Raw genomic sequence first — 56,915 nt, 5'->3', positions numbered from 1 at the left:
TCCTTGTTAAGAAGCCGGGGGCTGTCAATGTAGCACCCATTTCCCATATTGCTTAATTCTTTCATATATGGCATCCGGTGCAAGGTCGATCTCATCCGGCCATGTAACTACCCCGTACTCCACAAAAACCTGAGCAATGCCTAATCTCTTAATTAGTCGTCCCTGAAAAAGTGTAACCAATTGAAGTTACGAATATAATTTGCCGTTATTGTGTGATAAAATCGCCAACAATTGAATCAAGACCTTCAAAACACGGTGATTTCATGCAGCCAAAATCAGGTTCCCAGGATCAAGGTGATCTATTCCGCTCCCGGTTGGACCAGTTTCTGAACCGCCAGCATCCCCTGTTCAAACTGGCGGATTCCATCGACTGGTCGGTTTTTGAAAAAGAGTTCGGCTCCCTGTACGTCGAGAACGTCGGTCGCCCCGGCCTGCCAATCCGGTTGATGGTTGCTCTCCACTATCTCAAGCATGCGTTCAACGTCAGTGACGAGACGGTGGTTGCCCAGTTCGTTGAAAACGGCTACTGGCAGTACTTTTGCGGCTTTGAGTACTTCCAGCACGAGTTTCCGCTCAACCCGACCAGCCTGGTCAAGTGGCGCCAGCGCATTGGTCACAAAGGGGTGGAGAAACTCCTCAAAGTAACCATCGAAACCGCCAAGGCGAAAGATACGTGACCGAAGAGCATCTGGAACGGGTCAATGTCGATACCACCGTCCAGGAGAAGGCGATTGCCTTTCCGACAGATGCCCGGCTCTACCACAAGGCCCGTCGTATCCTGGTCCGCCAGGCAAAGAAAGCCGGCATCGAACTCCGCCAAAGCTACGAGCGCCTGGGCAAGACAGCATTCATCATGCAGGGGCGTTACAGCCATGCCCGCCAGGCGAAGCGGGCCAGGCGTGAACAGAAAAGGCTTTGGCTCTACCTTGGCCGGGTCATCCGCGACATCGAGCGCAAATGTCAGGAACCGGATTCACTGCTGGCCACCATGCTGGAGCGGGCCAAGCGGATCTTCACCCAGAAGCGGGATGACAAGAACAAACTCTACAGCATGCAAGCCCCGGAAGTAGAATGCATCGCCAAGGGGAAAGCCCACAAGAAGTACGAGTTCGGCTGCAAGGTGTCACTGGTCAGCACCTCGAAAGACAACTGGATCGTCGGCATACAGGCTCTTCACGGGAATCCGTATGACGGGCATACGCTCAAAGACGCGCTTGCCCAGGCAGAACAGATCACTGGGTGGCGGCCAGGCAATGCTTACTGCGACAAAGGCTACAAGGGAGAACCAAAGTTCATCGAGAAAACAGCAGTTCACCTGGCCAATCGGAAGAAAAAGAGCATGAAGCCCAGAGAATGGGACTGGTTCAAACGGCGCAGTGCCATAGAGCCGATCATTGGGCACACGAAGTCGGATCACCGGATGAACCGTAACTATCTCAAAGGCGAAGAAGGCGACAAAATCAACGCCCTCCTGGCCGGATGCGGTTTCAACCTCAGGAAGCTCCTCCGAGCGATCCTTTTTGGGCTTTTCAAAGAACGATTCAGAGCCCTCTGCACCGAGTGGGATGACGTGCTCCAATGTTTCAACCGAAATCATCAACCCGCCTGAAGCAAAATCAGGCGTTTTTCAGGGTCGACTAATTACCCAGATGCCCTCCCGTCAGATTTCTTGCCTAATTCCAAATCCTGAAACAAAACATCCCCGTTGAAATCTCAACGAGGAGGATTTAAAAACCCAGATTTTACGGGCCCTGGAACCCAAAAAGAATTATGCTTATATAACATCAGGATGTAATGATGATAATAAATTATTTGTTGGGGGGGCGGGTAATATTAGAACCGAATTTGGTGGTTAAATATTGGTATAAATTCATGCATAAATTTAAGCATGATTTCATGATAAAATTTAGCCACGTAATGCCTTTTGGCATAAATTTATGCGTAAATTTGCGTATAAATTTATGCCACTCCCTTCCATCGCCCCGGCCGGGTCGGCACGGGGAAGAGGTGGAAGAACCGAAGAGTTTCGAGTGGGAAGCTCTTAGTTGACGGAGGGGATGTACCTGCTTCGCGACATGCCCGCCTTGTTCACCGAGGTCGAATCCGGCGCCTTTCTGCGGGATTGCTCGTCTTCGAGGGCCCGGGCGCTGAAACTCAAGCTCTTCTCCTGTCTTGCTTACTTCTTCAGCCACCTTTGCGTAACGAGAATCGGATTTGAGGACATACGAAACAATCTTCACCCTGAACTGGTACAGGAAGCCAACGCTAAAGAAGTTCAGGTGATCAGGCAGAATGCTGCTGATTTCGCGGCAGAGGTTCGGTCTGTCATCGAGTCCATGCGTGCACAAGGGAAGAGCTTGGGCATATTGCTGCAGAACTGGAACCACTGAGAGTGAAGACCACAAGAGACGGCGACTGGACAGCAACGATCGCCAAGAACGTGACAAATCTGATCAGATGATGCTTCTTCAATGAATTAATGACCTTAAAAGAGGCCGGGGCTGTTTCCCATGAGGGAAATACGAAGCCCTGGCCTCCTGCTTTTCTGGTCAGCAGTGGTGTCGATTATCGCCTGCAACGGAGTTGCGGCAAGAGAGGGACGGGCGTTCCCTCCCTTAATCCATCAAGGTGAAAAGCTAAATTTCTTGGAAAAGCGCGGTGGAAAGGTAGCGCTCGCCCGTATCGGGCAATATCACTACAATCTGCTTTCCGACGTTCTCCGGCCGCTTCGCTATCTGGAGCGCGGCGAATGCCGCAGCTCCGCCGGATATGCCGACGAGAAGCCCCTCCTCCAGTGCCAGCCTCCGGCCCACGGCAAAGGCCTCTTCGTTCTTCACCTTGAAGATCTCGTCGATCACCTCGGTGTTGAGGACGTCAGGGACGAAGCCGGCGCCGATCCCCTGAATCTTGTGGGGGCCGGGCTGACCGCCGGAGAGGACCGGGGAGTCGAAGGGCTCCACCGCTATGACCTTCAGGCCGGGCTTGCGCACTTTGAGCACCTCGCCCACGCCGGTGATGGTTCCGCCGGTGCCGACACCGCCGATCACGATGTCCACTTTGCCGTCGGTGTCGTTCCATATCTCTTCCGCCGTGGTGGCCCGGTGGATCTCGGGGTTCGCCGGATTCTTGAACTGCTGGGGCACATAGGAATTGGGAATCTCCGCCGCCAGCTCCGCCGCCCTTTCCACCGCCCCCTTCATCCCCTTGGCGCCGGGAGTGAGAACCAGTTCGGCGCCATAGGCCTTGAGGAGGTTGCGGCGCTCGACACTCATGGTGTCGGGCATGGTGAGGATGAGCCGGTAGCCCCGGGCCGCGGCCACGAAGGCCAGGGCGATACCGGTGTTGCCGCTCGTCGGCTCGATGATAACGGTATCTTTTTTGATATACCCTTTTTCCTCGGCATCCTTGATCATGGCGAAGCCGATCCGGTCCTTCACGCTGCCGCCGGGGTTGAACGCCTCGAGCTTCGCCACCACCTCCGCCGGGGCTCCGTCGGTTACGCGGTTAAATCGCAGAAGCGGGGTGCTGCCGATAAGGTCGGTAAGGTTGCTGTGAATACGTGCCATGGTTGTTGCCTCCTCGTGATTCGGGTTAGTGGGGTGAAGCCCCGTACTTGTCTGTAGCTAATTAGGTTGTATTGGCCGTGCCGAGATACCGCTTGCCGACAAGCGTGAGTGCTTCGTCGACAGTCCCCTTGAGAACTAGAGGGAGCACACGGCGGGCGATAAGGGCATCGATGGCGCCGGGGCCGATCTGGCTCACCACTACCCAGCGGCAGTCAGCCACGCGATCAACGGCCTGATCCAGGAGATCATCGGAATGGGCACCGCCTGCGCATGGGGGGAGACCCTCGCGGTCTTCCTCATAAAGCCAATTCCCCCCTTCAAACCGGTAGACCCTGAAACGCCGCGCCCTCCCGAAATGCTCGTCGATGCGATTGCCATCACTGCTCGCAACTGCCAGCTTTTTCTCCATTTTCTTCTCTCCGAAAACAAAAGGCCAAGGGAGAGGTTCCGTCCGGAACGAGCCCTGGCCTCCAGTTGTCTGGTCAGTCAAGTGTCAATCAGGTTAAACAATAGCTCTATTTATCCCATTTCTTTAGTAGTGATTTGATCCTACAAAACCACAGCAAGTGTGTCAAGCTATTTTCTACAAAGTCTATTTTTTTTATAGTTTAATAAAGAACAATCTAGTCGAGAACAACGCCGGTGGCTGATTCCAACCGGGCTTTACGGACATGAATTTCACCGAGCAGTGTCTGGCATTCCCGCCGCAAGTCCGACACTTCTCGCAGTGATTCAATGAGCACAGAAAGATCAAGCCGGCCATTTTTGTACGCCTCCAGTCGCGAGGCATAGGCCTGCTCCGCGCGGGGAACCAGCTCTGTCCGGTAGCGGCGAGCCCGATAGGACAAGGTTTCCAGCGAGACCCGGGCAGCGGAGACAAATGCGCCGGACTCCACGTCCAGGGAATCCGCCCCATGGAGCTCGTCGCCGGTTGCAACCGGAGAATCGGGACGGATCGTCTGCTGGAACACAACGATAAAGCGCCGGGACTTGTAGGATTCCGCCAACTCCCGCGAGTCGAAGGCCGGGGCATATTCCCGGAGAGGTTCGAGCGCAGGGATCGCATCTTCGGGGGCATCACCGGTCAGGACATTGAGGCGAATCGAATGGGTTTTTTCCCGCCCTTCGAGCACGAGAAGATTCTCCGACAGACTCGCCCATGCGATCTGGGCCTGGAGGGCTTGTGCCTGATCGATTTTCCCGCCGGCATAGAGGGTGTTGGACAACTCGACCATGTGCCGGAGAAGCACCACGCTCCGCCGAACCTCATCGGTCTGGCCCCGGACAGACGCGAGCTCCGCATAGGCCATTCTGATCTCGGCCCGAAGCTGGTCATAGGCTTCATCCCGGAAATCGTCCTGAGCGGAGTCCGTATCCCCTAGGAAAGAGGCGGATTCGTGTATCCCCGAGAATTCCGCCATGCGGTCGGGCCCTATCCCCCTGGCGATCCGCAGTCGTTCGCCGACATCGTGTATGGTCGGCCTGACGGCAATTGCTTTTTCGTAGAAATAGGCGGTATTCCGCAGGGGCTCCCCGGCCCCGGCAGAACCCGCCGTCATGAAGAAAACGACAACAAACGCAAATAGCCTGCGACCGATGATTCCAGGCTTCATCCTTCCTCCGAAAGTCTACCCATTCACAGAATAACGGTCTCAATTGCTTCTGGCCCGATTCCCTTGCGGTAATCGAGGAACTTGATCTCTGAAGCGGTGACCTCGTAGAAACCGAAAGTCCCGACCCCGTTCTTTTCGATATGCTCCCGGACAAAGGGACTCCGTTCCGCGATCGACCGGACGGCACGCTCCAGCTTGTCGTCAGCGTCAATTTTGGCTGCGCTGCCGATGACTTCGGCATTGCGGAATTCGTGCAGCTGCTGCCCCTCGTGCTGGAAGAAAAAGGAAACTCGATTATTCGCCTCGATCTGCCGGGTCTTGTCGGCGTTGGGGAGCGTGGCAAAATAGATGCTGCTTCCCCCGTTGTCCAGGGCAAATGCCCCGATCGTCCGCACAACCGGGCTTCCGTCTTCCCTCACCGTGGCCAGTTCCGCCCACAGCGTCCCACCGATGTACTCGATGATCTCCTGACTGATTTTTCCGTTCACATTACTTCCCATGACGTACCTCCCTTTCCTGACTGTTTTCGGACGGCCCATCCCGTCCGCTCTGATTCGTGCAACTCACGCAACATTCCGCCCCCCCTGTTCGAAGTCAGATCCCCTCGGCCTTCCCGACGGCGACGGCCTTGTCCACCTTCGCGAGTTCGCGTTCCCGCAGCCAGGCAAAGATCACCGGGGTCACGATGAGCACGTGAAGCAGCGAAGAGATCATGCCTCCCAGCACCGGCGTCGCCAACGGCTTCATGATCTCGGCGCCCGTCCGGCTGCTCCAGAAGATAGGGATGAGTCCCGCCACGATGGTGGAAACCGTCATGACCTTCGGCCTCAGCCTGAGCAGCGCTCCTTCCGTCACTGCCTCCCGCAGGTTTTCCCGCGTCAGCCGCCCGTCCCGCTTGCGGACCCGCGCCACCGCTTCGTCCAGATAGATCACCATCACCACGCCGGTCTGCACCGCCGTACCGAAGAGCGCGATGAATCCGACCCAGACCGCAACGGAAAAGTTGTAGCCGGTGAAGTAGAGGAGATAGACCCCGCCGGTGAGGGCAAAGGGGACGGCCAGGATCACGTGGAGCGCTTCCCTGACGGAGCGGTAAACCATAACCAGCAGGACGAAGATGATGAGGAGCACCAGCGGCACCACCACCTGCAGCGTCTTCCTGGCGCGGAGATGGTTCTCGTACTGTCCCGACCACTCCATGAAGCAGCCGGGCGGAAGCTTCAGCTTCTTTTCCAGATGCGCCCTGGCCTCGTCCACGAAGCGCCCCATGTCGCGCCCCCTGACGTTCAGGAACACCACCGAACGGAGAAACGAATTCTCGGCGTTGATCATGGCGGGGCCCGGCACGCAGGAGATGCGGGTGACCTGCCCCAGCAGCACGTCCCCTCCCCCGCCCATGCCGGTCACGCCAACGCCCGTTGGCGACGTCTCTCCCATCACGGAAGAGCCGGCAGCGGTCCCCATGCCCGCCGGCGCCATACCGCCACCTGGAGAGTAGACTGCGGCAGACGCGGCCTGCGGAGTCCGTGGTGCGCGGAGCGCTCCCCGCGGGATCGGGATCCGCCGGATTGCCTCCAGGTCCTGGCGGTAGTCCCCGAGGAAGCGGACACGGACCGGGAAACGCCCCCGTCCCTCGATGGTGCTCGTGGCGACCATGCCGCCGAGAACCGTCTCGATGGTGCTGTTGACATCGTCAGCACTGAGCCCGTATCGCGCCGCCGCCGCTCGGTCCACCTCGATATCGAGATACATCCCCCCCTGGGTCCGCTCGGCCACCACGTCCGCCGCTCCCGGCACCTCCTTCAGTATCTCCGCGGCCCGGACGGCCAAATCCGACAAGGTGTCCAGGTTGTCACCGTAGATTTTGACCCCCAGATCGGTCCGCACACCCGTAGAGAGCATATTGATCCGGTTGATGATCGGCATGGTCCAGCCGTTCCCCACGCCGGGAATCTGCAGCTTTTCGTTCAGCTCCGCGACCAGCTTCTCCGTCGTCATTCCGGCGCGCCACTTCTCCTGGGGTTTCAGCAGGATGATCGTCTCAAACATGGAGAGGGGCGACGGGTCGGTGGGGGTATCGGCGCGGCCCACCTTTCCCAGCACGTAGCCGACCTCCGGCGTCTCCCTGATGATCCGGTCCTGGAGCGTCACCAGCCGCTTCGCCTCGTTGATCGAGACGTTGGGGAGCGTCACCGGCATGAACAGGAGGCTCCCCTCATTGAGCGGCGGCATGAACTCCTTGCCGATCCTCGTCGTCAGGGCAAGCGCCACGACAAACAGGAGCAAAGCCGTGGCGACGGTTTTCTTCCGGTTATCGAGCGCCCACGCCAGCGCCGGACGGTAGAGCCTTGTCAACGCCGCCATCAGCCGGTTGTCCTCTTCCCGGCGCAGCTTTCCCCGGACGAGAAGCGAGCAGAGCACCGGCACGAGCGTCACCGCCAGGATGGCAGAGCTGACCATGGCGAACGTCTTGGTGAGGGCCAGAGGGCGGAACATCTTCCCCTCCGTCCCCGTCAGGGCGAAGACCGGCACGAATGCCAGGATGATGATCGCCATGGCGAAGAAGATCGGGCGCCCCACCTGGTGAGCGGCTTTCTCCGTGATCGGGACGATTTCCTCCTCATACCCGGCCCCGTGCCGTTCGGCGTGGCGTATGACGTTTTCGGTCATGACGATGCCCGCATCCACCAGGACGCCAATGGCGATGGCGATCCCTCCCAGGCTCATGATGTTGGAATTCATCCCTGCCAGATTCATGCAGAGGAATGAAAAGAGAATCGCCAGCGGCAGCGGCGCCGTGACGATCAGAATGGAGCGGAAATGCCACAGGAACAGGATGTGCGCCAGCGTGACCAGGACGATCTCTTCCAGCAGGGCATGGGAAAGGGTGTCGATGGCCCGGTCGATCAGCTCGCTCCGGTCGTAGGCTGTCGTTACCCTCACCCCGGCGGGGAGCCCCTTCCCGAGGCCGGCGAGTTTCTCCTTGACCCTCCCGATCACCGCCTTGGCGTTCTCTCCCGAGCGCATGACGACGATGCCGCCGACAACTTCCCCCTCCCCGTTCTCGTCGAGGAGCCCCCGCCGGCTTCCCCCGCCTATCTGGACCACGCCGAGGTTCTTCACGTACACGGGGACCCCGGAAACGGAGGTGGCGACAACGATATTCTCGATGTCCTCCTTCCCTCGCAGGTAACCGCGTCCCCGCACCTGGAACTCCGCGGCGCTCCGCTCCACGACGTCGCCCCCCACGTCACGGTTGGAGAGAGAGACGGCCCGAACGACCGCCTGCGCCGGTATCCGGAGATCATGCAGCTTCAGCGGGTTCAGGTCGATCTGGTACTGCTTCTCGAAGCCGCCGACCGATGCAACCTCCGCCACCCCCGGAACCGTTTGCAGCCCATTGCGCAGATACGTGTCCTGGATCGTCCGCAGCTCTCCCAGGCTCTGCCCATTCCCCTTCAGGACGTACCAGTAGACATGGCCGACGCCGGTACCGTCAGGGCCGAGCACCGGCGTTACTCCCCGGGGGAGCCGGTCCGCCAGCTGGGAGAGCCGCTCCTGGACTCGGCTCCGCGCCCAGTAGAGATCGACCGCGTCCTCGAAGATGACGTAGACCATCGAGACGCCGAACATCGTCGAGGAGCGGACCGCCCGGACGCGGGGAAGTCCCTGGAGGCTGGACGCAAGAGGGTATGTCACCTGGTCCGCGATGACCTTAGAAGAGCGTCCTTCCCATGTCGCATAGACGATGACCTGGTTGTCGGAGATGTCGGGAATGGCGTCGACCGGGGTGCGCAGGAGCGCCCAGCAGCCGAAGACGACCAGCAGCAGCGCGCCGAGGATGGTCAGGGAGTGGTTGCGCAGGCAGGCGGTGATGACCCGTTCGATCATCGTCCCGTGCCTCCCTGCTGTTCAGGAGCTTTCGACCGTGCGCTCTTCAACCGGCTCTCCGCATCGATCAGGAATCCGCCCGAAGCGGCCACTGTCTCGCCGGCGGAAAGACCGGAGAGCACCTCGTAAAAGCCGCTCCCCCGGCGGCCAAGCGTAACATTTCTCGGCTCGAAGGTGCCGGAAGAGGACTCGACCCAGACCAGTGCCCGGTCGCCGGTGACCACCACCGCGTCTTCCGGCACCGCCAGCACCCGGACCTTCTGCCCTTTGAGCGCCACCTTCACGAACATCTCCGGCTTCAGGAACTCCCCCGGGTTGGCAAGGTCGATCCGGACCTTCAGCGTCCGGGTCTCGGGGTTTATGACAGGGTCAACGAACGCCACCTTCCCCCGGAACTCTCTGCCGGGCCAGGCCTCCGTCGTGACTACCGCAGGTGACCCTATGGCCGCCCTTCCACCCTCGTTCTCGTACAACTCCGCATGGACCCAGACGCTCGACAGAGGCGCAACCGAAAAGAGCAGCGCCCCCTCGGTCACATACTGTCCGGCAGTCACGAGCCGTTCCGTGACAACGCCGGAAGCGGGCGCGTAAACGGTAACGACCGATTTCGGCTGCCGTGTCCGCACAAGCTCGGCGACCTGCGCATCGCTAAAACCCCACTGCCTCAGGCGTGCCCGGGCAGCATCCCGCAGCCCCTCCATCATCGCTCGCGAGTCCGCGAGGGGACTCTCCTTTGCCCGCTCGGCACCCTCAACGGCAAGAAGGTATTCTTTCTGAGATGAAACGAGTTCCGGCGAGTAGATATCCAGCAACGGTTGTCCCGCCTTCACCCGTGCGCCGGTGAAGTTTGCATGAAGCCGTTCAACCCGCCCGGAGATGCGGGCCGAGATCTTTGCCAGCCGCCGTTCGTCCCACGCCACTTTCCCGGCCGCAACGGTATCGATGGAAAACTCGCGGAATCCGGCTTGCGTTGTCGCCACATTTGCCATGACCCGTTGCGCAGGGCTCAAGGAAACGCCGCCGGGTAGATGTGACGCAGATGAGGACGCGCTTCCCTGCGACACCGTAGTCTGCACAAGCGACATCCCGCAGATCGGGCAGGCGGCAGGTTGATCGGAGACGATGAAAGGATGCATCGGGCAGGTGTATTTCACCGTACGGGCTACCTCACCCACCCTACCTTTTGGGTGGATAACGTTGCGGGTGGCCGGCACAAAACGATAGACGGTCAGCGCGCTGACGATCAGAATCACGCCGGAAACGACGACAAGCCTCACCCGCGTCGTTCCCAGCACAGCCGCTCTGTTCTTAGGGCGTTGATTGTATCGATCGGTTCCCGCCTCATCACGCATGTATGTTGTCCTTCCAAATCAGAACGCCCGGTCGGGAATTCCATCCAACCGGGCGTCCTGGCATTTACCAACTAGAACAGTTTCCGCTTTTCCGACTCTTCCTTCTTGATCTTGCTAAGGATCTCAGCCGGGAGGGCTATCTTGCGGTATTTGGCGAACTTCTCGCGGTAGAGGGGCGGTGGTGGCGGGAAGTCCTTCGCCTCGAACTTGACCGTCGGCACCGGCTTCACGAACGAGTTCTCTATTCGCTGGGGCTGGAAGAGCTGTTTCCAGGTTTCCTTCCCGGCGTAGGCGTCCAGCGGGCCAAACTTTTCCTTCGCCACTCCGGTATCGGGGGTATCGGGAATTGTGTAGGTCTGGACGTCCTGTTCCACGTCCCAGATCTGGGCAGGCCCCCCGCCATGGAGGATCGCGCGCCGTTCGGCGCCGTTGGCTGTCAGCCCCCCTTTGTACCCCTCTTCCCAGGGATAAACGTTCTTGCCATAGAAGTTAACCACGCCGGCAAGCCCCTTCTCGGCAACGAGTTTGAAGTTACCCTTGCGGTCCCACTGCTCGGTTCGAATCACGTGGCCTGTCTTTTTCTCGTGCCAAGTAATCCATTGGTTCAGGTAGTACCCTTTCTTATTATGCTTATGGAGTACGACATAAGTCTCAATGCCACCGTCCTGGCGGTAAGGACCCTTGATCGGCCCGTAGGGCTTCTTGCTGTTTACCGCCTGATACAGGATGTCTACCCCGATAATCTTCGAGTCGTATTTCCAGAAGTCGCGGAGAAAGACATCGTCATAGGTTTCGATAGCACCAGGGATGTAATCTTCGCCGCTTGCTCCCGATATCCGACGGACGCGCCGTAACGAGGGGAGATAAGCCCAGCGATCCTCGACCTTAGAGATACCAGGACCGTCCTTGTAGAACTTGGAGAGCGAAACGGTCCCGGCCGACTCCGGTGGGCTGGTCACGACCACCAGGTAGGCTCCCTGCTCCGTTCCCGGCTTCAGCCCGTAAAGTTGCTCGGCAAAAGTCTTGAAATGTTTAATCGTATTACAAATCGTATCAGACTTGCTCACAACTCCGTTACGGTCCTTTGTGCGGGAAATATGATACCCGTGATGGGTCTGGAGACCGCACATGACGGTCCCTCCGCCCCCCGCTTCCCCGAGGGCGCTCAACTCCTCGCCGTTGTAAGGCGGCTTGAACGGATATCTCTCCTCGGGGAGGTAGGGAAACTCCTTATCCCTCGGGATTTCGTGCGACCAGCGCGCATCGATCTGCCAGTATGCCTTCTCGTCCGGCGTCAGTTCATCCACGTACTTCCAGGTCCGCCCCTCCTTCTTCGGGTCCCATTTCCACTCTTTCCAAGGGGAAGAGGACTGGACCGGCGACCAGGCGACCTTCCCCCAGTCGACGTTTTCCTTGGCGGCGCTGAATTCGACCGCAACCGAAAGCGCCGTGGCGGCAAGGAGACTGGCTCCAACAATCCTTTTGCTCGTTTTTCCCACTTTCATCGTTTCTCCTTTCCGATTCTGGCCACATCATGTCCGTATCGTCTGATTGGCTGTATCAACGCTTCGTGCTCCCGACAGAGTTGCTCCATACTCCTCCTTCCTTTTTCTTCCGCATCAATACCGTTTCCTGAAGATATCGCGTGACGTTGCGGCCACCCAGGGCCGCCCATCGGAACCTGCCGAGATGCCATACAGCGTCTTTCTGGTCGGCAATTCCCCACCAGGCGTCCACTTGCCGTCACGCAGAGCGAGGATCTCCCCGCCGCGGCCCACGATGTACCCGTCCTTCCCGCCGGTAAACGCCACGTTCAGAAACGTCCTCTCCACCGGACTCTCGGCTTTGGACCACGACTTGCCGTCGTAGCGGAGGATCGTCCCCTTCTCCCCGACCGCCCACCCCTCGTCTGCACTTCGGAACGCGATGCCGTAGAGGGTCCGGTCGGCAGGGACGGAAGCCTCCTTCCATCCCGTGCCGTCATAATGGAGGATCACCCCCTGGTTTCCCACGGCCCAGCCGTCACGGGGGCCATTAAATACGACCCGGTTGAGTGCGACTTTTTTCAGGAAAGGAACCTTCCTCCACGCCGTCCCATCGTAGTGGATGATGGAGCCGCGCTCTCCCACCGCCCAGCCATCGGTAGGCGAGGTGAACGCCACCGACGTCAGGTGCCACCTGTCCGGCTTGGGCACCTCCTTCCAGGCGTTGTCCGAAAACTCCAGGATCGTGCCGTCGGCGCCCACCGCCCAGCCATGCCCCGGTTCCGGGAAAGCAACCGAGAACAGCGGGACCGCGACAGGGGATTCGACCGGTTGCCACTGCGTGCCGTCGAACCGCAGGATCAGTCCGCGCTCCCCGACCGCCCATCCGTCCTTTTCCCCCACCGGTTTGAGGTCAAAGACCACATGGTTGAAGGGGAGACGGTAGGGAACCCACGAGGATGCCTGGATATCCTTCCCTTCCCTGCCGGAACCGGAGCAGGCGCACAGGAGCGACATAGCCACCGCAACCGCTGCAATTGACCCGGTCGCGCGGCGAAAGCCACCCGTCCACGGCAGGTTTACTTTCGCGTGTTCATTTCTGAGCTTCATGTCTCCCCTCCCCTCCTTGGTACCGTTAGAACTCGTACTTGATATCGACGGTCACGTTTTTCCACTTCCGGTAGGCGCCCCACGGAATGTCGGTGTCCTTGCCGAGATAATCGTTGTAAGCCACCGTCGCCTTAAGAAAGTCGTTGAATTTCCAACCGGCTGACACGTTGTAGCTGAGCCCGCTGTAGACCGAGCCGCCGGAGATGTAGCCGGTGGTGCTCAGGGTCAGCCTGTCGTTGGTCTTGCGGACTGAGTGGCTCAGGTTGACGACATGGAGAAGATCATTGCGGACGGCGCCGGTGCGCTTGTCATACCCCAACTGGCGGGTCCAGATCGGCTGATAGAGGATATCCACCTTGTTTTCGGCCGACCCCACAGAGGTTTCAAAGGCGACGGCGAGCTTGAGCTGGTCCTTTTTTACGATTCCGTTGAATGCCGCCGGGTCGGTGGTATTGAAGGTCTTCCCAGACGAGTAGAGAGCTTCCGACCGGATGATCAGCCGCTGGCCGAGGATGTTGGTTCCATAATCCAGTGCATAGCCGAAACGGTTCAACCGAGTGTGGCGAAGCTGGTTATCGGAGCTGAAATAGACCGGATCGCGGTCGAAGCCGTAATAGTAGATGCCGCTGAGCGACAGGGCACCGATGGTGGTATCCAGCCGCACTCCCGCTTCGCTGTCAGCGAGTCGGTCAAAGCCCCAGGGTTTGTCATGGGGGGTCTGGGGAGCATTGGCCGGGGGAGAGGGAGCAAACGGGTACCAGTAGGGCGAACCGGCAGCCGGCCCGACGTTGGATTGGAAATCGGGGTTCCAGAGGAGGTTGACAGTGAATGTTTCAGTAGGCCTCACGGAGACATTGGCCATCCACTGCCCAATGGCACGCCACTCATAGTCACCGATGTGGAAATCGACCACGTCACGGCCGTCCGCGGCATTGACGATGTCGATGACCTTGCCGTCCATCTTGCCCCAGTTCACGATCTGCTTGCCGAGGGTGAAGTTGACGTTCCCGTAATTCCCGCGAAGATACGCTTCGCGCACGATCCGCTTGAAATCCTGATAGTACTCCTGGTTGCGCGATCCATCGGTGTAGAGGCCTGCACTGTGTTGCAGGGCGTACGCCCCGTCCCACTGAAAATTGTTGATGTTCACGAATTCAAGATTGTCATTGGCCTGGTACTTCAACTCAAGCTGGGTGCGGACTTCCTGCTTCTGTAGCCGCCAGTCCTTGTCCCGATGTCCAAGACCGACGTTATGATCGGTGCTCGTCGTATTGATCTGAGAGATATTGTTGATGAAACCCTTGACCCGCAGCCCCGGAACAGCCTCCTCCAATGGAGCCGAAACATACTTCCCGATGGGGTTGAAGTCGCCGACCCAACCGGTAACTGCCCAGAGCGGCTTGTAGACGAGCCAGTTGAACGGATCGAACGATTCATGCAGGGTTTCCACCTCACTCGACTCATTCGACGCGCCGGCAGGTTCGGGAGCAGGCACATCGGCTCCGGTGGGGCTCTCGTGTTCTACCGAGACAGCGGCATGTTCAGGTTCGGCTGAACCAGCGGTCTGTTCAGGTTCAACCGTGCCGGATTCCGGTGCGGGAGAGACGGCTGCGGCCGGCTCGGCGGGCTGGTCATCGGACCAGGCGGGGACGGCGGCCGCTGCAAACAACAGCAGGGCCACCAGCGGTACCATTTTCTTCGCGTGGTGGGTCATGAGCTTTTAATCCTCCTTTTTGAACAGAAATTTCGGCTTGAGGACCGACAGGAATACCGGGAAAAAGAGCAGCGCAATGATCGTATTGGCCATGACCACCACGCTCAGCATCGAGCCCAGGATGGCCTGGAAGCGCATCTCCGACAGGCAGAGCGTGATGAGTCCACCGGTCATGGTGAGGCCGGTGAAGAGCACCGCACGCCCCGATGTGCCCAGTGCCTTGATGTATCCCGTGACGAAGTCGCCCGACTCGGAGATTTCCTCCTTAAGCCTGGCGAGGATATAGAGCGAGAAGTCGATCCCCAGGCCGAAGCCGAGGGTGACGACCGGCAGCGTATAGATGAAAAAGCCGATGCCGCCGTACCCCATGAAGGCCATGGTGATCGCCTTGCCGATCAGCAGCGGGACGAAGATGATGAGGGCGGCGAGCACCGACTTGAAGGCAAGGACCGTCAGCAGCAGGCAGACAACGACCACGATGGCGACGCTCAGGAACTCGTTGCGCTCGATCTCGTCGTTTATGGCTGCATAGATACCCGCCAGGCCCCCGGGGAACTCGAACCGGGCGGGGCTGGTCTGGTTCTTCTTCAGGAATTCCCGGGTGTCGGCAATGACGTTGCGCAGCGTGTCCGGCTTGCGGTCCTTCAGGAAGACCGCGATGGTCCCCGCCCGGTAATCCTTGGTGAACATGTCCTTGGTCTCGTCGTACCCTTCGCTGCCGCCGATCATTCCGATGAACTCACCCGCCATGGCGGAATCGGTCGGGAGGATCTCCCACCGCGGGTCGTTCTCGTGCATGGCTGCGTTCACCTTCTTGAGGGCATCCACGTAGGAGATGGAGTACCCCACCTCCGGACGTTCTTCGAGGTGCCGCTGGAGGGCGTTCACGTCCTGGATCACCTTGGCGTCGTACAGGGCGCCGGTGCGGTCTCCCTCGACGTTGATCCAGTAAAGGTTGCCGCCAGTCATCTCCCCGACCACCTTCTCTGCCTTGTTGTAAGAGGAGTTCGGCCAGAAGTCCGGCGACCCCGCCTGAAGCTCCCCGACCTGCACCTTGAAGGCGCCGACCAGCGCGATGACCAGAATTACCCCGGTTAGTCCCAGGATCGGCCATTTGCCTTTATCGAGGGAAAAGGCTGCCAGACGCTCGAAGAACGGTCCGAACCACCTCTCCTCCCGCTCGACCGACTGTTTCTTCATGGGGGGCAGGAGCGCCAGGGCAACCGGTATGAAAATGAAGCAGCCTATGTAGATCGCCACGATGCCGGCTGTCCCGACGAGCGCCATGGACTGGATGCTCTTGAAGGGGAGGAAGATGAGGACGAAGAGGCCGACCGCGTCGGCGAAGATAGAGGTCGTCATCGGTTTCAGCAGGCCGACCATGGACTCGACGGCGGCCTCCTCGCGGTTGCGGCCGGCCGCGAATTCGTAGTAGTAGCGGGAGAGGATCTGGACCGAATGGCCGTGGGCCAGGGCCACCAGCAGGAACGGAATGGTCACCGCCAGGACGTCGATCTTGTGGCCGAGAAACGCCATGAACCCGAGTCCCCAGATGACGCCGATCAACCCCGCCGAGAGCGGCAGCAGTACGCCGCGCACCGTCCGGAAGTCGAGATACAGCGTCACCACCATGACCAGTACGGCGATGCCGAAGACGGCCAGGATTCCCCTGAAGGCAGAGTCGATATAACCCAGCATGATGGGGCGGCCAGCGACGAAGAACTCGGTGTTCGCGTCCCTTTCTTCAGAAACGATCTTCTGGATGGTCTCGAAGATGTAGCGGTAGTCCTCCTCGAACCGGAATCCGGCCAGGATGAGGGTCCGCTTTCGGTCCGGCGACACGATGGAGCCGTAGACCATGTCGTTGTTGAGCACTTCCTCCCGAAAGGCTGCCGCCTCCTTCGTGTCACCCGCCGTGATTCTTCCAACGATGTCCTGGTACTTGTCGAAGTGGAGCGAAGAGTAGCCCAGCTCGTCGTAGGAGAAGTTGACCCGCGAGAACTTCCGTGAAGCAACCGAGAGGATCTTCGAAGTGACCACCCCCTGCATCTCGCGCAGCTTCTGGTCGATGCGGTGAATCTTGGCAAGGTTCACCGGATCAAGCACGTCCCCCTGCTTCACCTGGACGGCGATCTCAACCAGGTGCTCGCCGCCGAACGTCTCCACCATTTTGTCGGTCAGCTTCACGTAGGGATGGTTCGGCGGTACGATGTCGCCTCCCCCGAAGGCTATCTTGATGTCCTTCAGGTGCCAGGCGAAAAAGAGCGTCACAGCAACGATCCCCAGCAACACGGCAACCCGAAAGCGGACAACCCATTGAGCCAATTTCCGTATTACATTCATTCTTCCCCCCACCTGTTCCTGACTCGTCATATCTACACACGAAAAAAGGCCAGAGGGTTTCCTCTGGCCTCCAGTTGCCTGGTCAGCTTCAAACTATTTCGTCTACATATTTAGTAGATTTAAATTACAAAAAAAAGCCAAGGGGATTACCCTTGGCCTCCAGTTATCTGGTCAGCAGCTTTAAACTATTTTGTCTAGCTGAAAAGTAGGCTATATAAATAAAATTCATTTGTCAAGGCGTTTTTTGCCAGAATTCGCCTGATTGTTTTGGTCATGCTCCCGGCTATTCAAGGGGTAACGTTGACAAGCCGTCTTCACTGGCCTTCAGTCCCTTCTCCAGGTCATAGATCAGATCATAAGGGTCTTCGAGGCCGATGGAGAGACGGATGAGGTCTTCGGTAACGCCGCTCTCCAGCTGCTGCTCGCGGGTGAGCTGCTGGTGCGTGGTGCTGGCGGGATGAATCACCAGTGATTTGGCGTCACCAACGTTTGCCAGATGGGAGAAGAGCGACAGGCTGTCGATGAACCGCAGGGCCGCCGCTGCTCCTCCCTTGATACCGAAGGTCAGGATGGAACCGGCTCCCTTGGGTGCGTATTTCTTTGCCAGTTCGTTGGCAGGGTTGCCGGAGAGTCCCGGATAATTAACCCACGCAACCTGCGGATGCTGCTGGAGAAACAGTGCAATCTTCCGGGTGTTCGCAACGTGGCGTTCGATACGAAGCGGCAGGGTTTCCAGCCCTTGGAGGAACAGGAACGAATTGAACGGGCTGATGGCGGCACCGGTGTCCCGCAGCAGGGTCACCCGCGCCTTGATGATGTAGGCCAGATCTCCGAAGGCCTCCACGTACGAGAGGCCGTGGTAACTCGGGTCGGGAAGCACCAGCCCGGAAAATTTGCCGTTGGTCCAGTCAAACTTCCCGCCGTCGACAATGACCCCACCGATGGAGGTGCCGTGGCCGCCGATGAACTTGGTGGCCGAGTGAACCACGATATCCGCCCCCCACTTGATAGGACGGGAGAGGTAGGGGGTGGCGAAGGTGTTGTCGACGATGAGGGGAATGCCGTTGTCGTGGGCGATTCGGGCCACCTGCTCCACGTCAAGGATATCGATCTTCGGGTTGCCGATGGTTTCACCATAGACCGCGCGGGTCCGGCCGGTGATCGCCTTGCAGAAATTCTCCGGGTCGGAGGGATCTACGAAGACCACCTTTATGCCGAGCTTCGGCAGTGTGTGCTGGAAGAGGTTGTAGGTGCCGCCGTAGAGGGTCGATGACGAGACAATCTCATCCCCGGCATTGACGATATTGAGGAGCGCGTAGGTGATGGCCGCCTGCCCCGAGGCGGTGGCAAGCGCCCCTACCCCATTCTCCAGGGCGGCAATCCGTTCTTCGAACACCGCCTGGGTGGGGTTCATGATCCGGGTATAGACATTCCCCACCTCTTCAAGGGAAAAGAGCCGGCTCGCCCGGGCGGTGTCACCCAGCACGAACGACGTACTCTGGTAGATGGGGACCGCCCGCGCCCCTGTCGTCGGATCCGGCTCCTGGCCGGCGTGGAGGGCCAGCGTGTCGAATCCCCATTCCCGTTCCTGCAACTGTTCTGCGTTCATCGTTCTTCCTCCTTTTTGCGATTACTGGTAACTGCCCAGAATCGCCCCATAGATATCTTCCGCGAGGCGCAGGCCACCGCGGTATCCCACGTAGGAACGGTCCAGCACCAACCGGTCGGTGACCGGGAGGGAGAGGCTTACCTGATACCCTTTCAGCTCGGCGGCGATGTCCTTGTCCCAGGTGCTCCCGATGATGAGCGGCGGCCGGTGGTGCCGCGCCTCCCTCAGGTGCCGCTGCACCGCGCCGCCATCGGGGGTAAAGGTCACCGGCGCCGCCACGGAGGGGGAGAGCGCGGCGAATGCGCCCCGCAGGGCATCCCGGTGCTCCGGCGGTGTCTGGTCGGTGACGAACTGCTCACCGGGAAGAAGTCCCAGGTCATTCACCAGGAACCGGCTCACCCCCAGGGCGTAGAGGGAGTCGCACACGGTTACGAAACGTCCGGGGAGGTCGTAGCGGAACTCCAGGATGAAGTCGGCGGCCCGCTCCAGATAGTAGTAGAACCGCTCCTCTTCTCTTCTGATGAACGCTTCCGTCCTTGCCCGGTCTATCCCCGCAAACTCGCCGACCGTGGCGAGGAAGCGGCTCGTTTCGGTTCCGCCGACGGGAAGCACGGGATAGTGGAGCCAGGGAGTCCCGTAGCGCTCCTCCAGGAGCTGCGCCGCCTTCACCCCCACCCAGGGAGAGACCACGAGATTGAAGCGGGCAACGGGAATCTTCCGCCAGGCCTCGATGCCGCCGGAGCCGGGACCGAACAGGATGTTCGCCTCCAGCCCGATGCCGGCCAGAAGCTCCCGCAACCCTTCCAGGTTGCCGCTCCAGAATGGATCCAGATAGGGGACCGACGCGAAGACATTGACCAGGTTGGGGATCGTTTCCCGGGCGGGGCCAAGGAACTGCCGGATAATGGCGTCGAGCAGCGCCTCGTGCCCCGCGAAACTGGTCCCCTTGAATCCGCCAGTCTCCGCATGGACGATCGGCACCCCCCGTTCGCGGAACTCCCGCACCACCTGCGCCGTATCGTCACCGACAATGTCGCTGGTGCAGCCGGTCAGGACCACGAACAGGTCGCCATCCATCACCTTGAGCGCTCCCTCGATAACCTCCCGCAGCCGCCCCTCGCCGCCGAAGACAACTTCCCGTTCACCGGTATTGGTTGAGGGGACCGCGCTTCCCCCGGCATATCCCGCCCCCTGGAACCCGTTGCAGAAGCTGAGTCCGCTCCAGAGCTTGCTGCTGCAGCCGGGACCGGCGTGGACGATGGGCACCGCCCGTTCGATGGCGACCACACTCTGCTTGGCGCCGAGCATGCAGAAATGGCGGGGCTGTTCGACAACGGCGCTCATGCTCCCTCCCCGAGAAAGGCGAAAGGCTCCTGGGAAAGCCACCACTCCGTGTAGGGGAGTCGCGTGTGGCGGGCCAGGTTGCGAACGAACGCCGGATTCGTGATAGTGTCCAGGATCTTCCGCCCATAGTTGAGGAGCCCCTCGTAGCCCAGGCCGAAGTGCTCATCCCCCATGAGGAAGGTGGGGATGCCGAGCTTGGCCCCCCAGACCGCCATGCCGTTGTGCCGCACGATGAAGATGTCGGGACGGAGCCGGTTGAGGAGGTTCACCAGCTCGAAAGACTGCTTGTTGCAGACACTGAACGGCACTTCGCCATACTCCGTCACCACGTGCTGCAGGCTGTCACCCCGGGGGTCGCCATGGTCCAGCCGCTTGTCGTGGTGCCAGACGCAGGCGCCTGGCACCTCCATCCCCAGTTCCCTGAGGATTGCGATAAGGCTGTGACCATGCACCGCCCCGGCGCTGACGAACCCGCGCACCCCTGCAAGGCGCTCCCTGAGCTCCGCCAGTTCCGGCGCGATCCTCTCCTTCTCCTCGGCGATCAGCACCTCCACCTCCGCCTCTTTCCCGGTCACCCGCCCCAGCTCCCGGAACCAGGCATCGGTCCCGGCAATGCCGTAGGGGGACGGCGCCTTCACCTCGGGCACCCCGAAGTGCTCTTCCAGCCCCGCTGCCAGGTAGGTGCCCAGGGTGGAGCAGACCTGCACCGTAGCCGCCGCCTCGGACAGGCGTTCCAGCTGTCCGATGGTGGTGAAGGGAACCACGTAGTTGGGGGTCAGGCCAAGCCTCCCGAAGAGGTCGGTGAAGATGTCCTCGCCCCAGAAATTGATGACGTTGATCAGGTCCGGCCGCCGGGTGGCCGCCGGCTTCATCACCCGGCGCAGGATGGCGTGATAGGCGGCGTCAAACCCGGTGGCCCAGATCTGGGAGCGGAACCCCTCGCAGGAGATGGAGACCACTGGAATGCCCAGTTCCTCCGTCATCTCCTCGCATATTCCCGCCACATCGTCGCCGATGATCCCCGAGGCGCAGGAGGTGGTGACAAAGATCACCTTCGGCGCGAAGCGGGTCTTGGCCTCCCGCACGGCATCCTTCAGCTTTCCCCCACCGCCGAACACGATGTCCTGTTCGTCCAGATTCGAATTGAGCAGCTTGGCGTTGGCGAGGCGCCAGCCCCGCTTGGCCTGCCCCGCCCGGTTGATGAAGTTGAAGTTGCCGAAGTCACCGGCGCACCCCAAGGGCGCATGATTCACCACCGCCGCATCCCGGATCATCGCCACCTGGCAGATGGCGGTGATCGAGGCGCAGGTGGCGCACTGGGTGAAGCTCCGCTCCCGCTCCTTGAGGGAGCCGTCCCGGGAGCGCCGGCACAGCTCCCCGGCGCTCCCCTTGTAGCCGGTTACCGAACCGAGACGGCTTTCCCGGATCGGGACCTCAGCGGTGTTCAGGTTGATGGTTGGCATGGTATTACAGCGGTCCCGCATACTGGGACGCCACATCCTCCATCAGCGCGACGCCCCCCCGGTAGCCGGCATAGGTGCGGTCGATGATCAGCCGGTCGTACGAAGGGAAGGAGACGCTGAGAAAGACCGCCTCCCCCTTGGGAAGGAACTTCTCCAGGGAGCTGCCGAGAAGCAGCTGCAGGGAGTGCTTCTGCAGGATCAGCTTGATTTTGTGGGAGTCGGTCTCGAAGAAGACCTTCGGCTTCACCACGCTCGCCAGCCCTTCGGTCAGAAGACGCCGGATCTCATCCCGCGACTCCTCGGGAGGGTTGTCGCTGACGATCACCAGCTCGGGAAGCCACCCCAGCTCGTTGCTCCCGTAGCGGGTGAGCCCTATGGCCGTGCCGCTGTCGGCGATCACCCCGAAAAAGGCGTGGGGAAGGCCGATGACCAGGATGTCGCCGAAGTATTCGGCCGAGCGGTATGCCCACCACTCCTCCTCCTTCACCACGCGGTCGATGTTCTTCTTCGGGAGATTCAGAAGCTTGCCGACCTGGTACAGGAAGCTCGTGGTGTCTCTCGGTCCCACCGGCACGAAGGGGATCACCTCGAAGGGGGTGTCAAACTTCTCTTTGAGCTTCTCCGCCGCCTTGATCCCCACCCAGGGGGAGAAGACCAAGTTCAGCTCCGCTGCCGGTATCCGCTTCAGGGCCCCCAGGCCGTCCTTCTCGGAGAAGACGATGTTGACCTTGACACCGGCCCGCTCCAGGAGGGACTTGATGACCCGCAGGCTCCCCTTCCAGTGCAGGTGCTGGCTCGGGACGAGGCCGAGGATATTGACGAGCTTTTTCTCCTTCGGCAGCGGCTCAAGCAGCTGCTCGATCACCGCGTCGAGGAAATGCTCGTAGCCGGTGTAGGAATTACCAAGAAAGCCGGCGGTCTTCACGTGGATGATCGACGCCTTGTCCCTAAACTCCTTCACCACTGCATCCACGTCATCGCCGATGAGGGACGGAATGCAACCGGAGATAACCGCGTAGAGGTCTGCCTTGACGATCTTGAGGGTTGAATCGATCAGGGAGCGGAGCTTCTCTTCGCCGCCGAAGACCACGTGCTCCTCCACGAGGCAGGAGCATGGGGTGCTGGTGTTGCCGTAGTTGCCGGCGGCGTTCTGTCCGCCAGCGTAATTCTGGCCGAACTGCTGGCCGATGCCGCAGCCAGCCCCCGAGTGGAGGATGGGGGCAGTGCCGTAGGCGGCCAGGGCTGCCACGTAGGCTCCACCAAGGGCGCAGGAGTAGCGGGGAGCCTCGGCTACCTCGGGATAGAGATCAATCACTTCTGCCGTTGCTGTAGCTGTCATGGGTTACGCCGCCTCCTCTTTCAGGTAGAGTGGTTTCGGTTGCTGGTACCACCACTCGGTGTAGGTGTCTTCGGTATTGGCCAGCATGGTCTGCTGGAACGACTGGTTGCGGGTCGACTGGAGGAGCAGGTTGCCGCACGCTATCGCCCCCTTGTACCCCGCCTGGCCGCTCCAGTCGCGGGGATCTCCGCGCAGGGCGTGAATCCTGGTCATCCCCTTCTCGCGTTTGTAGGCACTCCCTTGGAACGGGCAGGTGAGGATGATGTCGGGGTTGCGGGTTTTGGCGATGTGGGCGACTTCCGCCGCCTGGAACGTGTTGACCAGGAGGTCGAAGTCCCCCACCTCCTCCACCAGCTTCTCCGTCTCTTCCAGGACCAGGTTGTCGAAGTCCTGGCAGATGGCGGCGGTGGCCTTGACGCCGATCTCGTGGAAGAAAGGAGTCTGGGTCAGAAGCCGTCCCTGCCCCAGGGAGCCCAGCACGTCGAGGAGCTCGCCGTCCGGGTTGATGCTCCGGAACTCCTTCTGGATCGCCTCCAGTTGGGGAAGCCACTCGTCGTGCTCTTCGGCGATGACCTTCTCGACGATCTTCTCCCGCCCGGTGATCCGCCCGATCTCCCGCAGCCATTCGTCGGTGTGGGCGATGCCGATGGGGGACGGATAGAGGAAATAGGGGACCCCGTACTCCTGCTCCAGCCCCCGGGAAAGGTAGTCGGTATAAGTTGGGCAGATGGGTGCCGTGACCGCCGCCTCGCCCAGGATCTCGAACTGCTCCACCGTGGCGAACTCGGGGATGAAGTTTGGCCGCATACCGATCTTGTTCAGGAGCCGCGTGATCTCGATCCGGTCTTGCCAGGTGTAGGAAAGCATGCTGGCGATGTTCACCAGGTCGTGCTGCTTCTTCTCCGGAGGCTTCACCAGGTACTTGACGACGCCGTGCCAGAAGGCGTCGTAGCCGGTCTGCACCAGCCGCGACTTGCTCCCCTCGCAATGGACCGGAACGATGGTGGCGTTCACCTCGGGCTGGGTTTCCGCCACCACGCCGTCGATGTCCTCGCCGATGACCCCCGAGGTGCAGGAGGCGAGGATGAAGATAGCCTTCGGCTTGTAGCGGCGCTCGGCCTCGTGAATAGCGTATTTCAGCTTGTCAGCAGCGCCGTAGACCACGTCCCGCTCGTTCAGGTTGGTGGTCATCCAGTGGAACTCCAGGTTTTCCGGCCGTCCGAGGGAGGTGGGAACCGCCTGGAACAGCTCCCGGTACCCCAAGGCCGACGACGAGCAGCCGACCGGCGCGTGCACGATCATCACCGCATCGCGGATCGTCGAGATCCGGACCGTCAGGTAGAAGTTGAGGATGCAGCCGGAGGTCTGCTGGAACGCCCGCTCCTGGTGCTGCAGACTGCCGGCCCGGGCGTCCCGGATGATCTCGCTCGCCTTGCCGTAGTAGACGTTGACGCCATTGGCCCGCTGCTCCCGGTTGGGACAACTGCTTGTTTTCAGATCGATTCTGTCGCTCATGCCTCTCTCCTTTCTCTCTTTTCTTCTTCGGATGTCATTTCCTGTCTCATTTCCTTCCATTGTTGATCTTCTCAATGTCATGGGTAACCAGGTTCGCGGCGCTCACCTTACCCCGGGGGATGACCCTGTTGTCCTCCAGGTCCTTGATCCAGCGGGTTGCCAGTTTCTCGTCCACCTTCAGAGATTCGGAATAGTAGTGATAGCCGTTAACCGGCACCCCGATGGCCTCTTCGGTCAGCTTGGCCGCCTTTTCAGGATTGTGGTTAGCCCATCGCTGCCCCTTCACGATCGCCCGCGTGAACGCCGCCACCTTGTCCGGGTGTTTCTTGATGAAGTCGTCCCGGAAGACGTAGTAGGTGATCCCCGCGGCGGCACCCAGGCCGGTTTCGCTGGTGTCGGCGATCTTCCGGGCTCCGGCGTCGGCCATCCCCTTGTAGAACGGCGGGTGGACCTCGGAGACGTCCAGCAGCCCCTGCTTGAGGGCCTGGATCGCCTGCACGTCCGGCATGGTGACCCACTCGATCTTGCTGCGCGGAATCCCGTACTTGTCCGCCAGCAGGTTGGTGGCGAAATCGGCGCAGATGTTGTTCGTGATGGTGGATATCTTGATTTTTCCCGGCAGATTCTTCAGGTCGGCAAAGCTCTTCACGTTCGGGTGCTTCTTCGGGTTCACGAACCACCACATGTGGCGGAACTTGGGTTCAATCCGCTTGTCCGTCGGCTCAATATCCCCTTCGGCCACGCCAGTGATTTTGGCCCCCCCCGCCTTGGCCACGGCGATGGTATTGGGATGGAAGGAGCGCACATCATTGTCTCCCCGGAGGATCGATGGAATCTGCAGAGGGGGCTGGGTCTCGCCGGTATACTGGATTCTGATTCCCTCCTCGGCGAAGAAGCCGAGCCGGTCGGAGACGACCCATGGAGTCACCGAGCAGTCCTTGGCGGTCCAGGTCTTGATGACGAACGGTGACTTGTCCGGCTGAGCCTCAACCTTTCTGCTGCTGCCGCCGACACCGAAAGCTGCAACCAGTGCCAGCACGGCACCTCCCCCAAGCCATTTCGTCCAGTCTCTTCGCATGCTCATGGTGCACCTCCTTTCATTGCTGCTCGTGCCTAAGAAAAAAGGCCAAGGATCGAAATCCCTGGCCTCCAGGTGTCTGGTCAGCCTGCCGGAGTCTTCTCGACCCCATCAGTGTTTCTTCTGCTTAGAATGTCTGTTCATCGGCCCGACGGCAGCAGACGGGCGGCGGCCTCATAATAGGCGATCTTCAATGCTCCGCCAAAGTCGATGCGCTTCCCGCCATATCGAGCAATAAAGCGGTCGGCGGCTTTCCCGTCGGCAAAAGCGAGCTCCACGGTACTCCCCCGGCATTGGTTGCGGTTGTCGTAGACCACCCATTGAGCCTTGTCCGCATCAATGAGCCGCTTTGATTCATAGTCCGCAACCCTGAAGCGTTTCGGTTGTCGGGACGGCTGGGTCAGAAGAGTATCAGCCGCGCAGTGAAGGCCGCATTCGGCCCGCTTCGTTCCGTCTGCGTATTCAACAACCATTCGGTCATGGCTGCACTCCCTGCGGCTTGTGCCGCAGGTGTGGCACTCGGGATAGTTCCGGATATCCGCCTCGCCGAACGCGGCATACCCCCCCACCAGACTTACAACCCCTATCACCGCCAACACGATTGTCCGCTGTTTCATGGCATACCCTCATTCGTTTTGCCACCGGTCACGCACCCGCCGGAATCCATGATCCCGAGAGCAAAAACGAAAAAACCGGAAGCTCCTCATTGCGCACCCGCGCAAAGGGAACCTCCGGTCTGACCGGTCGGTTCGCCGAAACCTGCTCGCCCTGGCAGGTCCCGACCCAATTGTTATTTACTCTATCGTTTTGATAGTTAAATTAACTTTCTTCATTGGTGTTGTCAAGATTTTTTTTAAGCCTCCGCCTTGACCGCCACCCTTACAGGCATTACGGAGCGCAGTAGCGGTTCGAAAAAGACTCTCACACAAGCTCATCTCCTTCCACGCAGCAACTTGCTACTTGACAAAGCAGATAAATATTTTTAGCCTATCAACATGATAGACTTAATTCTACACTTTAATACAGCACAATATACAAGGAGGCACTATGGCAGCAGCAGCCGAAAGCGTCAGACGTTACAGCAGATTCTTTCATAATAGCGACGTCAGAACCGTCCTCGACTATGGAGCCGGCACGCTGCGAAACACACGATTCCTTGCCGCCCAGGGCTTCTCGGTCTATGCAGCCGACATCCCCGAGCAGATTGAGCGTATCATCCGGCTGGCTAGCACCATGCCACTCGCCGGAATCCTGGAGGCGGGAGAACTTGGCCAGGCCAGTCTGGATGTAGACCTTGTGATCTCCACGTACGTCCTCAACATCATTCCCGAAGGGACCGAAAAGTGGCGCTACCTGAAGAACATCGAGCTCAACATCCGCCCCGGCGGCTACCTCCTCATCGAGGTCCGTTGCCGCCGGGACGACGGGTCGTGCGGCAGCACCTGCGCCCACCACCTGACCTGCCCTGGGTGCGTAAAGACCTATTCTCACGATGAGCTCGATCGCCTGGTGGCCGCCTTCGGCTTCCGGCGCCTGAGCCATTACTATAGCAAGCACGCCCTGGCGGTGATCTACCGGAAGGAAAACGCCTGAAGAATTGAACGGGAACCGTGAGGAGGGAAAACCGATGAATGTCGTCTTGATCGGAGGAATGGACCGGCTGGAAAGACACTATATCGAGGAAGCGGAGAACTGCGGCGTGAAACTGAAGGTATTCAGCAAATCCCAGACCGGCTTATCTTCGAAGATCGGCAGCGCCGAGGCCCTGATCCTCTTCACCAACAAGGTTTCTCACCGCATCCGGAACGAGGCCCTGAACATGGCGAAGGCGCGGAACATCCCAGTCCACATGTGCCATTCGTGCGGGATTTGCTCACTGAGAACCTGCCTGCTGAACTGCCTATCGCCCCAATAAACGCGTCGCTCGTAAGGTTCGCTCGATTCCGTCATCAAGAGTCAAGACGGCCAAGAACTCTGGCCTCGCCCCCTGTTGCCTCGAATCTATGGTAAAACCTGCACAAAAATCCGGACTGCGCTGAACGCAACAAGCACAAAGAGGATCCGACGTAACGTGGCAGTCGGGAGCCGATGGCTCAGGATTGCACCCACCTGGCCTCCCAGCAGTGCTCCGATTGATACGGCTATCCCCCAAAGAAACGGTACCTGACTGGTCCCCCACTTGCCCAGAAAGCCGCCAAACGCCGAGAAAAAGGCAACTCCCGTGGTGGTACCTATTGCCGTCCGGACAGGGACCTTGAAGACATGAATCATCAGCGGAAGAATGATGAAAGCGCCACCCTGACCGATTATACCGGCCAGAAAGCCTACACCGCCGCCGAGCAGGAGTGAGGCTGGATACCGTCGAGGGCTCAGGCTCTCGTCTGTGCCCGGGCAGGTCGGTTCGGGAATCAAAAGAAGGAGTAAGCTCGTCAGCGCCATCATGGTAAAGAGGATTGCTATGAGCCGCTCACTCAGCGCTTGGGAGAAGACAGCCCCTCCCAGCGACCCGATTGCACCACTCCCGCCGATGGAAACAGCCAGGGGCAAATCCAAGGCACGATACTTCCGATGAATCAGAATACCGGAAATGGAGCCCGTCAGACTCTGGAGCATCGTAATTCCCACCGCCGGCCGCAGGGGGATGGGAACCCCTGCCAACAGGGGCACCGTTGTCAGCAGCGGCAGCATGATGATGCCACCGCCGATCCCCAGAAGGCCGGAGAGGCATCCGCCGACCACACCGAGCATAAACAGGTTTATGAACAGCAACGAAGTTGCCATGGTGCGATGACCTTACGGCTCAATCCTGATAATGCTGCCAGGATCGGTGACGATCTCTCCCACCTCTGCGACAACCGGAACATTCCGTCTAGCAAGCTCCTTCATCAGTTGTTCGACATCTCCAGCAGGAAGCGCAACAAGCAATCCTCCCGAGGTTTGGGCATCTGCCAGGACCAGAAGTTCATCCTCACTCACGGCCGGTGCAGGCGCAAGGCGATCCCTTAAATATTCAAGGTTACGACGGCTTCCGCTAGGGACAACCCCTTCCCGCACCAAGCCCCATGCTTCTTCAAGGACCGGCACAGACGAGAGGTTGATGACGGCTCCGACACCGCTGCCGCGAACCATTTCGGAAAGATGCCCCAGGAGGCCGAAGCCGGTCACATCGGTGCAGGCGTGGGCGCCAACGCTTGCCATCGCCTCGGCGGCCCCCTTGTTGAGAGCCGTCATGACCTCGGTGGCCGCGGCAATGGTTTCGGCGGAAACCGTCCCCTTCTTCATGGCGGTGGTGATAATCCCCAAACCCAGGGGCTTGGTGAGGATCAGCCGGTCGCCCGGCCGGGCTCCGGCATTGCTTATGACTTTGTCCGGATGGATGACGGCGGTGACCGCCATGCCGTATTTCGGCTCCGCGTCCTTGATGGTGTGGCCGCCGATGATGCTGATCCCCGCTTCCGCCGCCTTGTCGGCCCCTCCCTGGAGAATCCTCGCCAGGATATCCAGCGACAGGGTGTCGGCGGGAAAACCGGCGATGTTAAGGGCGAAGAGGGGGGAAGCCCCCATGGCGTAGATATCGGAGAGAGAGTTGGCGGCGGTGATCTGGCCGAAGGTGTACGGGTCGTCCACCACCGGGGTGAAATAGTCCACCGTCTGGACGATGGCGAGGGTGTCGCTCACCCGGTAAACTGCCGCGTCGTCGGCGGTCCTGGTGCCGATGATGACGTTGGGATCGGTGATGCTGGGTAGCTGGCTCAAGACTTGAGCCAGGTCCTGGGGACTGAGCTTGGCCGCTCAGCCGGCGCAGGATGCCAGGGCAGACAGGCCTGTCTCGACGTGATTGTGGGTAATCCCGCCCCGGATGGCGCGAAGCTCCTTCACCTGCACGGCGATCACCTCCGCCGCACGCTCTATCTCCTCGGCAGTGGTAAGGCGGCCGAGGCTGAAGCGGACCGAGCCGAAGCCCTGCTCCCGGGAGGTGCCCATAGCCTTGAGCACCCCGGAGAGCTCGCCGCTGCCGTCATGACAGGCCGAACCGGTGGAGGCGGCGATCTCCGGCGTTCGGGCCAGGAGGTCGGCACCAACGACCCCTTTGAAGCTGACGTTGAGGGTATTGGGAAGACGGTCCGTGGGGTGACCGTTCAGTACGACGCCGTCCACCAGCTCCCGGAGCCTGGCGTGGAAGCGCTCCCGCAGCGCAAGGACCCGTTCCCCGTCGCCGGCCAGGCGCTCCGCAGCCAGCTCCGCCGCCTTGCCTAGCGCGACGATGGCAGGAACGTTTTCCGTCCCGGCCCGGCGTCCCCCTTCATGGCCCGCCCCGTGGAGGTAGGGGTCGATCTTCACGCCGCGCCGGACGTACAGGGCACCGATCCCCTTGGGGGCGTAGAACTTGTGGCCGGCCACGGTGAGAAGGTCCACCCGCAGCTCATCGACCCGCGTCGAAACCTTCCCCACCGACTGGGCGGCGTCGGTATGGAAGAGAACCCCGTGCTCACGGGCGATGGCGCCGATCTCCGCCAGGGGCTGGATCGTTCCCATCTCATTATTGGCGTGCATGACGCTGATCAGGATGGTGTCGCTGGTAATCGCCCGCCGCACCGCTTCCGGGTCGACGAAGCCGGTGTCGTCCACAGGAAGCAGGGTAACGGTGAACCCCTGTCCTTCGAGCCACCGGAGCGGATTCAGCACGGCCGGGTGCTCGATGGCGGTGGAGATGATGTGCTTTCCTTTTTCCCTATTGGCGAGAGCGGTGCCGATGAGCGCCTGGTTGTTGGCCTCGGTGCCGCCGCCGGTGAAGACGATCTCCGCTGGATCACACGTCAGCAGGGACGTCAGTCGCGCCCGCGCCAGATCCACCGCCTGCCTGGCCTTCTGGCCGTAGGGGTGGTTACTGGAGGGATTACCGAACCCTTCCCGCAGGTACGGCAGCATTTCATCCACGACTAAGGGGTCGATGGGAGTGGTCGCGTTGTAGTCAAGATAGATCGGGTTCATTGAATCGCCCTCCACCTTAAAATAAAAGCCTATCGTTTTTATAGACTTTTTATACTACATGAACACTGGCTTGTCAAACAAGGTGATCGACAAAATAGATCAACCATAGACCGTATTGACCACCACGGCGGGAAGAGTCGAGGAACGCCTCCCGGAGCGACTGAAAGGGGAGAATACCGATTATTTATCGTGCGTCAGCCAACATTGCCCATCCGATGTTGAAGGCCTGCAGGTTCTTCTCGGGGAATCGCGGAATCCGCTCGTAGAGCGCACGCACGATGCTCCCGGTGGAAATGAGGGGAAGCTGTCCGCTCAGGGCTCCGAGCATGATGACGTTGGCGAACAGCTCGTTTCCCAGTTGTTCGCGGCCGGCCGCCTCGGCCGGGACCGCCAGGTGGCGTGCGGCCACGGAATCGTCCGGTTCCACCTGTCCGGGATCGTACAGGATCGCACTCTCAGATGTGCAGAGGCCCTTGAACCTGCCATAGGCGACGCCGGACAGGGCGCAGAAGAAATCGGGGCACTCCACCACCGGGCTGTCGATGAACCGGTCGGAGATCACCACCTGGCTGCGGACGTAGCCGCCGCGGGTCTCGGTTCCGTGACTGATGAGCATCGTGGTGAAGAGCCCTTCGTTCACCGCCGCCTGGCCGAGGATCTGGCCGAGCCGCACTACCCCCTGGCCGCCGTATCCGCTGATGAGGATTTCGGTCCTGCTCATGCCGCGTCCCCCTTCCCGGCCCGCTCGGTGTAGCTCCGCAGCCGTGCGCCGAACTCTGGCCTGCTCCCGCTCGCGTCATGGATGATGCCGGTGGCGAGGCCGTCCGCTCCCGCACCGTAGCGCTTGCGGAACCAGTCGTAGACCTCGGCAAGGTTACGCGTGCCGAGCGAGTGGACCCCGAAGTGGGTCACACAGGGGTAGACGAGCTGCACGAGCGAGAAGCCGCGGTTGAGGAGCGCCTTCTGGATGCTCTCCACCGGCGCCTGGCCGTCGAGCACCGTATGCCGGGCGAGGAAGGTGGCTCCCGCCTCTTTGAGGATGCGCAGGACGTCGAAACCGTCTTCGGTCCAGTTGGGCTCCCACATGCCGTAGGGGCTGCTGTCGGTGCGGGCGCCGCCGGGGGTGGTGAGGCCATACTGGCCGCCGGTGGACTGGTAACCGAGGTTGTCGCAGATGATCACCGTCATGTCGACGTTACGGCGCGCCGCGTTCAGCAGGTGATTGAAGCCGATGGTGAAGGCGTCGCCGTCGCCGGCGGTGATGATGATCCGCTTCTCCGGCGGGAGCGCGAGCCGCAGTCCCGTGGCGAGGCAGTAGACCTGGCCGTGGGTTCCGGCAAAGGTGTCCCCCTTCCAGGTGGCGAAGGTCTGGCGGCCGGAGCAGCCGATGCCGGTCCCCCAGACCACGTCTTCCGTTTCGAGCCCGAGCTCGTCGGCTGCTTCAAGGACCTTGCGGTGCGCCAGTCGCAGCCCGCACCCCCGGCAGGCGGTTCCGGGATATTTCTCCGGACGGAAATACTTTTCAGCCAGCCGGTCCATCACCATGCCTCCCGTTCCCAGCCGCTGCGCGCGAGCGGCTCGTTCCGCAGAATCTTCCCCACCGTCTCCAGCAGTTCAGCCACACTCGGCAACTCACCGCACTTGCCGAAGAAGTGGGTGCGGCTTCCGTCCGGCGCTGCCCGCTGCACCTCCCGCACGAGCTGTCCGTCCCAGTTGAGCTCCACCGTCAGGTACGCCGCCGTGCGGGTAAAGAGATGATCCTGAAACGGCCAGAGCGACACGAGCCGGATGCCGCCCACCTTCAACCCCCGTTCTCGCGCCGCGAGCACCGCGCTCTTCACGACCCGCGACGGCGTGCCGTAGGAGACGAGGATCATCTCCGCATCGTCCACGAACCACTCCTCCGCTTCGTCGATGAGCGCCCGGTTGGAGCGGATTTTGTGAATGAGCCGCCAGGCGTGGCGGTGCTGCCACTCCACCTCTTCGGTGTCGTGGCCCCGTTCCGTCGGGGTCCAGTCGGAGCAGGCGCCGCCGGTGTTGTGGCCCAGAACCACGGGAGGGATGTCGATGGCGTCGGTGGAGGGGTAAAAATCGGGGCCGGGATGCACGGCCCGCTCCACCCGCTCCAGTCCCAGCTCCCGCTCATCTTCCGCCGTCTCGGGGAGCAGGAGCGTCTCCCACCCGTCGGTCACCATCTGGTCCGCCAGGACGGTGACCGGCGTGCGGAACCGCTCGGCCAGGTAAAAGGCGCGCACCGTGAGGCGATAGGCCTCCTGCACCGACGCCGGCGCCAAGACGATGGTTTCATAGTTGCCGCCATGGGTGAGGTAGCGGCTCAGGTAAAACTCCCCCTGCCCCGGAGCGCCGGTGATGCCGCTCACCGGGCCGACCCGCTGCGAGTTGACGACAACCACCGGAATCTCACTGCTGACGGCCCAGCCGAAGGGATCCGCATAGAGGATGAAGCCGGGCCCGGAGGTGGCGGTCATCGCCTTCATCCCCCCCATGGCGGCGCCGTTGCAGATGTGGAAGGAAGCGGTCTCGTCCTCGGCCTGGAGGTAGTAGCCCCCCACCTGCGGCAGCAGCCGCGACATGTTCTCGGCGATCTCCGTCGCGGGGGTTATGGGGTACCCGGCGAAGAGCCGGCACCCGGCCCAGATGGCGGCCTCGGTTATGGCCGCGTTGCCGGTGTCGAAGGTTCGTTTCATGGGTTGCCTTTCGGTGTCAGATACACGTCCACAAGCCGTCTCCGCTGGAACTTCCCGCTCGGCCCCTTCGGGAAGTCGTCGACAAAAAGAATCTCCTTCGGCACCTTGAAGCCGGCGAGGTGTTCCCGGCAGAAGCCGGTGATCCGCTCCGCGTCGATCTCCCGATCCGGGCGGACGATGACGAACGCCACCACCTCCTCGCCGTAGAGCGGATGGGGCACGCCGACCACGCTCGCCAGTTCCACCTCGGGCAGGCGGTGGATGACCTCCTCGACCTCCCGGGGCGAGATCTTCTCGCCGGCCCGGTTGATGAGCTCTTTTTTCCGCCCGGTGAGGAAGAGATAGCCGTCGGCGTCCAGGTAGCCGAGATCGCCAGTATGGAACCATCCGTTGCGGAACGCCTCGCGGTCGGCCTCCGGGTTATCGAGATAGCCGCCAAAGACGTTGGGCCCCGCCACTCCCACCTCTCCCGTTTTCCCGACCGGGAGCGGCGCGCCGTTCTCCCCCAGGATGGCGATGACGTTCCCCACGGGCAGCCCCGCCGACCCCACCTTGTGCGGCTGCGGCGGAAGCGGATTGGTGGTGACCTGCGCAGAGGCCTCCGAGATGCCGTACGACTCGATGACTGGAACTCCGAAGCGGCGCTCGAACTCATCCAGCACCGCCACCGGGAGCGATGCCGACGCCGAGCGGGCGAAGCGTAGCGTCCGAAGCGTCTCCGCCGGCGGATCGGGCCGCGAGAGGAGCAGCGAGAGGATCGTCGGCACGCCGCTGAACCAGGTGACGCCGTACCGGGCCACGAGCTCCCAGAAGGTATCGGACCGGAAGCGGTCAGGCACCACCACCGGCATTCCGGTCAAAAGCGGCGCGAGCAGCGTCACGACCAAGCCGTTGATGTGGAAGAACGGCAGCACGCAGAGCGCCGTGTCCTCCGGAGCGAGCCGGTGGGCATCGCGGACGAACGAGGCATCGGCCAGGAGATTCCCGTGGGAGAGCGGAACCCCTTTTGGCATACCGGTGGTGCCGGAGGTGCAGAGGATGAGGGCGCGGCTGTCGCTGCCGATCCGGCCGCGCTTTCTGGCGACGGAGACCGCCCGGAGCCGGGCGAGAATCCTGATGTTGAGCTCCGGCATACCGTGTGACGTCAGATCGACCCAGGACCCGTCAAGGGAGGTGCCGAGCTGCGGGCGGTGCGCGCCGTCCATGATGATGAACAGCGGGGCGGACAACGAGAGGATTCGCGCCGTCTCTTTGGCCGTCATGCGCGGATTGATCGGCACCACGACGCCCCCTGCGCCCATGACACCAAGGATGGCCGCTGCCGCCTCGACACCGTTCTGCAGCATGATGGCGACCCGGTCGCCCGGGCAAAAACCGGAAGCCGTCAACTCCTCCTCTATTCGCCCGGCATAGGCCGCCATGGTGCCGAAGGAGATCGTCCTCCCGCCTGCCGGGTCATGCAGGAAAGGGCTGCTTTCCCGCCTGCGCGCCTGCACACCGAGGAGGTCTCCGATGGTTGCGGGAACGGGTGCCGTCATGGGCTTGCCGTTTATTCCACCGAGAGTGCACATTCGATTTCCTACTTCAACCCCGTCCGCCTCAAGTAGCTCGGATCAAACAGCTCGGCGAGCTCAAAATCCTTCTTTAGTACCTTGGTCTCCTTGAGAAAATCCTTCACGGAACCGAGCGCCTGACGATCCTTGTCACTGACGGCGAGCCCCCAGTTGTACCGCTTGGTGATCTTCTGGACCACCGGCAGCGGGAACTTCGCTTCGGCTGCTATCGCTTCTTGCGCCGCCTTCGGGTTCCTTCTGAAGAAGTCGATGCCCCGCTTCGTCGCCCTGATGAAGGCTTCCACCGCTTTCAGGTTTGCCTTGCCAAACTCGTTTCTCGTCAGGTAGACGTTCACGGCACGCTTCACGCCATCTGAAGAGGCGAGCACCTTCCCGGTGCCGGAGAGCTCGATGTTGGCCACAAACGGTTCCCAGGTGGCAATGGCATCGACGTTCTTCGTTTCGAGCGCCTTGGCGAGATCCGGCGCCGGCAGGTTCACGAGGCGGATGTCGGACGGTTTGAGGCCATGCTTGGCCAAGAGCAGGTAGACGAAGTGATGGGCGCTCGACCCGACCGGGGCCCCGACCTTTTTCCCCTTCAAGTCGTTCACTTTTTTAACAGGCGAATCCGGCGCGACGAGGAGAGCGTTATGGGCGGGGTCGAGACCGGCGTTGGCAATGACCTTGATATCGATTCCGGCCGCGCGCCCCGAAACGGGGGGCATGTCGCCGGTGTGGACGAAATCGAGCCGGTCACCGGCCAGCGCTTCGATCATCGGCGGGCCGGAGAGGAAGAGGTTGTACTTCACCTTGAGCCCGAGCTTCCCGAACTCCTCGTCGTAATACCCCTTGGCCTTCGTGAGCAGGATCATGGTACTGGCGGCCTGGTAACCGATACGGACTTCCTTTTCCTCTTTAGCGGCAACTGCGGCGGACGATACGCCGAATATGAGGAGTGCTGCGGCTGCAAATAGCCTCTTCATTGGATAATTCCTCCTTGTGGTGAATGGTACCTGTACATCCAACAGGGGTCAGATGGCATACGCAAACGGCTGCTGCACCGCCCCGAAAAACTCCCCGTAAATCTCCTTCCTTATCTGGACGAAGTCGAAGCTGCTCCGGTCCCGCGGCCGCGGCAGTTCCACCGGGACGATCCTGCCGATGGTGCCGGGGCGGCTCGTCATGACCACGACGCGGTCACCGAGGAAGATCGCCTCGTCGATGTCGTGCGTCACGAGGATCATGGTCGTCTTCTCCGACTCCCAGATCCGCAGCACCTCCTGCTGCATCTGGATCCGCGTCAGCGCATCGAGCGCCCCGAACGGCTCGTCCAGCAGCAGGACCTTCGGCCGGTTGACGAGGGCCCGGGCGATACTCACCCGCTGCTGCATCCCGCCGGAAAGCTGGTGCGGATAGGCCCTCTCGAACCCGGCGAGGCCGACGAGCGCAATGTGCTCCGCCACCACGCTCTTCTTCTCCTCCGCGCCGGTCCCCTTCCGGCAGCCGAAGGCGATGTTCTCGTCCACCGTCAGCCAGGGGAGAAGCCGCGCCTCCTGGAAGACCATCCCCCGGTCCACCTTTGGCCCGGCGATCCGCTCGCCGCCGAGGCTGATCTCGCCGTGGCTCGTCTCCTCCAGCCCGCCGATGAGCCGCAGGAGCGTGCTTTTGCCGCAGCCGCTGGCGCCGACGATGCTGAGGAATTCTCCGGGCCGCACGTCGAGATTGATGTCGCCGAGCGCCTGAACAACGCCGGTGTCGATGGTGAACGACTTGCCGACCCGCCGGAGGCTGAGATGCTGACCGTGCCGTTCCGCCATGATTTACCCCCTCACGTTCACGTTCCACTTCAGCAACCGCCCCTCCAGCCGCCGGAGCAAAAAGTCGATACCCAGCCCGGTGATGCCGATGGAGATCACTCCGACCAGCATCACGTCGGGCTGCGAAAGCTCCCGGGCGTACATGATCATATAGCCGACGCCGGCGGACGCGGCGATCAGTTCGGCGCCGATGACGCTCATCCAGGCGATGCCGATCCCGACCCGAAGGCCCGTGAAGATCGACGGCAGGGCCGATGGGAAGATCACCTTCAGCAGAAGCGTCGCCCGGCTCTTTTCAAGGATGCGCGCCACTTCGAGGTACTTCTTGTCAGTGCTCCGGATCCCCTGGATCACGTTCAGCAGCACCGGCCAGAAGCTGCCGATGGCGATGACGGTAACCTTGGAGCCTTCGTCGATCCCCATCCAGAGGATGAGGACCGGCACCCAGGCAATGATCGGGATCGGCCTGAGCAGGCCGGTAATGAGGGTCAGTGCCCGCTCCAGCCGGCGCGACAGGCCGATTCCCGTCCCGACCAGCAGCCCGAGCCCTCCCCCCACCGAGAATCCCTGGAGGACCCGCAGGAGGCTCACCCGGAGATGACCCAGGAGCTCCCCGGACTTCACCATCTCCACGAGGGTGTCCCAGATGGTGGACGGCGCCGGCAGGATGATTGGACTGATCAGCCCTTGGCTGGAAAGGGCCTCCCACGCGAGGAGGATAAGCACCGGGACAATCAGCGGGAGTAAAAGATAGTTGGTCCATCTGCGGATCGCGCGGGTGTCGAGCGCGGTCACCTGCCCTGCCCGTGCTGTTCGGGTTTCTGCGTATTCCATGGCGTTGCCCCCTTCCGGCATGCTCACGCGGTCCGCGCCAGACGGTCGAGGTGGCGGAAGGACGGATGCGCCCGTTCCTCCTCACTTTTCCGCGTCTCGAACCGCTCGTCCGCCACCTCGTCCGGCTCGATGACCCAGACCGCCGCCAGTTCCACGTCGCCACGCTGCTCGCGTACCTCCTGGTAGTGCTGGAGGAAGAGATCGCCGGTGATGTGCGTCTTCACCGGACGTCCCTTGATCTGCCAGCGCTCGCCGGCTTTTCCCCCTACCGCCACCGCCACCCTGCCGTTGAACCAGATGCTCCGGACGAGGTTGCGGTTCGTGCCGGAGGACTCCAGCAACTCCAGGTAGAGCAGGTTGCCGTGCTCATCCACCCGGATCGTATCGGTTACCACCGCTTCCGGAAAACCGTTGCCGTCGAGCGTCGCCAACACCGTGGTCGTGGCGGGATCGTGGATGAGGTCGATGATGTCCTTTGTGAGTTTCTTCGCCATGTCGTCCTCCTAGAGCAGCCGGGACAGATCCGAGTCGGGATGGTTCCCGCAGCGGCGGTAGTCGTCGAAATCGACGCCGAGGCCGTATTTCGCCCGCAGGTCGTGGAGCCCCTGGGCGAGTTGCACGTAGTATTCGAGGGAGGCGTTCTGCTGGTCGCGGAAATACGAGCCGGGGCGCGGCACCCAGACGATGTAGACCGTGGTGACCCCCTTTTCCGCAAGGTCCTCCGCCTCCGCCAGCGTCGCGGCAAGGGCGTTGTCCTCCGAGGCGAAGGCGCTCAGTTGAGCCAGTTCGGTCCCGGCGACGAGCCCCGTGCCAACGTTGCCGCGACCGAAGATGTCCACCGCCCAGACGAGCCGTTCCTTCCAGCCGTGGTAGCCGACCCATTTCGACTTGCCGGGGCAGACGAGATCGAACGCCCGCTGGTCGAGCACCTCCAGGTCGCTCGTGTAGCTAGTGAGCCCGGTCTGCTCGTAGAGCCGGGCGAGCTGGCGCTCGTTGTAGGCCGAGCCGATGAGCTGGCTCGGGAACTTCTTCGTCGCGAAGTTCTCGCCGATGGCCTGCAGGGTCTCGATGTAGAAGTCCACCTCGCGGTCGAACAGCTCTTCCCCCTTCAGGACCGAACCGGCGGTGAGGCAGATGTTGGTGAAACGCCCCGGCTCCTTCAGCGCCTCCCGGACCGTTTCGGAGACATCCTCGGGCCGCAGCCGCGTCGGCACGCCCACCTCGTCCTTCTGCTGTTTCGTGTGAGTGACGATGTCGCAGAACCGGCACCCCCTGTCTTCCGCCCAGAAGTGGCAATAGCTCGACTGGAAGATATTCAGCCGCTGGGGCCGCGCGCTCGCCACGTGGCTCATGGGAATGCCCGAGCTGGTCTTCTTGTCGTAATACTTCGGCTTGGGCCAGAGGTCGATGAACTCGATCAGCTTCCCCCCGTCGGTCAGCGCGAACTTCCCGTCCACCAGATCGACCAGGTACGGGTCCTGCCCCTGCGGCGTCGGATCTGTGAGGATGGTCGTCCCGTCGCGCAGGAGCAGCGACTCGGGGAGCGGCTTGATGGCGCCGTCGCGCGAACCGAAGAGATAGGGGCTGCGCATCTGGTGGACCTTCTCGTCTACCGCACCGAGCGACCGCTCCGTGTAATGGACGCCGCGCCGCTGCACGTCAATCTTCACCGCGATCAGCCGCGGGAACCGCGGATATTTCTCCACCACCTCGTCGAGGCTCAGCTCTTCCCGGATTCTCCATTTCACCGCAACCGACATAGGCTTTCTCCTCGTGTTTTTTACCTTTCCGCCCTTTCCCCACCGCCTCCGCTCATGCCGTCTTCCTGAAGACCGCGTTGCGGAGCTGCTCCGCCTTGTCAGTCCGCTCCCACGGCAGGTCGAGGTCGGTGCGGCCGAAGTGCCCGTAGGCCGCGGTCTGCCGGTAGATCGGCCGGCGCAGGTCGAGTTGCTCGATGATCGCCGCGGGACGAAGGTCGAAGTGCCCGGCCACGAGGTCGGCGAGATCGGCGTTGGAAAGCTCGCCGGTGCCGAAGGTCTCGACGAAGATCGATACCGGCCGGGCAACGCCGATGGCGTAGGCGATCTGGACTTCGGCCCGGCGGGCGAGCCCGGCGGCGACGATGTTCTTCGCCACGTACCGCGCGGCATAGGCGCCGGAGCGGTCGACCTTGGTGGGATCCTTGCCGGAGAAGGCCCCGCCGCCGTGGCGGGCGAAACCGCCGTAGGTGTCGACGATGATCTTGCGGCCGGTCAGCCCCGCGTCGCCGTGGGGCCCGCCGATGACGAAGCGTCCGGTCGGGTTCACGAGGATGCGGGTCCTGTCGTCGATGAGTTCCGCCGGAATCACCTTCCTGATCACCTTTTCGATGATATCTTCCCTGATCTGCTCCAGCGTGACCTCCGGAGCATGCTGCGCGGAGATGAGGACCGTATCGACCCGTACCGGCGTCTCCCCTTCGTATTCCACCGTTACCTGGCTTTTGCCGTCCGGGCGGAGATAGGAAAGCTCGCCGCTCTTCCGCACCTCGGTGAGACGGCGGGTCAGCCCGTGGGCCAGCGCAATGCTCGTCGGCAGGAATTCCGGCGTCTCGTTCGTTGCGAAACCGAAGACCATCCCCTGGTCACCGGCGCCGACGGAGTCGAGATAACCCTCATGGGACTTACCGTGGCGAATCTCCAGTGCCCGGTCGACCCCCTGGGCGATGTCGGCCGACTGCTGGTCGAGGGAGACGAGAACGGCACTGTGCTCGGCGTCGAGGCCGAAGGAAGTGCTCGTGTAGCCGACCTCGGCGATGGTATCGCGGGCAACCCGCGCCACGTTCACATTCGCCTTCGACGAGATTTCGCCGAAGAGCAGCACCAGACCGGTGGTGACGCTCGTCTCGCACGCCACGCGCGAAGCCGGGTCCAGCGCCAGGTACGCGTCGAGGACCGCGTCGGAAATCTGGTCCGCCAGCTTGTCCGGGTGCCCCTCGGTTACCGATTCAGAAGTGAAGAGATGCCGTCTCGTTGCCATGTGTCCGTCTCCTTTCGTGTGTCACGCGCCGAAAACAAAAAAGGCCAAGCATTCAGCCGCGGGAAACGGCTAAAGCTTGACCTCCGGTTGTTCCGGTCAGCCAGCTACGCTGATGAGTCGTTAGATATGGACCGCCCGCGACTCCCTTCATCGGGTATTTCACCGGCGGATTGTGCAACACCTGTTTCTATTTAATCTATTTATTTAATAGACTAAATAGCACCAAAATTTTGCGCTGTCAATGCAAAAAACCCTCGGCCATCGAACAGCATGAAATCTCGTCCGTATTTCGTGCTATCTGTCCCTTCGATTGTCGTTGCACGCCGCTATTCCCAGCGGCTGATTCTCTTTTGTTTCCCGAACCGGAGCGAGCCAGCCTCCGATCAGCTTCAGGACACCATCCACGGAGAGGGCGAGCCCCGTTATCACCGCCGCTCCGGCAAAGATGCGCGCCACGTGGTAGCTCTCCTGGGCCTGGATCACCAGCCAGCCGAGCCCCGACGACGCCCCCATCATCTCTGCGGCGACCAGCATGATGAAGGCATAGCCGGCGGAAAGACGCAGGCCGGCGAAGATCAAAGGAGCAGCCGAGGGAAGCACTACCGAGACAAAGAGCTTCAGCCGGCCGATACCAAGGGAGCGGGCCGCCTTGATGAGAAGCGGGTCGGCGTTCCGGACGCCGTTCATGGCACTGAAGGCCACCGGCCAGAGACAGAGCCAGCCGATGATGAAGGTCTTTGCCCCTTCGCCAATCCCGAGAAACAGGATGATGATGTGAAAGAGGACCACCGGGTTCGTCTGGGCAAAGAGCTCCATGAGGGGCTCCAGGGCCGCCTGGAGCCGGGGGAACCACCCGCCAACCACAAGGCCCAGGGGAAGCCCCAGCACCACCGCTGCCAGGAAGCCCCCCAGTGCCCGTTGCAGGCTCACGAGGGCGTGGGTCTGCAGATCTCCACCCTGCCAGAGCCCCGCGATGTTCTCCACCACCGCTGAGAGAGGGGGGAGGAAGACGGGATCGACAATGCCGGTGTGGGGAAGGAGTTCCCAGAGGGCCAGGAACAGCACTAGCGGTATCGCCCCGATAATGGGGATGCCCTGCTTCATTTCGACTTCCCTCCGTCGGCAAAGGGATCCCACCCGTTCAACTCCTGCTCAAGTCTCTTTTCTTCCTCGACACGTTCCGGCGTCGGCGGGCCGTGCGTGCCATGGTGACTATGCCCTCCCGAGACGGCTGCCAGATTCACCCGCCGCGTCTCCCACCCTCCGACGACAAAGAGCAGTGCCAGGAGCACCGCCACTAAGACCACCCCACCCTTACCGGGTCGCAGCGCTGGTCGCGCCGGCCGCCCCGAAACCGCTTCCGACGGCGCCTCACGCCAGTCAAAAAGTCCCTGCTCCAGGGTCAGGAGCCCCCGATTCAGGGCGTAGCCGAGAAAGATGATCGCGGCGGCCCCCGCGTAGAGCTGCGGAATCTGGAAATTCATGGCCGAGTTGTGGACGAGCCACCCCACCCCGGCGTTCGCCCCCAGCATCTCGGCGGCCACCAGCATGAAGAAGACGAGGCCGGTACCAATCCGCACGCCGGTAAAGATGGTCGGCAGCCCCCCCGGAAAGAGCACCGTCCGGTAGAGTTCTACTCCACCGACCCCCAGGGCGCGGGCGGTTTTCACCAGGAGCGGGTCCACCGTGCGGACCGCGGTGACTGTGTAGAAGAGGATCGGCCAGAGTGAGACCCAGCCGATGACTGCAACCTTCGCGGTCTCACCGATCCCGAAGAAAAGGAGAAAGAGCGGCAGGAGCGTGAAGGGATTCACCTGGCTGAGGAGTTGCAGAAGTGGCTCCAGCGCCGCGCCGACCCTGGGAAAGCGCCGCCCCAGGAGAAACCCTGCCGGCACCCCGATCGCCACCGCCACCGCAAGCCCCGAAAGCCCGCGCCATGCACTTACCAGGAGATGGGACGCGAGGGTTCCCTCCTCCGCCAGCCTTCCGAAAGCCCGCAACACGGTTGTAAATGGCGGCGCGAAGTACGGATCGATCCAGCCAACCCTCGGCGCCGTCTCCCAGAGAAGCAGGAAAATGGCTACTCCCGATAAGCGGAGGAGGCGGTCGGTTATGGCGTCGAGCGTCTTGGTCATCCTTTACCCCGTCGTCATAATGCCGCCGTAGGTGAGATCGCGTCGGCCACGGCCACTCCTGCGGGGCGCACCATCACTTCCCCCGGCCGGTTCTGAAGAAGTTCCCAAATCTTGTGCCGGACCCAGCCGAACTCGGCCGACGAGCGGATATCGCCGGTATGGCGGGGACGGGGGAGATTGATGGAAACCACCTCCTTCAGCGTACCGGGATTGGCCGTGAGGACCGCCACCCGGTCAGCGAGGAAGACCGCTTCCTCTATGCTGTGGGTGACGAACACAATGGTCTTTTTCGTCTCCTCCCAGATGCGGAGCAGTTCGTCCTGGAGTATCTCCCGGGTCTGGGCGTCGACGGCGGCGAACGGCTCGTCCATGAGGAGGACTTCCGGGTCGTAGGCCAGTGCCCGGGCAATGGCGACCCGCTGCTTCATCCCGCCGGAGAGTTCGTGAGGGAAGCGCTCCTCGAACCCCTCCAGGCCCACCAGCTTGATGAAGCGGCTGCTGATGTCACGCCGCTCCCCCTTGGGAACCTTTTTCACCTCCAGGCCGAACTCCACGTTCTGCCGCACTGTCCGCCACGGGAACAGGGCGTACCCCTGGAGGACGATCCCCCGGTCGAGGGCCGGTCCGGTGATCTTCTTGCCGTCGATGTAGGCCGCCCCGGAACTCGGAAAGGCAAGCCCGGCCAGGATATCGAGAAGTGTCGACTTCCCGCATCCCGATGGCCCCACGAGGGCGAGTAACTCTCCGTCCCGCACCTCCAGATTGATATCCTTGAGGGCGATGAATTCACGCGCATCATTCCCCCTGGTCCGCTTCAGGTGGTAGATGCGGTTCAGTTCCTTAACTTCGATCTTCGGTAGCACCGGTGTCTCTGACGGTGATGCAAGCGTTGCCATATGGAGCCTCCCTGTTCATGGTTTCCGGGGGAACTGACCGTACGCGAACGCCACGTCCTCGATCAGTGCCAGTCCGCCCCGGTAACCGGCGTACGTCCTGTCGATTATGATCCGGTCGTGGACCGGAAATGCCACGCTTAACAGCGTGGCGTTAAGGTCGTTGGCGGCGATGGCCTTTTCCCGCGAGCTGGCGAGAACGAATTGAAGTGAATGTTCCTGCAGAAGGTGCCTGATCCGCCACGGATCGGTTTCGAAGAACACCCGGGGAATGACGGGGCACCTGATCCCGTCGGTAAGGTTTCTGGTGATAAAGCCGCGCGACTCCTCCGGCGGGTTATCGGTAATGACAACTATCTCGGGCTGCCAGCCCAGCTCGTTGGCGCCGTAGCGGGCAAGGCCGACCGCGGTCGGAGAATCGGCCACGATCCCCACGGGGGCATTGAGAAGCAGATCCCTGGCCGTATCGTCCACGCAATCGCCAGCGAGGACGGAATAGCGCCCTTCCGCTGCAATCACCTCCTCAATCCGCGCCTCGCGCAGCCTGAGCATCTTGCCGACGATGCGGAGGAAGGCGTTCGTGTCCCGTGGACCCACCGGCACCGAGGCAAAAACGGCAAAGGGAATGCCGAACCGTTTTTCGAACTTCTTTGCCGCCTCAAGTCCGGAGGAGGACGAGAAGACCAGGGTAAGCTCCGCAGCAGAAATCCGGCGCAGAGCCTCCGGACCGGTGGTGAAGACGATGTTGGCTTCCACCCCCACTCTGGCCAGAAGCTCCTTCAGGACACGGAGGCTGCCCCTCCAGAAGACGTGCTGCTGTGGCACGACCCCGAGGATGGTGACGAGCTTCCGCTCCCTCGGCTGCTCCACGAGAATCTCGTCGATTACCGTCTCAAGGTAACGCTCGTAGCCGGCATAGGAAAAGTCAGCCAAACCGTTCGATCCTGCGAGGTCCGACACCCCGAAATGGGTGAACTCCTCTTCGCGGCGCAACACTCTCACGGTTCCCATAGCCTGCAACTCCTTTATCCGGCAGTTACCGGAACCATCCCACGTCATCCGTCACGTCATCCGTGAGAGGGCTGCCTCCACCCCACCACCCTTCGCTCAACGAAACTGAAGAGCTGATCGAGGGATAGCCCCAATAACGCAATCACCACCGTTGCGGCGAAGAGCCGGGGTATCTGGAAGTTGACCTGGGCATTCCAGACGAGCCAGCCAAGGCCACGGCTCGCACCGATCATCTCGGCGGCGATCAGCATGAAGAAGGCGGTCCCCGACCCCATCTTCAGCCCGGAAAAGATGGAGGGGGCGGCAGCCGGCAGGATCACGCGGAAGAAAAGGGTTACGATTCCCGTACCCATTGACCGGGCCGACTTGACCAGGAGCGGGTCGATCCCCTTCACGCCGGTGATGGTGCGAAAGAGAATCGGCCAGAGGCAGACCCAAAAGATCATGGCCCCCTTGGAGAGCTCCCCGATCCCGAAGAGGAGGATGAATAGCGGGAAGAGGGAGAAGGGGTTAATTTCGCCAAGGAAACGGAGCACCGGGTTCACGAGCCGCTCGAAGGTACGGAAACCGCTCCCGAGCAGAAAGCCAAGAGGCACCGCCACCAAGGCCGCGGCGACGAAGCCGGCCGATGCCCTCCCCAGACTCACGAGGATGTGGCCCGTCAGTTCGCCGTTTTCCGCGAATTCAGCCAGGGTCCGCACCACCACCGTCGGCGGGGCGATGAAGGTCTCGAACAGTCCCCCCAGACGGGGAGCCAGTTCCCATGCGGCAAGAAACAGTAGGATGGACACCTTGTCGATCCATCGCGACGCAGAAAAAATGGATTTGTTTTCGCCTACTGTCGTCATTACCTCCTCCTTTTACCGACGCCTGCCTGCGTTCACGCAACCCTGACCTCTTCTCTCCACCGGACAACCCGCCCCTCCAGCCAGCGGATGCCGTAGTTCAGCGACATGCTGAGGAGGGCGATCAGGACGGCCGCCAGAAAGAGACGTGGAATCAGCGAGTTCACCTGGGCGTTGTGGACGAGCCAACCGAGCCCCTGGCTCGCGCCGATCATCTCAGCGGCGATCAGCATGAGAAAGGCGACCGTGGCCCCGATCCGCACCCCGGAGAAGATGGACGGGAGTGCCGCCGGCAGAAGAACCCTGGTAAAGAGGATCAGTCGTCCGCTCCCCATGGAGCGGGCCGACTTGACCAGCAGCGGCTCCACCCCCTGCACCCCGGCGATGGTGGTGAAGAGGATGGGCCAGAGGCACGACCAGAAGATTATGCTGAACTTGGCCAGTTCTCCGATACCGAAGAAGAGGACAAAGAGGGGGAAGAGGAAAAAGGCGTTGATCTGCCCCAGAAGCTGGAAGAGTGGCCGAAGGAACCTCGTGAGCCGAGGGAAAGCTCCCCCCAGAACGAACCCGATGGTGAGAGCCGCCATCACGGCTGCCGCAAGCCCCTGCAGGGTGCGCCAGAGGCTCGCCCCCACATGTGAGGCAAGCTCCCCGGAGGCAGCCAGCTCCCACCCCGCCCGGACGATGGCCGAGGGGGGCGGGAAGAACTGGGAATCAATCCAGCCGAACCGTGGCGCCGTTTCCCAGAGGAGAACCAGCGCCGCCAGCCCGTACCAGTCGAGAAGACGGTCGTTGAGTGCCGAAAGGCCATGCCCTGCCTTCGCGAGCCAGACCTTGCCGGTCCGGTCCGCCGCGGCTTCTTCATGTCCTTCAGCCGCCTCCGGCAGAATACCTCTCAGAATAAGTCCATCGGCCTGCTCATTACGATATCCACCCATGACCGTCCCTCCTTTCCGAAGCGGCGCCCGCCTTGGCGCCATCAGCGTCAGATAGCCGCCGCGACGCCCCGCACCTCGCCGGTCTCCATGGCCAGGAGCGTGTCGGCCCACTTAAACGCCCATTCGTGAAGCTCCTTGTCATTCAGGGGAGACGGCACTTTCGACTCGGTGTGGTTCCATATCTTGTTTGCCAGGGTCTTGTAGACCTTTGCCTGCTCCGAGTCGGGGAACGCCTCGATGGTGGTCTTCCCCTGAAGCTCGCTCTGGGTCACCGTTACCGAACGGGGGACGTACTCCACCACCTGGGTCTTGGTGTTTGAGACAAAGTCGTCCACAATCTCGCGGGCATAGTCGGTGTTGATGGAGTTTGCGATTACCCCCCCCAGAAGCGCCCCGCCGTTGTTGGAATACTTCTGAATCCCCTTGAAGAGGTTATTGGCGGCGTAGACCGCCATGAAGTCGGCCGACGATACGGTGAAGACATGTTCGGCGATTCCTTCACGCACCGGCACCGCGAAGCCGCCGCACACCACATCGCCGAGGACGTCGTAGACCACGATGTCCAAGTCCAGCTCCTCAAAAACCCGCAACTGTTTCAGAAGCTCCACCGAGGTGATGATCCCCCGTCCCGCGCAACCGACCCCTGGAGCCGGTCCCCCCGCTTCTACGCAATAGATTCCGTTGAACCCCTCGAAGATCACCTCGTTGCTCTTCACGGTCTTCTTCTCCCGAAGGGTATCGAGGATGGTCGGAACGTAACCGCCCCCCCGCAGGGTCGTGGTGGAGTCGCTCTTGGGGTCGCAACCGATCTGGAGCACTTTGAGCCCTGCCACCGACAGCGCCGCACTGATGTTGGACGTGGTGGTCGATTTCCCGATCCCACCCTTGCCGTAAATTGCGATTGTTTTGACCTTCTTTTTCGACATCGTCTGTTCTCCTTTTCCTGATTGATGTATCAACGTCCGTTTCCATTCATCCGAAACTTCTCGGTCCTGTCGATCTGGGCAATCTTACCTTCCTGAACGACGATGGTTATGGAGCCGTACCTGACCGACCGGAGCAGCTCCGCCACCCTCTTGGCCGTATCCGGCGTAAGCACGTCATCCCGCCTTCTGACAATTATTGTTTCCTGTCCCATACGTCGCCCTCCGCTCTAATACGATTTCAACCACCTGCCGCCGGGACAGCGCACCGTGCCCCAGCCCCCTCCTCACCGATCAGCCCCACAGCATCTGCCCGGCACTGGCGGCAGTTGCGGAACTGGCCGATCACCCGCTCGCCAATGCTTCGCACCTCCTCCAGATACTTGGGCGACGGCGGCGACACATGGGCCATGTCTGCCTGGGGGATAAGGGGCATCACGTTCATGACTGCGGCCCCCAGCGCCTTCACCCGCCGGGAGATCAACTCGATCTCGCCGTCGTTCACGCCAGGGATCAGGACGGTATTGATCTTGACCACGATCCCCAGTTCCGCAGCCCGGGCAAGCCCCTCCAACTGATTGGCGATGAGGATCGACGCCCCTTCGGCACCTGAGTACCGCTTCCCCTGATAAAAGATGTGGGAGTAAATCTTCGCGCCAACCGCCGGATCGATGGCATTGATGGTGATCGTGAGGCTCCCGAGTCCCAGGGCGCCGAGGCGGTCCACCGTCTCCGGGAGGAGGAGGCCGTTGGTGCTGAGGCACTTCACGAGATGAGGGAACTCTTCCCTCACCAACCGGAATGTCTCAAAGGTCTCCTCGTTGGCCAGAGGGTCACCCGGCCCGGCGATCCCCACCACCTTGATGATCGGGCCGAGGGTCTCGCTCGCCACCACCTCACGGACTTTCTCCAATGCCTCCTGGGGGGTAAGGATGCGGCTCGCCACACCGGGGCGCGACTCGTTCACGCAGTCGTGCTTTCGGGTGCAGTAGGCGCATTTGATGGTGCAGCGTGGTGCCACCGCCAGGTGGATGCGTCCGTTCTTGCGATGGTCACCCCCGAAGCAGGGGTGACCCTGGATATTCCGTCTGCCGCTGCAGGATGTCGCCATGGCCTCCTCCTTGCGCGAAAAAAAAGAGGCCAAGGTAAGAACCTTGGCCTCCAGTTGTCTGGTCAGCTTATTTCTATAATGTCTATTTTTTAGATAGACTATTAGTTATTTAAAAAAATGTCAACCTGTTTTTCCGAAAAATATGAACTAACCGGTCAGGCGTTTCGCCTCCACGCCTTCATCACCAAGCAGCGCGTCGAACCAGTCGAACGCCCTCTCGTAATGGATGTCATGGCCGCCGTTGAATATCTCGAAGAAGAAGCGCTCCGCTCCCGCCTCCTCGAGCTTTTCGGCGAGCCACCAACTCTGGCGATACGGGACGACATCATCGTAACGTCCGTGGTGCACGGAGAGCGTCGCGGCCGACAACTCGTCGATAAAATAAATCGGCGAGCGGTCGCGGTACTCCCGGTCGGTTGCGGAGTCCTGCCCTGGCCCTCCGCCGCAGCAGGCGGCCACATGGCCGGCGTAGTCGGGATTCTCGCCGTGCCAGGCTGCAAGATCGGTGATGGGCACCCAAGCGCTCACCCCTTTCCACCGCTTTGGAGCCAGGGCTGCCATCATGAGGGCCATGTGTCCACCGCCGCTGCCGCCGAGGATAAAGATCCTTTCCAGATCGACGGCGTATTCGGACGTAACCGTCTCCACGGCGTCCAGAATGTCCTGGCGGGCCAGAGGAGAGGCGCAGGCCTGTCGCGCACGCGGATTATCGGCGAGATTAGGACCGCGGAACTCCGGCAGAAGGAGCGCCCATCCCCGCTGGCGGCAGAACGGGAGCATGTGATGCAGCTGATTGAAGCGGTTATAGCTCCAGGTGTGAAGCCCCACCACCAGCGGCACGGGACGAGCACCGCCGGGGTGATGGAAGAGAAATTCCTCCCGCGATCCGTCATGGGACGAAACGCTCGTAAGCTCAAGAATATCTGAAATCCCCATGGCTTTTCCTCCCGCCTTTTTTGGAATTCTAGCAAAGACAGAGGACTGACGTCAATAAATACATACTTGGTCTATTTATTTAATAGTCTTTATTCTTACATCAAAGGGATGTTCGGATTTGTGCGTTGGCGTTAATCCCCCCGCGCCACCTTCAACAGAACCCGCCAATCATCCCCAAATCGCCCCATCGCTTCGCAGTTGCACGAGATATCCGAAAAGAGCAGATACCGGAACGCGACAGCCGACAGGCTTCTGAACACCGGCCGCTGGAACTGGGCGACGATCTCCTTTTCCCGGCTGTCGGGCGCTACAAGAAAGAAGTCGCACTTACGATCCCCCAGCGACGACGCAAGATCGAGAAGCCGCAGCATCCCGGAATAGATGGAGGTGCTCTTCTCGATCTCGAAGGCGCACTCGATCTGCCGGCTCTCCCGGTTGAACCAGATAACGTCGATGAGCGAGACCGTGCGCAGCACCTCTGGCGCCATCTCCAGTGGCGGCAGTTCCGGCAGCGTCAGAGACTGGAGGCTGACACCGTTGTGCGAGCGCATGCGGTCATTGGCGGCGACCCAGACGTCGTAGCCGAGATCGCGTCCCATCTTCGTCAGTGTCAATTGCATCTCCAGATGCGAGTTCTCTTCCCCCTGTTCTCGGCGGACTTCCTCGTGCCGCTTCTTCAGCGCCTTCTCAAGCTTCGCCCGGTCGAATTCCAGCGCGGTCTCGAAGTTACCGGCAAGCGCGATCTTCCCCATCCCCACATCGAAGAAAAGTCCTGATATCGCCCCCAGGTCCTTGGAGAGTGCCGGCTGCAATTCCTCGTTGACGCGGATGATGGTCTCGCGCATCTCCAGGTATGTCGGCCAGGAGCCGAGTTTTTTGTTGTCGCCGAAGACGGTGTTGAAGCCGTTCAGCATGGCGGTATTGAAGGGGGGCATGTGGGTCGGGTGAAGGAAATAGAGGATGTTGGCGACAGCGGGGCCGAGCCCCTTGATGCGCCGGTCGTCCAGGGTGAGAATCTCGCGGATGAGACGGTCGGCGGTGGAGCAGGAAAGACAGCTTTCCAGAAAACGGCCGAAGGCAGCCTTGTTCTCTTCATTTTCGTAGATGTCCGGGATACGGAGCTTCGGCTTCCAGTAGAACGGATGCGCCGCCCCCTCGAAGACCTGCTTCTGCTCCGTGATGCAGGAGAGGACGAATTCCAGCGGCGATCCCTTGAAGTCATTTGGAAAGCTCCCCCGCTTGATCGCCTCGATGACGTCGAGGACCCCGCGCCGGATGGAACGGAACGCTTTCGTCCGCGCCTCGCCCTCGATGAACCAGGTGTTGTAGACCGACTCCGGATCCGCCTTGTACCGCTGGACCAGTTCTTTCAGGTTTGCCGCCATTCGTCCTCCCAAAATAAAAAGGCCGTTCTCCCGACTTCAGAAAACGGCCTTTTCTCAGTTCATTCCATGGTCACCCGTGTATGTCGGATTCACCTTCCACTTTTCTCCTACCCCTTCCTCATCTACTCCGTCAACATTAAAATTATTTTGGGAGAGCAGCCGTGCTCTTCCTTCAGATGGCAGCCCCATCCCGTACGATCCCACTATCAAGCTCTTCAATAATCTCCCGCCAGCGGTGGGACCATTCCGCCAGAGCCCTCTCGTCCAGATGGCTTGGGATCTTCGCGTCTTTTCCGCCCGCAACGGTATGAGCAATTTTCCGGTAGACCGCCGTCACGTGCCCCTGGGGAGCCACTTCCACGAGAGGAAGGGTGCAGAACTCCCCCACCGAAATCATCATGGACCGAGGGATGTTCGCCACCAGATGAGCGCCCGTCTCCCGGATGAAGTCCCCCACCACCGATTCGAAAAAGGGTCCCGAGAGGTTGTTGGCGATGACGCCGCCGAACCGCCCCTTTCCGGGTTTCAGCCCGTTGAATTGTGCGATGAAGTCATTCAGGGTATGGATCGAGGCGATGTCGGCCGAGGTCACCACGAAGAGGCGCCACGGCTCGTCCGTATCCGCAAGGAAGGACAATACCGTCCCCGGCTCTCCCGAGATGTCGTGGATCACGTAATCGAGACGGTGCCGGGCTATCTCCTCAAAGTGGCAGAGGCTGCCAAACACCGCGTTCCCTCCCTCATCATCGCCATTTCCGGCCTCAATGCAAAGGATTCCCCTATGGCCGACGACGCAGGCGGCGCTCCCCCTCAGGCACTCCTCGCCGCAGGCCACAAGTTCCGCTGCTCCCCGCAATGGAGCGGTCGAAAGCCGGCGCGGGTCGTACCCCACATGGGCCACCCTGTACCGTTCTTCCACAAGGGCAGCGGAGATGTTCACCGCCGTAGTCGAGTTCCCGATGCCGCTTCTGCCGGCTATGACGATGTGTTCAGGCACCATGGTTTCTCCTTTGGGATATGCCTCGCATCACTGCTTCATCCCCCAGCGCAGCACGGTCCGCTGCTCCAAGAGACGGAAGAGAAGGTTTTCCACGCCGATGCCGATAAGGATGACCGTCAGCAGCCCCGCGAAGACGGCGGCGATCTCCAGTTGGTTCTTGTTCTCGTAGATGAACCAGCCGATGCCGCCGGAGCCGGAGCTGACCCCGAAGACCAGCTCGGCGGCGATCAAGGTCCGCCAGGCAAAGGCCCAGCCGGTCCGCAGGCCGGTGAGGAGCGACGGGAATGCGGCCAGAAAGAGGATATGCCGTGCGTAACGCCACCCGGTGAGGCCGTAGTTGCGCCCCACCATCCGGATCGTGGGGCTGATGCCGCTGAATCCGGCGTGGGCGTTGAGGGCCACGGGCCAGAGCACCGCGTGGACCAGAACGAAGATGATGCTGCCGGAGCCGAGGCCGAACCAGAGGAGCGCCAGCGGCAGGAGCGCAATGGCCGGCAGCGGGTTGAACATGGCGGTGAGGAGATCCAGCAGGTCGTTGCCGAGGCGGGTGCCGATGGCCGTCACCGCCAGGAGCGCCGCCAGGGCGATGCCGATGCCATACCCGGCCAGGAGTACCTTGAGTGAGACCAGGATGCTGGAGACGAGACCGCCGTTGACCAGCGCGTCGCCCAGTGCCTGTACGGTGGCGGAGAACGCCGGGAAGACGAGCTGATTGTCGAGGCGCACGGCGTACCATTCCCAGAGGCTGAAGAGAAGCGCCAGGAGGAACCCCTTGCGCAGCCATCCCAGGTTCCAGAGACGCTCGCCGATGGATAGCGGCCGGGCGATCTCGCCGATCGCCTCCGGCTCGGCAGCGGTTCTCGCATCGAGGAGTGCGGTTATGGCGGTTTCGTTGCTCATGGGCTGCCTCCCTCTAAAGTTTCATCGTATCCATATAGACGGACGCGAACCTCATATGACGTACTCGGCGGCGTCCCGGAACAGCGCCCGCCTGATTCGCTCCCCGATCTCCGGATCGGCGCCGTTCAGCCGGCCGGGTCCGGCCAGGGGATCAACCTCCAGCACTTCCCGCACCTGCCCTGGATGGGGCGAGAGGACGATGATCCGGCTGCCCAGAAGCAGCGCCTCTTCGATGGAGTGGGTGACGAAGATCATGGTGAAGCGAGCTTGGTCCCAGAGCTCCAGCAGCTCGTCTTGCATCCGCTGCCGGGTCAGGGCGTCGAGGGCGGCAAAGGGCTCGTCCATCAGGATGATCTCCGGCTTCATGGCCAGGCAGCGGGCAATGGCCACCCGTTGCTTCATCCCGCCGGAGAGGGTGTGGGGATAGGCGTCGGCAAACTTCTCTAGGTGCACCTTCCGGATCGCCTCACCGGCCCGCTCGACAGCCTCCTGCCTGCCGATCCCCCGGCCGGCGGCGAGGCCGAAGGCGACGTTTTCCCGCACCGTTTTCCACGGCAGGAGCTGGTCGAACTCCTGGAAGACCAGCACCCGGTCCGGCCCCGGCCCCGCAACCGGCTTGCCGTCGAGGGTTATGCTCCCCTCGACCGGCTTCAGGTAACCTCCCACCGCCTTGAGGAGCGTCGACTTGCCGCAACCCGAGGGACCGAGCAGGACGAGGCGCTCTGAGCGGCGGACCTGGAAGCTGACCCGCCAGGTGGCGGTGACCAGATGCCCCCGCATCCTGTACTGGAGGGTGACGCCGTCCACCGCCAGGAGCGGTGCCGTCCCAGCTGTGGCCATGGCTAGCTCCCCTTCCGGCCGTGGACCGTGGTGAAGAAGAGGTCCTTCCAGTCCCGTGGCTTCGTCTTAATGGTCCCGGTCTGGTGCATGAAATTGGCGAACCTCGCCACGTTGACCGGAGTCGTCGAGTAGCCCAGGGCCGGGTTGTTGAGCTGGGAGAGAACGTCGGTGAGGCTCTCCTTCGTCCCGCTCGCCTTGACGTAGAGCTCCGCCGCGGCCTTGCGGTTCTTCCGGATGTACTCGTCCGCCTCCTCGAGGGCAGCCAGGACCGCGCCGGCCAGCTTCGGGTTCTTCTCATAAAACGCCTTGGTGGTGGCGATGACGTTGAAGGTGTGGGGACCGCCGAGAACGTCGTAGGAGTTGAGCACCGTCCGCACCCGCTTGTCGTCCAGTTCCTGGAACATGAAAGGGGGGCTCGTCAGGTGGGCGGTGATCTCCGATTTGCCGGAGAGGAGCGCCGCCATGGCGTCGGGGTGCTTCATAGAGACGGTGAAGCGGTCGAGCCGGTCGAAATTCTGCGGTCCGAACGCCTTGGCCGCCGCCATCTGGAGCACGATGGCCTGGATCGACACCTTCACCGCCGGCAGGGCGATCCGGTCTTTGTCGGTGAAGTCCCGGATCGACTTCACGGCCGAATTATTGGTATTGAGGTAGAGGGGTGAGGTGTCGAGGGCTGCGAATCCCTTGACATTACCGCCGGTCTTTGACCAGAGGACGATGAGGGGGGCCACGCCGCTGGCGATGAAGTCGACGCTCCCGGAGAGGAGGGCGTCGTTGGTGGCGCTCCCGCCGCCCAGGGTGGCCCAGGTCACCTTCACATCGCCGAGGCCGGCGGCCCGTGCGTGCTTTTCGATCAGGCGCTGCTCCTCGATGACGATGAGCGGAAGATAGCCGAGGCCGTACTGCTTGGCGATGCGGAGCTCCCGCACCTCGGCCGCCGCCGGGAACGCGCCGGCGGTCAGGGCCAGAACGGCGGCGACCAGGGTCGCCACGAGGCGGATCGGTACGAATTTTTTCATGGTGTCGTCTCCTTGACAGGGTTATGTCGGGGTGACCGCAAGGCGGTCCAGATGGATGAAGAAGGGATGGAGCTCCTCCTCCCTGGTCTTGCGCGCAGCGTAGGTTTCATCGACGATCGTCTCGGGCTTGATGAGCCAGACTGCTGCCAGATCGGCGTCGCCGAGCTGCTCGCGCAGCTCCCGATAGTAGCCGCTGAAGAGCGGCCCCGAGACCACCGCCCTCCACGGCCGCCCCCGGATGACGACGGTGCGGCCGCCCCGGCGCGACAGGGTCACCGTCACCGGCCGGTCGAACCAGATGCTCCGCACGAGGTTGCGGTGGGTAGGCGAGGTTTCGAGAAGCTCCAGGTGCACGAGCCTCCCCTCCTCGTCCCGGCGGAGAAAGGGACTCGGCACGGCATAGGGGGCATCCGCCTCGTCAAGGGTGGCGATGGTGCCGATGGTGGCGGGGGCGTCGAGCAGTTCGAGAATGTCTGCTGTCAAAGGTATGGCCATAGTTCATCCCTCCCAGAGCGGCAGGAGCCGCGAAAGGTCACTGTCAGGGTGATTGCCGCAGTGACGGTAGCCGTCGTGATCGATGGGAAGCCGGTACTTCTTCCGCAGCCCGTGGAGCCCGCGGGCGAGGCGGAGGTAGTAGTCCAGCGAGGCGTTCTTCTGGCCGGCCAGCGCCGTGCCGGGGCGGGGCGACCAGACGATGAATACCGTGCTCACCCCCTGACTCGCCAGCTCCTCGGCCTCTTCCAGGGTCCTGGCCAGGGCCTCGTCCTCGCTCTTGAATCCGTGGGGCCGGGCCAGCTCCACCCCGGCGACGATGCCGGTGTTCACCCTCCCCCAGCCAAAGATCTCCACCGCAGCCACCAGCCGCCGCTTCCACTCCCGGTAGCCGATCCACTCCGCCTTGCCCGAGCAGTAGCTTTTGAAGAGCTCCTCGTCCAGGACCTCTATGTCGGCGGTGTAGCTCATGAGCCCCGTCTCGGCATAGAGCCGTTCAAGCTGCCGCTCCTCGAAGGCGGTGCCGATGAGCTGGGTCGGGAACTTCTTCGTCCTGAAGTGCTTCCCCACCTCGCGGAGGATGTCGATGTAGTACGCCACCTCGTCGTCAAAGGGGCGCTGCCCGCCGATGATGGAGCCCGAGGTGAGGAACACCGCCGAAAAGCGGCCCGGCTCTTTCAGGGCTTCTCCCACCACCTCCGCCACCTCGGTCGGGTCGAGCCGGGCTGGGATCTTCAGCTCTTCCCTCCCCCGCTTCAACTGCTCCACAATGTCGCAGAAGCTGCACCCCTTGCCGTTGTTCCAGAAGGTGCAGTAGCGGTAGGGGAAGATATTCAGCCGCTGGGGACGGGCGCTGACGATGTTTTTCATCGGCACGCCGGAGCGGCTCGTCTTCGCGTAGAACGCGGGGGCCGGCCAGTACTCCACCTCCTCCAGCGGTTCGCCCCCGTCGAAGAGCCAGGGCACACCGTCCAGAATATCCACCACGTAGGGGTCTTCTTCCAGCGCGGTCGGGGTGGTGATAATCGAGGTACCGTCCCGCAGGAGCAGCGATTCGGGGCGGGCAGCGATCTTTCCGTCCCGGGCGCCGAAGATGTGAGTACCCGTCACCTGATGCCTGGCCGGGTCGAGAACGCCGAGGGCGCTATCGGTATAGAAGACGCCGCGCCGTTGCACGTCCGTCTTCAGAATGAGGAGCCGCGGGATGTCCGGATAGCGGGCCGCCACTTCGGCCAGAGCCGGTTCCGGCGGTCTTGCTGCTGCGCGTGCGAGGGTCATGCTTTGCGCCTCCGTGTCGGTCAGGATTGAAACGACAAAAGGCCAAACAGGATCATCGCGATGATCTCCGCTTGGCCTCCAGTTTTTCTGGTCAGCTTTGACGAAAGTTAAATCTATAATTGCTATATACCTAATAGACTAATAGTTCAAAAAATTTTAGTCAACTGTTAATTCGATCATTTCCCACTAGAGTACACTCAGTTTTAAAAAAAGTTTACGCACGTGATAGTGTAAAAACTACTGAAAAGAACCAGACAGGGCGACAGCCGCGCTAGATACTGTACGCCACCTCCCCCGCCGCTTCCCGGTGCACCAGGTGAAACTCCTCGAACAGCTCCCGCCGGTAGGTGGCGAATGCGTCGCTGGTCCGGTCGCAGGGGCGCGGGAGGTCCACCGTCAGGACCTTGCTGACCCGGCCGGGGTCGGGGGCCATGAGGACCACCCGGCCGCCGAGGTAGATTGCCTCGTCGAGGTCGTGGGTGACGAAGACCACCGTGGGCCGCTTCTCTTCCCACAGGCGCAGGACCTCGTCCTGGAGCCGCAGGCGGGTGAAGGCGTCCAGCGCCGCGAAGGGCTCGTCCATGAAGAGAACGGAAGGCTCCATCGCCAGGGCCCGGGCAATGGCCACCCGCTGCTTCATCCCGCCGGAAAGCTCGTGGGGGTGGCTCCCGGCGAACCTGCCGAGGCCGACGAGATCAAGATAGGCGTTGGCCCGCTCCCGCGCTTCGCTCTCCTTCATCCCTTTCGCCTGAAGACCGAAGAGGACATTGCCGAGGACCGTTTTCCAGGGGTAGAGGCCGTAGTCCTGGAAGATCATGATGTGGTCCGGATCCGGGCCGGTCACCGGATGGCCGTCGATCTGCACG

52 protein-coding genes and 2 pseudogenes (1 of these 54 only partly in view) are annotated in these 56,915 nt (G+C 61.5%); 4 read left to right on the top strand and 50 right to left on the bottom strand.

The window, feature by feature from the left end; genetic code table 11:
- Positions 1–24 precede the first annotated feature (24 nt).
- Positions 25–180 carry a DUF2442 domain-containing protein gene (locus GPICK_RS18070; RefSeq protein ID WP_330217058.1) on the bottom strand — a complete coding sequence of 52 codons (156 nt, stop codon included), beginning with the start codon at positions 178–180 and terminating at the stop codon, positions 25–27.
- An 83-nt stretch (positions 181–263) separates the two neighbouring features.
- Here GPICK_RS18070 and GPICK_RS01270 point away from each other — a divergent pair.
- Positions 264–1,609 (top strand): annotated as a pseudogene (locus tag GPICK_RS01270) (IS5 family transposase).
- Positions 1,610–2,057: 448 nt separating this feature from the next.
- The gene (locus tag GPICK_RS01265; RefSeq protein ID WP_039739818.1) at positions 2,058–2,390 is read left to right on the top strand and encodes a hypothetical protein; all 333 of its coding nucleotides are present in this window, start codon (positions 2,058–2,060) and stop codon (positions 2,388–2,390) included.
- 246 nt (positions 2,391–2,636) lie between these two features.
- On the opposite strand, the gene cysK is transcribed toward GPICK_RS01265, so the two are convergent.
- From cysK to GPICK_RS01180, 18 genes and pseudogenes are all read right to left on the bottom strand, one after another.
- Entirely contained in the window at positions 2,637–3,566 is a 930-nt protein-coding gene (cysK, locus tag GPICK_RS01260) for a cysteine synthase A (protein WP_039739817.1), read from the bottom strand.
- Between the two features lie 61 nt (positions 3,567–3,627).
- Entirely contained in the window at positions 3,628–3,975 is a 348-nt protein-coding gene (locus GPICK_RS01255; protein ID WP_052263228.1) for a NifB/NifX family molybdenum-iron cluster-binding protein, read from the bottom strand.
- Positions 3,976–4,189: 214 nt separating this feature from the next.
- The gene (locus GPICK_RS01250) at positions 4,190–5,179 is read right to left on the bottom strand and encodes a TolC family protein (RefSeq protein ID WP_039739814.1); all 990 of its coding nucleotides are present in this window, start codon (positions 5,177–5,179) and stop codon (positions 4,190–4,192) included.
- 23 nt (positions 5,180–5,202) lie between these two features.
- Entirely contained in the window at positions 5,203–5,679 is a 477-nt protein-coding gene (locus tag GPICK_RS01245) for a pyridoxamine 5'-phosphate oxidase family protein (RefSeq protein WP_039739811.1), read from the bottom strand.
- Between the two features lie 94 nt (positions 5,680–5,773).
- Entirely contained in the window at positions 5,774–9,070 is a 3,297-nt protein-coding gene (locus GPICK_RS01240) for an efflux RND transporter permease subunit (protein ID WP_039739808.1), read from the bottom strand.
- Positions 9,067–10,059 (bottom strand): efflux RND transporter periplasmic adaptor subunit, encoded by a 993-nt coding sequence (locus tag GPICK_RS01235; protein ID WP_236685606.1) that lies wholly within the window; start codon positions 10,057–10,059, stop codon positions 9,067–9,069. The genes GPICK_RS01240 and GPICK_RS01235 overlap by 4 nt, the downstream gene beginning before the upstream one ends.
- Positions 10,060–10,152: 93 nt before the next feature.
- Positions 10,153–10,422: pseudogene (locus GPICK_RS18135) on the bottom strand (heavy metal-binding domain-containing protein); the annotation flags it as partial.
- A 71-nt stretch (positions 10,423–10,493) separates the two neighbouring features.
- Positions 10,494–11,927, bottom strand: a complete 1,434-nt coding sequence (locus GPICK_RS01230) for an outer membrane lipoprotein-sorting protein (RefSeq protein WP_039739806.1) — start codon at positions 11,925–11,927, stop codon at positions 10,494–10,496.
- A 114-nt stretch (positions 11,928–12,041) separates the two neighbouring features.
- Positions 12,042–13,016, bottom strand: coding sequence for a WD40/YVTN/BNR-like repeat-containing protein (locus tag GPICK_RS01225; protein WP_084201308.1), 975 nt, complete (start codon positions 13,014–13,016; stop codon positions 12,042–12,044).
- 25 nt (positions 13,017–13,041) lie between these two features.
- Positions 13,042–14,730, bottom strand: coding sequence for a hypothetical protein (locus GPICK_RS01220; RefSeq protein ID WP_039739801.1), 1,689 nt, complete (start codon positions 14,728–14,730; stop codon positions 13,042–13,044).
- Positions 14,731–14,736: 6 nt separating this feature from the next.
- The gene (locus GPICK_RS01215; protein ID WP_158414150.1) at positions 14,737–17,073 is read right to left on the bottom strand and encodes an efflux RND transporter permease subunit; all 2,337 of its coding nucleotides are present in this window, start codon (positions 17,071–17,073) and stop codon (positions 14,737–14,739) included.
- A 283-nt stretch (positions 17,074–17,356) separates the two neighbouring features.
- Complete coding sequence (locus GPICK_RS01210) at positions 17,357–18,682, bottom strand: O-acetylhomoserine aminocarboxypropyltransferase/cysteine synthase family protein (protein ID WP_039739794.1); 1,326 nt, start codon at positions 18,680–18,682, stop codon at positions 17,357–17,359.
- Between the two features lie 21 nt (positions 18,683–18,703).
- Entirely contained in the window at positions 18,704–20,026 is a 1,323-nt protein-coding gene (locus GPICK_RS01205) for a nitrogenase component 1 (protein WP_039739792.1), read from the bottom strand.
- On the bottom strand, positions 20,023–21,489 hold the full coding sequence (locus tag GPICK_RS01200) for a nitrogenase component 1 (protein WP_039745108.1): 1,467 nt from the start codon (positions 21,487–21,489) through the stop codon (positions 20,023–20,025). Before GPICK_RS01200 ends, GPICK_RS01205 begins: the two co-directional genes overlap by 4 nt.
- A 4-nt stretch (positions 21,490–21,493) precedes the next feature.
- On the bottom strand, positions 21,494–22,828 hold the full coding sequence (locus GPICK_RS01195) for a nitrogenase component 1 (RefSeq protein WP_039739789.1): 1,335 nt from the start codon (positions 22,826–22,828) through the stop codon (positions 21,494–21,496).
- A gap of 3 nt (positions 22,829–22,831) precedes the next feature.
- Positions 22,832–24,343, bottom strand: coding sequence for a nitrogenase component 1 (locus GPICK_RS01190; protein WP_039739787.1), 1,512 nt, complete (start codon positions 24,341–24,343; stop codon positions 22,832–22,834).
- 46 nt (positions 24,344–24,389) lie between these two features.
- Complete coding sequence (locus GPICK_RS01185; RefSeq protein WP_039739785.1) at positions 24,390–25,427, bottom strand: ABC transporter substrate-binding protein; 1,038 nt, start codon at positions 25,425–25,427, stop codon at positions 24,390–24,392.
- 134 nt (positions 25,428–25,561) lie between these two features.
- A complete protein-coding gene (locus GPICK_RS01180; protein WP_052263227.1) occupies positions 25,562–26,038 on the bottom strand; it encodes a nitrous oxide reductase accessory protein NosL in 477 nt (158 codons plus the stop codon).
- A gap of 430 nt (positions 26,039–26,468) precedes the next feature.
- Between GPICK_RS01180 and GPICK_RS01175 the strand changes: the two genes are divergently transcribed.
- Positions 26,469–27,014, top strand: a complete 546-nt coding sequence (locus tag GPICK_RS01175; protein ID WP_039739784.1) for a class I SAM-dependent methyltransferase — start codon at positions 26,469–26,471, stop codon at positions 27,012–27,014.
- A 34-nt stretch (positions 27,015–27,048) separates the two neighbouring features.
- Positions 27,049–27,336 carry a DUF2325 domain-containing protein gene (locus tag GPICK_RS01170; RefSeq protein ID WP_039739781.1) on the top strand — a complete coding sequence of 96 codons (288 nt, stop codon included), beginning with the start codon at positions 27,049–27,051 and terminating at the stop codon, positions 27,334–27,336.
- Between the two features lie 86 nt (positions 27,337–27,422).
- Here the strand turns inward: GPICK_RS01170 and GPICK_RS01165 are convergent, their stop codons facing one another.
- From GPICK_RS01165 to GPICK_RS01015, 31 genes are all read right to left on the bottom strand, one after another.
- Positions 27,423–28,202: a sulfite exporter TauE/SafE family protein gene (locus tag GPICK_RS01165; RefSeq protein WP_039739780.1), complete on the bottom strand. Its 780-nt coding sequence runs from the start codon at positions 28,200–28,202 to the stop codon at positions 27,423–27,425.
- A gap of 12 nt (positions 28,203–28,214) precedes the next feature.
- Positions 28,215–29,234: a selenide, water dikinase SelD gene (gene selD / locus GPICK_RS01160; protein WP_269078677.1), complete on the bottom strand. Its 1,020-nt coding sequence runs from the start codon at positions 29,232–29,234 to the stop codon at positions 28,215–28,217.
- Positions 29,214–30,413, bottom strand: coding sequence for a cysteine desulfurase family protein (locus GPICK_RS01155; RefSeq protein WP_039739776.1), 1,200 nt, complete (start codon positions 30,411–30,413; stop codon positions 29,214–29,216). Before GPICK_RS01155 ends, selD begins: the two co-directional genes overlap by 21 nt.
- A 184-nt stretch (positions 30,414–30,597) precedes the next feature.
- Entirely contained in the window at positions 30,598–31,134 is a 537-nt protein-coding gene (locus GPICK_RS01150; RefSeq protein WP_039739775.1) for a 2-oxoacid:acceptor oxidoreductase family protein, read from the bottom strand.
- A complete protein-coding gene (locus tag GPICK_RS01145; RefSeq protein WP_039739773.1) occupies positions 31,131–31,952 on the bottom strand; it encodes a thiamine pyrophosphate-dependent enzyme in 822 nt (273 codons plus the stop codon). Before GPICK_RS01145 ends, GPICK_RS01150 begins: the two co-directional genes overlap by 4 nt.
- A complete protein-coding gene (locus tag GPICK_RS01140) occupies positions 31,952–33,121 on the bottom strand; it encodes a 2-oxoglutarate ferredoxin oxidoreductase subunit alpha (RefSeq protein ID WP_039739771.1) in 1,170 nt (389 codons plus the stop codon). Before GPICK_RS01140 ends, GPICK_RS01145 begins: the two co-directional genes overlap by 1 nt.
- Complete coding sequence (locus GPICK_RS01135) at positions 33,118–34,659, bottom strand: AMP-binding protein (protein WP_039745103.1); 1,542 nt, start codon at positions 34,657–34,659, stop codon at positions 33,118–33,120. The genes GPICK_RS01140 and GPICK_RS01135 overlap by 4 nt, the downstream gene beginning before the upstream one ends.
- Before the next feature lie 41 nt (positions 34,660–34,700).
- A complete protein-coding gene (locus GPICK_RS01130; RefSeq protein WP_084201306.1) occupies positions 34,701–35,657 on the bottom strand; it encodes an ABC transporter substrate-binding protein in 957 nt (318 codons plus the stop codon).
- A gap of 48 nt (positions 35,658–35,705) precedes the next feature.
- The gene (locus GPICK_RS01125) at positions 35,706–36,491 is read right to left on the bottom strand and encodes an ABC transporter ATP-binding protein (RefSeq protein WP_039739767.1); all 786 of its coding nucleotides are present in this window, start codon (positions 36,489–36,491) and stop codon (positions 35,706–35,708) included.
- A gap of 3 nt (positions 36,492–36,494) precedes the next feature.
- Entirely contained in the window at positions 36,495–37,325 is an 831-nt protein-coding gene (locus GPICK_RS01120) for an ABC transporter permease (RefSeq protein ID WP_052263476.1), read from the bottom strand.
- 23 nt (positions 37,326–37,348) lie between these two features.
- A complete protein-coding gene (locus tag GPICK_RS01115; RefSeq protein WP_039739765.1) occupies positions 37,349–37,819 on the bottom strand; it encodes a hypothetical protein in 471 nt (156 codons plus the stop codon).
- 9 nt (positions 37,820–37,828) lie between these two features.
- Complete coding sequence (locus tag GPICK_RS01110; protein WP_039739764.1) at positions 37,829–39,085, bottom strand: radical SAM protein; 1,257 nt, start codon at positions 39,083–39,085, stop codon at positions 37,829–37,831.
- 52 nt (positions 39,086–39,137) lie between these two features.
- A complete protein-coding gene (metK, locus tag GPICK_RS01105; RefSeq protein WP_039739762.1) occupies positions 39,138–40,343 on the bottom strand; it encodes a methionine adenosyltransferase in 1,206 nt (401 codons plus the stop codon).
- A 294-nt stretch (positions 40,344–40,637) separates the two neighbouring features.
- Positions 40,638–41,447: an ABC transporter permease gene (locus GPICK_RS01100; RefSeq protein WP_084201305.1), complete on the bottom strand. Its 810-nt coding sequence runs from the start codon at positions 41,445–41,447 to the stop codon at positions 40,638–40,640.
- A complete protein-coding gene (locus GPICK_RS01095; protein WP_084201304.1) occupies positions 41,444–42,478 on the bottom strand; it encodes an ABC transporter permease in 1,035 nt (344 codons plus the stop codon). Before GPICK_RS01095 ends, GPICK_RS01100 begins: the two co-directional genes overlap by 4 nt.
- A gap of 14 nt (positions 42,479–42,492) precedes the next feature.
- On the bottom strand, positions 42,493–43,374 hold the full coding sequence (locus GPICK_RS01090) for an ABC transporter ATP-binding protein (protein WP_039739759.1): 882 nt from the start codon (positions 43,372–43,374) through the stop codon (positions 42,493–42,495).
- Positions 43,375–43,389: 15 nt separating this feature from the next.
- Positions 43,390–44,382 carry a nitrogenase component 1 gene (locus GPICK_RS01085; RefSeq protein WP_052263225.1) on the bottom strand — a complete coding sequence of 331 codons (993 nt, stop codon included), beginning with the start codon at positions 44,380–44,382 and terminating at the stop codon, positions 43,390–43,392.
- A gap of 56 nt (positions 44,383–44,438) precedes the next feature.
- Positions 44,439–45,173 (bottom strand): ABC transporter permease, encoded by a 735-nt coding sequence (locus GPICK_RS01080; RefSeq protein WP_236685605.1) that lies wholly within the window; start codon positions 45,171–45,173, stop codon positions 44,439–44,441.
- Positions 45,174–45,262: 89 nt separating this feature from the next.
- On the bottom strand, positions 45,263–46,165 hold the full coding sequence (locus tag GPICK_RS01075; RefSeq protein ID WP_084201302.1) for an ABC transporter permease: 903 nt from the start codon (positions 46,163–46,165) through the stop codon (positions 45,263–45,265).
- 47 nt (positions 46,166–46,212) lie between these two features.
- Positions 46,213–47,091 carry a nitrogenase iron protein gene (gene nifH / locus GPICK_RS01070; RefSeq protein WP_039739757.1) on the bottom strand — a complete coding sequence of 293 codons (879 nt, stop codon included), beginning with the start codon at positions 47,089–47,091 and terminating at the stop codon, positions 46,213–46,215.
- Between the two features lie 29 nt (positions 47,092–47,120).
- Positions 47,121–47,303 (bottom strand): YezD family protein, encoded by a 183-nt coding sequence (locus GPICK_RS01065; protein ID WP_039739755.1) that lies wholly within the window; start codon positions 47,301–47,303, stop codon positions 47,121–47,123.
- A gap of 26 nt (positions 47,304–47,329) precedes the next feature.
- On the bottom strand, positions 47,330–48,199 hold the full coding sequence (locus GPICK_RS01060) for a radical SAM protein (protein WP_039739754.1): 870 nt from the start codon (positions 48,197–48,199) through the stop codon (positions 47,330–47,332).
- A 147-nt stretch (positions 48,200–48,346) separates the two neighbouring features.
- Positions 48,347–49,135: an alpha/beta hydrolase family protein gene (locus GPICK_RS01055; RefSeq protein ID WP_052263224.1), complete on the bottom strand. Its 789-nt coding sequence runs from the start codon at positions 49,133–49,135 to the stop codon at positions 48,347–48,349.
- A gap of 131 nt (positions 49,136–49,266) precedes the next feature.
- Positions 49,267–50,520: a hypothetical protein gene (locus GPICK_RS01050; RefSeq protein ID WP_039739753.1), complete on the bottom strand. Its 1,254-nt coding sequence runs from the start codon at positions 50,518–50,520 to the stop codon at positions 49,267–49,269.
- Positions 50,521–50,692: 172 nt separating this feature from the next.
- Complete coding sequence (locus GPICK_RS01045; RefSeq protein ID WP_039739752.1) at positions 50,693–51,520, bottom strand: P-loop NTPase family protein; 828 nt, start codon at positions 51,518–51,520, stop codon at positions 50,693–50,695.
- A gap of 27 nt (positions 51,521–51,547) precedes the next feature.
- Positions 51,548–52,420 carry an ABC transporter permease gene (locus GPICK_RS01040; protein ID WP_052263223.1) on the bottom strand — a complete coding sequence of 291 codons (873 nt, stop codon included), beginning with the start codon at positions 52,418–52,420 and terminating at the stop codon, positions 51,548–51,550.
- Positions 52,421–52,471: 51 nt separating this feature from the next.
- Positions 52,472–53,260, bottom strand: a complete 789-nt coding sequence (locus GPICK_RS01035) for an ABC transporter ATP-binding protein (RefSeq protein WP_039739750.1) — start codon at positions 53,258–53,260, stop codon at positions 52,472–52,474.
- Positions 53,261–53,262: 2 nt separating this feature from the next.
- A complete protein-coding gene (locus GPICK_RS01030; protein ID WP_052263222.1) occupies positions 53,263–54,279 on the bottom strand; it encodes an ABC transporter substrate-binding protein in 1,017 nt (338 codons plus the stop codon).
- 21 nt (positions 54,280–54,300) lie between these two features.
- Positions 54,301–54,774: a hypothetical protein gene (locus GPICK_RS01025; protein WP_039739749.1), complete on the bottom strand. Its 474-nt coding sequence runs from the start codon at positions 54,772–54,774 to the stop codon at positions 54,301–54,303.
- Between the two features lie 3 nt (positions 54,775–54,777).
- On the bottom strand, positions 54,778–56,049 hold the full coding sequence (locus GPICK_RS01020) for a radical SAM protein (protein ID WP_039739747.1): 1,272 nt from the start codon (positions 56,047–56,049) through the stop codon (positions 54,778–54,780).
- Between the two features lie 271 nt (positions 56,050–56,320).
- Positions 56,321–56,915 carry the 3' portion of an ABC transporter ATP-binding protein gene (locus GPICK_RS01015; protein ID WP_144400017.1) on the bottom strand. The gene runs 221 nt beyond the window's last position, so only the last 595 of its 816 coding nucleotides appear in the window; the start codon falls outside the window, past its right edge; the stop codon is at positions 56,321–56,323.

This window comes from Geobacter pickeringii (assembly GCF_000817955.1).
GTDB lineage: Bacteria > Desulfobacterota > Desulfuromonadia > Geobacterales > Geobacteraceae > Geobacter > Geobacter pickeringii.
The sequence above is the reverse complement of the archived record's forward strand: the minus strand, read 5'-3'. Positions and strand labels throughout refer to the sequence as shown.

Excerpts from the sequence above, each read along its gene's own strand:
- GPICK_RS01190 (WP_039739787.1), bottom strand. The coding sequence starts at position 24,343 with ATGAGCGACAGAATCGATCTGAAAACAAGCAGTTGTCCCAACCGGGAG.
- GPICK_RS01175 (WP_039739784.1), top strand. The coding sequence starts at position 26,469 with ATGGCAGCAGCAGCCGAAAGCGTCAGACGTTACAGCAGATTCTTTCAT.
- GPICK_RS01120 (WP_052263476.1), bottom strand. The coding sequence starts at position 37,325 with ATGGAATACGCAGAAACCCGAACAGCACGGGCAGGGCAGGTGACCGCG.
- GPICK_RS01235 (WP_236685606.1), bottom strand. The coding sequence starts at position 10,059 with ATGGCAAATGTGGCGACAACGCAAGCCGGATTCCGCGAGTTTTCCATC.
- GPICK_RS01200 (WP_039745108.1), bottom strand. The coding sequence starts at position 21,489 with ATGCCAACCATCAACCTGAACACCGCTGAGGTCCCGATCCGGGAAAGC.
- GPICK_RS01075 (WP_084201302.1), bottom strand. The coding sequence starts at position 46,165 with ATGGGTGGATATCGTAATGAGCAGGCCGATGGACTTATTCTGAGAGGT.
- metK (WP_039739762.1), bottom strand. The coding sequence starts at position 40,343 with ATGGCAACGAGACGGCATCTCTTCACTTCTGAATCGGTAACCGAGGGG.
- GPICK_RS01230 (WP_039739806.1), bottom strand. The coding sequence starts at position 11,927 with ATGAAAGTGGGAAAAACGAGCAAAAGGATTGTTGGAGCCAGTCTCCTT.
- GPICK_RS01205 (WP_039739792.1), bottom strand. The coding sequence starts at position 20,026 with ATGAGCGCCGTTGTCGAACAGCCCCGCCATTTCTGCATGCTCGGCGCC.
- GPICK_RS01130 (WP_084201306.1), bottom strand. The coding sequence starts at position 35,657 with ATGAAGAGGCTATTTGCAGCCGCAGCACTCCTCATATTCGGCGTATCG.
- GPICK_RS01050 (WP_039739753.1), bottom strand. The coding sequence starts at position 50,520 with ATGGCGGCAAACCTGAAAGAACTGGTCCAGCGGTACAAGGCGGATCCG.
- GPICK_RS01055 (WP_052263224.1), bottom strand. The coding sequence starts at position 49,135 with ATGGGGATTTCAGATATTCTTGAGCTTACGAGCGTTTCGTCCCATGAC.
- GPICK_RS01090 (WP_039739759.1), bottom strand. The coding sequence starts at position 43,374 with ATGGCAACGCTTGCATCACCGTCAGAGACACCGGTGCTACCGAAGATC.
- GPICK_RS01035 (WP_039739750.1), bottom strand. The coding sequence starts at position 53,260 with ATGGCCACAGCTGGGACGGCACCGCTCCTGGCGGTGGACGGCGTCACC.
- GPICK_RS01215 (WP_158414150.1), bottom strand. The coding sequence starts at position 17,073 with ATGAATGTAATACGGAAATTGGCTCAATGGGTTGTCCGCTTTCGGGTT.
- GPICK_RS01210 (WP_039739794.1), bottom strand. The coding sequence starts at position 18,682 with ATGAACGCAGAACAGTTGCAGGAACGGGAATGGGGATTCGACACGCTG.
- GPICK_RS01060 (WP_039739754.1), bottom strand. The coding sequence starts at position 48,199 with ATGGCGACATCCTGCAGCGGCAGACGGAATATCCAGGGTCACCCCTGC.
- GPICK_RS01125 (WP_039739767.1), bottom strand. The coding sequence starts at position 36,491 with ATGGCGGAACGGCACGGTCAGCATCTCAGCCTCCGGCGGGTCGGCAAG.
- GPICK_RS01255 (WP_052263228.1), bottom strand. The coding sequence starts at position 3,975 with ATGGAGAAAAAGCTGGCAGTTGCGAGCAGTGATGGCAATCGCATCGAC.
- GPICK_RS01250 (WP_039739814.1), bottom strand. The coding sequence starts at position 5,179 with ATGAAGCCTGGAATCATCGGTCGCAGGCTATTTGCGTTTGTTGTCGTT.
- GPICK_RS01030 (WP_052263222.1), bottom strand. The coding sequence starts at position 54,279 with ATGAAAAAATTCGTACCGATCCGCCTCGTGGCGACCCTGGTCGCCGCC.
- GPICK_RS01025 (WP_039739749.1), bottom strand. The coding sequence starts at position 54,774 with ATGGCCATACCTTTGACAGCAGACATTCTCGAACTGCTCGACGCCCCC.
- GPICK_RS01150 (WP_039739775.1), bottom strand. The coding sequence starts at position 31,134 with ATGAGCAGGACCGAAATCCTCATCAGCGGATACGGCGGCCAGGGGGTA.
- GPICK_RS01085 (WP_052263225.1), bottom strand. The coding sequence starts at position 44,382 with ATGGGAACCGTGAGAGTGTTGCGCCGCGAAGAGGAGTTCACCCATTTC.
- GPICK_RS01140 (WP_039739771.1), bottom strand. The coding sequence starts at position 33,121 with ATGAAACGAACCTTCGACACCGGCAACGCGGCCATAACCGAGGCCGCC.
- GPICK_RS01100 (WP_084201305.1), bottom strand. The coding sequence starts at position 41,447 with ATGAAGCAGGGCATCCCCATTATCGGGGCGATACCGCTAGTGCTGTTC.
- GPICK_RS01165 (WP_039739780.1), bottom strand. The coding sequence starts at position 28,202 with ATGGCAACTTCGTTGCTGTTCATAAACCTGTTTATGCTCGGTGTGGTC.
- GPICK_RS01195 (WP_039739789.1), bottom strand. The coding sequence starts at position 22,828 with ATGACAGCTACAGCAACGGCAGAAGTGATTGATCTCTATCCCGAGGTA.
- GPICK_RS01145 (WP_039739773.1), bottom strand. The coding sequence starts at position 31,952 with ATGGACCGGCTGGCTGAAAAGTATTTCCGTCCGGAGAAATATCCCGGA.
- GPICK_RS01110 (WP_039739764.1), bottom strand. The coding sequence starts at position 39,085 with ATGTCGGTTGCGGTGAAATGGAGAATCCGGGAAGAGCTGAGCCTCGAC.
- GPICK_RS01020 (WP_039739747.1), bottom strand. The coding sequence starts at position 56,049 with ATGACCCTCGCACGCGCAGCAGCAAGACCGCCGGAACCGGCTCTGGCC.
- GPICK_RS01115 (WP_039739765.1), bottom strand. The coding sequence starts at position 37,819 with ATGGCGAAGAAACTCACAAAGGACATCATCGACCTCATCCACGATCCC.
- cysK (WP_039739817.1), bottom strand. The coding sequence starts at position 3,566 with ATGGCACGTATTCACAGCAACCTTACCGACCTTATCGGCAGCACCCCG.
- GPICK_RS01245 (WP_039739811.1), bottom strand. The coding sequence starts at position 5,679 with ATGGGAAGTAATGTGAACGGAAAAATCAGTCAGGAGATCATCGAGTAC.
- GPICK_RS01040 (WP_052263223.1), bottom strand. The coding sequence starts at position 52,420 with ATGAGCAACGAAACCGCCATAACCGCACTCCTCGATGCGAGAACCGCT.
- GPICK_RS01095 (WP_084201304.1), bottom strand. The coding sequence starts at position 42,478 with ATGACCAAGACGCTCGACGCCATAACCGACCGCCTCCTCCGCTTATCG.
- GPICK_RS01185 (WP_039739785.1), bottom strand. The coding sequence starts at position 25,427 with ATGAGCATGCGAAGAGACTGGACGAAATGGCTTGGGGGAGGTGCCGTG.
- GPICK_RS01220 (WP_039739801.1), bottom strand. The coding sequence starts at position 14,730 with ATGACCCACCACGCGAAGAAAATGGTACCGCTGGTGGCCCTGCTGTTG.
- GPICK_RS01045 (WP_039739752.1), bottom strand. The coding sequence starts at position 51,520 with ATGGTGCCTGAACACATCGTCATAGCCGGCAGAAGCGGCATCGGGAAC.
- GPICK_RS01240 (WP_039739808.1), bottom strand. The coding sequence starts at position 9,070 with ATGATCGAACGGGTCATCACCGCCTGCCTGCGCAACCACTCCCTGACC.
- GPICK_RS01065 (WP_039739755.1), bottom strand. The coding sequence starts at position 47,303 with ATGGGACAGGAAACAATAATTGTCAGAAGGCGGGATGACGTGCTTACG.
- GPICK_RS01135 (WP_039745103.1), bottom strand. The coding sequence starts at position 34,659 with ATGACGGCACCCGTTCCCGCAACCATCGGAGACCTCCTCGGTGTGCAG.
- GPICK_RS01180 (WP_052263227.1), bottom strand. The coding sequence starts at position 26,038 with ATGAAACAGCGGACAATCGTGTTGGCGGTGATAGGGGTTGTAAGTCTG.
- GPICK_RS01155 (WP_039739776.1), bottom strand. The coding sequence starts at position 30,413 with ATGAACCCGATCTATCTTGACTACAACGCGACCACTCCCATCGACCCC.
- GPICK_RS01265 (WP_039739818.1), top strand. The coding sequence starts at position 2,058 with ATGTACCTGCTTCGCGACATGCCCGCCTTGTTCACCGAGGTCGAATCC.
- GPICK_RS01170 (WP_039739781.1), top strand. The coding sequence starts at position 27,049 with ATGAATGTCGTCTTGATCGGAGGAATGGACCGGCTGGAAAGACACTAT.
- nifH (WP_039739757.1), bottom strand. The coding sequence starts at position 47,091 with ATGTCGAAAAAGAAGGTCAAAACAATCGCAATTTACGGCAAGGGTGGG.
- GPICK_RS01225 (WP_084201308.1), bottom strand. The coding sequence starts at position 13,016 with ATGAAGCTCAGAAATGAACACGCGAAAGTAAACCTGCCGTGGACGGGT.